Genomic DNA, 57,671 nt, shown 5'->3' on the forward strand with positions numbered 1-57,671 from the left:
GTTGCACCGCCACCAGCCCGACCCCGCCGGACGCACCAAGGATCATGATTTTCTGACCCGCAACAGGTGCCAGACGTTCAAGCGCCTCCAGCGCCGTTAACCCAACAACACCGGCACAAGCTGCAACCTGATTGGAGATATTGCCCGGGGCTGGTACCAACAATTCGGCTCGAGCCAGGGTGTATTCCGCACAAGCACCCCAGGTGCCTAACACACCACCACTGACACCAAATACCCGATCACCTGCTTTCAACGTCGTTACCGCATCACCAGCAGCGACCACTTCACCACACAGTTCCACCCCCGTAATGCCGGTTTCTGTCAGTACCGGGGCCAGTCCCGCCCGCAGTTTGGTATCAATGGGATTGAAGCCAGCAGCCAATACCTTAACCAACACTTCATCTGCTGAAGGAGCAGGTACTTCAACCGAGGTGATTTGCAGAACCTCCGGGTCACCCAGCTGTGAAACCGTGACCGCTTTAGCGTTTGTCATCCAGCACTCCTATACCTATATCGTCCGGATTGAGTTTTTTAACCAGAGAATGCGCACTGTTGTTGGCATCTGCCACCTGTCGCACCACGGTATCGATAATATGTTCCCGCCCACCGTTGCTGTGGTAGCTGACGTATACCGAACGTCGGATCACCGGTGCATCGTCGACCTCAAACAGCTCTTGTTTATCTACATGACTCTGGGCCAGGCCAACAGGCAGATAAGCTGCGCCGCCACGAGTCAGCACGCAATCAAGCGCGATACGTCCGGTATTGGTCATCACCTGCTGACTGGCCTGGCCTTTGAAGGCCAGATTGTGCTCGTTGATGAATGCTGTCCCCCAATCCACCATCACATACCCTTCCCCGACCGCTTCTTCCGCAGGTTGGTTGGGCTGGCTACTGAATAGATGCAATGGCAAGTGTGCAACTTCCAGCGTGGTCAGTTCGTCAACTTTGGGAGCATCAAACAGAAAGGCCAGATCAATGGTGCGCTCCAGAACCTGCCGAACCAGGGTGGTACTGCTATGCGCAACCGCTGCCACCGCTAAACCAGCAGCGCCGTCAATCAAGGAAGGAACCTGTTGTTGCAGGAAACCGTCCCATAAGTTCGGCGTCGCACCGATGGCCACCTGTTGATTACGAGCATCTTCAGTCGCCACTTCCTGGCGGATGCGTTTCTCCAGCTGCACGGTACTCTCCGCCAGTGGCATCAGCCGCTCGCCAGCGGTAGTCAGCTGAATGTTGTTGCGCTGACGGGTGAACAGTTCGACGCCCAGCAAGCCTTCCAGCTGGCGCACCCGAAAGCTGACAGCAGACTGGGTCAGGTAAAGATTTTCCGCGGCACGGCCAAAGTGACGGGTGCGCGAAACCTCCATGAAGGTTTTTAGAAGTTCTGTATCCATTCGACCAATTATGATGTTCGTTACGACAAATATTTTTTGTTTTACCGCACTCTGTGCCCTGACCATACTCCGCCGAAATAGGGATGGCGTCCAGCCACCGCGCTTCAAAAAATGCATCTACGAGGAACCGTCATGAGTTTTGAAAGCAGCAAAAAATTCTACGATGACACCAACTTCCCTCGCGGCTTCCATCGTTCGGGAGATTTCACCCGGGCTCAGGCCGACCTGCTGGAAAGCAAGGGTGTGGTGTTGAAAGCGCTTCACCAAGGCGACCAATTGCCAGCCGATGAAGCTGAAACCCGCTTTGTACAGGTGTGCATGGGTGAAGCCGTGGCGCAATCCGACGTTGAAAAAGCCTGGGGCCGCTATCTGGCCGCGCTGCGTCGCAAGCAGGTTTATTTCACCGCATCTTCAGGTGCAGTCACAGACGGCATTGCGGAGACCGCGGACTCGGATGACTAAACCAGCAATCGGATACCTGGAACAAATCGATTTACCGGAACTGGACATCCAGTGTCTGGCCAAAGTCGATACTGGCGCCTGCTCCAGCAGCATTCATGCTGAAGAGATTGAAACCTTTGAACGCGATGGCCAGCAGTGGGTTCGATTCCACGTGCTGTTTCGTCGTGGAGAAATGCCCATTGATCAGGTTTGCGAAGCACATGTTCATAGCCGTAAGCGCATCGCCAGTTCCAATGGCTCACGCAGCTATCGCTACGTGATTCGTACCAATGTGTCATTGGGTGGCCAGCACTGGACGATTGATCTCAATCTGAGTCACCGCGGCAGCATGACCTATCCTATGCTGTTGGGGCGCGAAGCCTTCGCCGGTCGATTTGTGGTCGACGTTGAACACACTTATCTGAGCAGTTAACACTATGAAAATCGCGATTCTGTCGCGCAACCCTCGTCTCTACTCCACCCGTCGTTTGATAGAGGCTGGCGAAGCGCGTGGCCACGAAATGGTCGTTCTGGATACTCTGCACTGTTATATGAACATCAACAGTACTGAGCCATCGATCCATTACCAGGGCGATGCGCTGACGGGATTTGACGCCGTGATCCCCCGCATTGGTGCTTCCATTACGTTTTATGGCACGGCGGTACTGCGTCAGTTTGAAATGATGGGCGTATACCCGCTCAACGAATCCGTTGCCATCAGCCGCTCTCGTGACAAACTGCGCTCCATGCAGCTGATGTCCCGTAAAGGCATTGGCATGCCGGTGACCGGCTTTGCTCACAGCCCGGATGACATTCCTGACCTGATCCAGATGGTCGGCGGTGCGCCATTGGTCATCAAACTGCTGGAAGGCACCCAGGGCATTGGTGTGGTACTGGCCGAAACCCGCAAGGCGGCGGAAAGTGTGATCGAAGCCTTTATGGGTCTGAAAGCCAACATCATGGTGCAGGAGTTCATCAAGGAAGCTGGCGGTGCGGATATTCGCTGCTTTGTTGTGGGTGACCGCGTGGTTGCGGCCATGAAGCGTCAGGCCGCGGACGGCGAATTCCGTTCCAACCTGCACCGTGGTGGTACTGCGCAGTTGATCCGGATTACTCCGGAAGAACGCTCTACCGCCGTACGTGCTGCCAAAACCATGGGACTGAACGTTGCCGGTGTCGATATCCTGCGCTCCAATCGTGGGCCAGTGGTTATGGAAGTGAACTCATCACCGGGTATTCAGGGCATCGAAGAAGCCACCAATACCGATGTGGCCTCGAAGATCATCATGTTCATCGAGAAAAATGCCCAGGCGCACAGAACCAAAACCCGCGGTCAGGGCTGATCAACGTTTAGGGGACATCTATTTAATCCGGTGCTCACTCTGGGCTACCGGGTGGTTTCGAATCACGAAGCCGACTTGCAGGCCTGACGGGTCAAGTCAAAAGTCGGCGACACAGAGTCGAGATCATCCGGCAGCCCCCGCAGGGCGCGGGTTGCCGCCGCCCAGTGCTGTGTTGACGAATTTGAAAAGGACTCGTCATTTCGCTGCATTCGTCGCCTTGCACTGAACAACGGCAACACTCGCGCAGAGCCGTGCAGGATTAAATAGATGTCCCCTTTATTGTTGCCAACACCGAGCTGTAAACACAGAATCACCAACACAGGGCCGCAAGGCCCTTTGTTGTTTTCAGCCCGAGGTATTGAGTGAACTCCTTGAACAGGCGCCCAGGCCCCCAGCAATTTAATTCTTCAAAGCCGCCAGACATCGAATTTAGTGCACTCAAACCGCCCATCCGACGAATAATATTCGACACCAGCCGTATTTTCTTCGTTTTTGCATCCATAATGGGCGATTACGCCACCGCTTGACCCGCAGTCGTTTACTTCACCAAACGCCTTTCGTATAGTCGAATACCTATTGGGCAGCAACAGCTGCCCTTTTGCGTTTTTAAGGAAGCAATCCCTGTATGTCAGCAATCATGAATACCTATGGCCGTCTGCCTGTCACCTTTGTGTCTGGTGAAGGTAGCTGGCTCAAGGATACCGAAGGCAAGGCGTATCTGGACGCCCTGATGGGCATCGCAGTCACCGGCCTCGGTCATTCTCATCCTGCCGTAACCAGTGCATTAACGGAACAAGGCAGCCGCCTGATCCACACCTCCAACCTGTACGGCATTACCCACCAGCAGGAACTGGCCGATGCCCTGACGCGTATTTCCGGCATGGATAAGGTGTTCTTCTCCAACTCCGGTGCAGAAGCCAACGAAGCGGCGATCAAACTGGCCCGTAAATACGGCCACCAGCGCGGTATCACTGAGCCGGTCATCATCGTCATGACCAAGGCGTTCCATGGCCGCACCATGGGCACCCTGACAGCCACCGGTAATGCCAAGGCACAGGAAGGCTTCGGCCCACTGCTGAGCGGTTTTATCCGTGTACCATACAACGATCTGGATACCCTGACCGCAGTCGCCAAAGCCAACCCGAACGTTGTTGCCGTGATGCTGGAAACCGTTCAGGGCGAAGGCGGCCTGGCAACGGGTTCGCTGGAATTCCTGCAAGGCGTTCGCAGCCTGTGTGATGCCAACGAATGGCTGATGCTGGCGGACGAAGTGCAAACCGGTAACGGTCGTACAGGTAGCTATTTCTCTTACCAACAGCTGGGCTTTGTCCCGGATGTTGTCACCACCGCCAAAGGTCTGGGCAACGGTCTGCCAATCGGTGCCTGCATGGCACGTGGCAAGGCTGCCGAGATCCTGCAACCGGGCAGCCATGGCAGCACCTACGGCGGTAACCCGCTGTGCTCCGCAGTTGCCCTCGCAGTGGTGAATACCATTGAATCCGAAGGTCTGTGCAACAACGCCCGCGAAATGGGTGAGTACCTGGCCGCCGAATTCCGTCAGCGTCTGGCTGGCAACAGCAAACTGGTTGATATCCGTGGTCGTGGTTTGATGATTGGCCTGGTGATGTCACAGGATTGCCCTGAACTGGTTGGCGAGGCCCTCGAAAAAGGCCTGTTGATCAATGTAACCGCTGGCAACGTGATCCGTTTGCTGCCGGCACTGAACCTGAATAAAACAGACGCAGACAAGATCGTTGAGCTTGTCTGCGAACTTGTTGAATCACTCGACTGATAGACGAAGGAATTGCCGTGAGACACTTTCTGACTCTGATGGATTTGTCGTCAGAGGAGCTGAACCAGATTTTGCAGCGCGCCATCGAACTGAAGGCCATGCAACATCGTCATGAAATCTATGAACCCTTCAAGAATCAGGTTCTGGGCATGATTTTTGAAAAATCATCCACCCGCACCCGCGTATCCTTTGAAGCCGGTATGGCTCAGTTTGGTGGATCGGCGATTTTCCTGTCTCCTCGCGACACCCAACTGGGTCGCGGTGAGCCTATCGAGGACAGCGCTCGCGTGCTGTCCCGTATGGTCGACATCATCATGATCCGGACCTTCGATCACGCCGGTCTGGAGCTGTTCGCAGCCAACTCCAAAGTGCCTGTGATCAATGCTCTGACTGACGATTACCATCCATGTCAGCTGCTGGCCGATATGCAAACCTACCTTGAGCACCGCGGTTCCATTGCCGGTAAAACCGTGGCCTGGGTTGGCGATGGCAACAACATGTGTCATTCCTACATGAACGCCGCCGTGCAGTTTGGCTACCACCTGAACATAGCAGTGCCAGAAGGTTTTGATCCAAAGCCAGAGATTCTGGAAGCCTGTAAAGACAGCGTTACCATTTACCGCACTCCGGAAGAAGCCGTAAAAGGTGCTCATCTGGTAGTAACGGATGTGTGGGCCTCCATGGGCCAGGAAGAAGAGCAGAAAGAACGCGAACGCGCATTTGCGGGTTATCAGGTGTCTGAAGCCTTGCTGGATACGGCCGCAGAAGACGTGGTCTTCATGCACTGCCTGCCAGCGCACCGCGGGGAAGAAATCAGTATGACCCTGCTGGATGATCCTCGCTCTGTGGTTTGGGATGAAGCTGAAAACCGCCTGCATGCCCAGAAAGCCCTGATGGAATTTTTGCTGAAAGAAGCTCAGGGCCTTTCCTGAGCCCTTCCGCGGCATCCTTTCCAGGTCCCTCTACGGTTGTCGACCCGTGTCGACAACCGTTCTTTTAAGCTCCCCCTTTTTAATATCTTTTTAAAGTACCTTTAAAGCTCTTTGACAGCCCCGTCGCCAGAACAGATCAGTCAGATCAGAGGCTACACAAGCACTTCTGGTATTATTCGCTGCGACTGACCCCAGCCGATCCGGACCAGTTAACCACCACCCGATTCCCGCCTTCATTGACGGCAATGGCCGCATGCATGTCTGCACGACTCAATAATTCCTCGACCGATTCCGACGGTTGATATTGCACCACACCAATGGAAACCGACGTTTGAATCACGCCTTTGGCAAACGGTGTTTCAGTCACCTTCTGGCGAATGCGCTCCAGCACCGCCTGGCCGGTGTCAATCGTTGCGCCCGTTAACAGCACACCATAACGCCCCGCTCCATAGGCCGATACGATATCGACTTCCCGCAACGTCACGGTAAGCAACTGCGCCAGCTCATGCATCATGGTTTGCACCGATCGTTCGCCGTGCAATGCCCTCAAGACATCGAGATGGTCGATGTCCATCAAGGCAACCACGAAGGGCCGACCATCCCGGTTACTGACCGCCCGCTGATTCTGCAAGGTGCGATCGAAGTAACGCTGATTCAACAAGCCGGTTACTTCGTCCTTGATCGACAACTCTTCAATTCGCGCTGTGGCCAGCTTCAGCTCGCGGCTCTTGCGGCTGTATGCTTCCCGCAACAGCACCATCTCACGGGCCACCAGCGCCAGCGACATAGCTGCCAGTGCAAACGATGCCCCTAACAGCAGTTCGAGCCGTGGGTCAAAGACGCCTTCAGTGTGATTACGAAAATACAGCACCAGCAAGCTATAGCCACCAATGGTGGTAAGGCAAACGCCAAAGAACGAGCGCCAGCCCATGCCGAGAATGCCAAATGGCAGCAACGCCAAATAAGCAAGCATCATCACAAAGCGCATTTGAGGAGATATCAGGATAGAAAGGCTGACGAACAGGGTCGCCCAAAGGATGTACAACACCGTAAGCCCCGGGTCGCGGTAATCCCGGGTACGGCCGCTCCAGGACCAATAACTCAACAACGCAATGCCAACCCAAAAGGTCGTTACCAGTTGCAACTCACCTTTGGGAAGCAGCCCCAGAAAGCGATTGCCGCCGACAAACAAGGCGGTAAACAACAGCATGCCTACCACAGCCAATCCCTGCCGACGATAGATGTCTCGATGTAACTTAATGGTCAAATAACGTCCTTTTCCTGCCTCTGGCAGGCAACCGATGAACCCTTGTCTATAGTGTAGTAAAGACAGCGGCTCGAGTCCTCACAATGCGTAACAACCAGCCCATTACCGACAAGGAAATCCTCCTGACGGAACACCAGCACCTGGTCTCTTCCACCAATACCAAGGGAATGATCAGCCACTGTAACGACGACTTTGTGCGCATCAGTGGCTTTTCGATGGATGAGCTGATTGGCAGCCCCCATAACCTGGTACGTCACCCCGACATGCCGGAAGCCGCTTTCGACGACATGTGGCAAACCCTCAAACGCGGCGAGCACTGGCTCGGACTGGTGAAAAACCGCTGTAAAAACGGCGACCATTACTGGGTCGATGCCTACGTCACGCCGGTGTACAGTGGAGGCTCCACCATAGGTTATGAATCAGTAAGGGTAAAGCCCAGCCGGGCGCAAGTTGCACGGGCTGAACACGCCTATCAACGTATGAAGAAAGGCCGCTCCGTCACTGCCACCAGCACCTTATTTGACCCTAACCATCTGGTGTACCTGGCGCTGGCAGCAACCGCTGTGCTGCCATGGTTTGGTGCATCCCCACTTTGGCTGTCAGCTGCACTGAGTCTGTTTGGAGCCGCCGGAATACTGGTGCAGCGTCAGCGCAATCAGTCATTGCTGAGTAAGGCCCGACAGGTTATCAACAACCCCACCATGGCGTGGATTTACACCGGCAAACACAACCTTGAAGGTGCGGTGGAATTTGCCCAAATCGCCCAGAAGCGCAAACTGCAAACCACATTGGTTCGGATTTCACAGAATACTGAATCCTTGCAGGATATTGGCAAGCAAACTCTCGAGCGCGCCGGCAGCACTCGCGACAGCGTTCATAAGCAGCACACCTTTACCGCACAGGTAGAAGACAGCACCCAACGGATTTCAGATAACGCAGCGGCCATTCAACAAGCGTCCAACGACAGCCAGCAAGGCACTGCCAATGCCGTTGATATTTCCAGCCGCGGCATCAACCAGGTTGAGGGGATGGTGTCTGAAACCAATGCCCTGAACGGCAAACTCAGTGATACCTCATCGGCCATTGGCTTGCTGGCCACCGAAATTCAGGCAGTCAGCAGTTTCCTCAAAGCCATTACCGACATTGCCGAACAGACCAACTTGCTGGCACTGAACGCCGCCATTGAGTCGGCACGGGCCGGTGAGCAAGGCCGTGGCTTTGCCGTAGTTGCCGATGAAGTACGAAACCTGGCCAAGCGCACCCAGGAATCGGCCGGACAAATCCAGAAAATCGTCGACGGCCTCAACCAACAGGCCGATAACGCCGTCGGAGCCATCAGCGAAGGCCAGACGTCGTTGCAGGAAACCCTTGCCAAGGCGTCGTCGGTCAATGAGGTGTTTATGGACATCCGTCTGGCCCTCGACAGCATCAGTGCCAGTGCCAATCGCAACAGCCAGTTGTCCGACGAGCAAAACGACGCCGTGCATCAAATTCAGGACAGCATCATGGAGCTGCGCAGGCTGTCGGATGAGGCCGGTATCATGGCTGACAATATGCACGCAAGCTGTCAAACCGCAGCCAATGTATCGCAGGAACAAGCCAGCATTGTTCACCGCTTTCAGGAAACAACCTGAACCCTTATCATGGGCCCCAGATGAGATCATGAAAGTAGTTCATAGATATGCTGGAAATCAAACACCTCCGCACCCTAACGGCCTTAAGAGACGGCGGCAGTCTGGTGGAAGCCGCCCAGCGTCTGCACCTGACCCAGTCTGCCTTGTCACACCAGATCAAAGATCTTGAAGACCGCCTGGGTGTCAGCCTGTTTGTGCGCAAGTCGCGCCCCCTGCGTTTTACACGAGCCGGGCTTGAAATCCTCAATGCCGCCGACCAGGTGTTACCCCAGCTGCAGCACACCGAGCTTAACCTGAAGAAGTTGGCTGGCGGCGAAACCGGCCGACTGAACATGGTGATTGAATGCCACAGCTGCTTTGAATGGCTAATGCCCGCCATCAATCGCTTCCGGGATCAATGGCCTGAAGTGGAAATCGACCTCACCACCAGCTTTCACTTCGATCCACTGCCAGCGCTGACCCGTGGTGACATTGACCTGGTGATCACTTCCGACCCTGAGCCAGACCCTCGCATTCACTACCAGCCGCTGTTCCGATACCAGTCACTGCTGGCCGTCGCCAACCAGCACCCACTAGCCTCGCGGAGCCAGATTGAGCCACAAGATCTGGCCACCGAGACCCTGATCCACTACCCCATCGATACCGACCGTCTGGATGTCTTCAGCAAATTTCTCAGCCCGGCTGGATTAGCCCCAGCTGGCACCCGGCAAACCGAGCTGACATTGATGATGATTCAGTTGGTTGCCAGCGGCCGTGGGGTCGCCTGTTTGCCGAATTGGGCTTTGCAGCCCTATCTGGATGGCAAATTGGTAACGGCCACGCCGTTGGGAGACGGAATCTGGCCAACCCTGTACGCTGCCATTCGGGAAGATCAGTGTGACGACAACTACATGAAGGACTTCCTGCAACTGTCCGTAGAAACCTGCTTCGATCGATTGAAGGGAATTGAGCCAGCCTGAGCAGGCTGGCTTTGGCTAAGAAGCCCAGAACATGATCACAGAAATTATTCGGTGTGGCGGCGAGGCCACACCAGACTGAAGCGAGCACCGCCCAGGCTGTCACTGCGACCAACAATGGCACGACCGCCGTGCCAGTAGGTGATCCGGCGCACAATGGACAACCCCAGACCATAACCACCCGAGCTGCGGGTCCGACTATCGTCGAGCCGGGCAAAGGCTTCAAACACCGAGCCCCACTGATCTTCCGGAATACCTGGGCCATCGTCCTCGACATCAACCCGGCACGTGTCTTCGGTAAAGCTGCACAGCACATTTACTTCAGATGACGCATAGCGACATGCATTGCCCACCAGATTCTGAATCGCCCGGTGAATGTATCTTGGCTCCACTTCCCCACGGGTATCGCGGGCGCCAGATTCAATAAACAACACGTTCACCCGCGCCGATGGATTGGTTTCATCCACCACCTGCCAGGCAATGTCCTGTACATCCACCAGCTGGAATTCCAGCAAGGGACCGCCTTCTTCCAGCCGAGCGTACGTCAGAATCTCATCAATCAACTGGTCCAGCTCCTGCAGGTCATCGTCCATTCCACGCAGTTGCTTGCCCAACACAGGGTCGCTGGCATCGTCTTCCATGATTTGCAGACCAAATCGCAAACGCGCCACTGGCGTGCGCAGCTCATGGGATACCGCTCGCAGCATTTCCCGCTGAATGCCAATCAATCGCTGAATGTGGTCGGCCATTTTGTTGATCGAACACCCCAACCCCGACACAGCATCGTGACCGGCGACCGACACCCGCGCCGACAAATGCCCTTGTGCCAGACGTCCGGTAACCTGATCGAGATTTTTCAGACCGCCTTCCAGCTGGTTGACCAGTTGGTACATCACCACGCCCAGTAATAAGGCCGCGAACAGCAAAATCACCAGTGTGGCCTGCAAACGCCAGTAGCCGAGCTCCGGCGTCAGGCCAATATAACGACCGTCAGGCAAAGCGATTCGGAAACGCTCCAGCGTGCCATGATCCGAGATGGCGATGCGAACATCGTCACCGACCAACTCAGGCAACCACTGCACCAATGCATCTGCCCGTTGCGGATACTTTTGCACCAGCGCTTGCAGCGAGTCGACCAAGGCTGGCCAATGATGCCCCTGGGGGCTGGCCATACGAATGTGCAACACCCGATCGGGTGCCACAGTGGGGTCTGCCAGCCACACTTCCAACGCCTCAGCAGACGGTGCTACGGCAACCCCACGGTGATCCAGCTGATATTGCTTGAACGCCCCCAACGCCCCTGGCGACAACCACTGCCACGATAGCTTGCCAACCGACTGCGCCTGACCATAAACCGAGTCATAGGCATCCACCACATCGGTGCTGGCCTGTGAAGATGAAGACAGGGGAGAAAAAGGAGACGGCAGCAACTCCAGCCACAGCGGCGAAAAACGTTGCTGCCAGTAATAATGCGAGCGGGTAGTTTCTGTCAGCATCATGGCCAGTTGGCCAGCGCCGTAAATCAACGCAATGGCCAACAGCACAGAGCCGTAAACCCGAATGAACATTGAACTCATAACCGTGCTTTCCTGATCATCAACCCGGTTACAGTTCCTTCACAAACAAATAGCCCTTACTGCGCACAGTTTTGATCCGGCGCGGGTTCATTGGGTCGTCCCCCACCTTCGGACGGATGCGCGACACCCGTACGTCAATAGAGCGATCCTGACCATCGTATTCAATGCCACGTAGCTGGTGAAAAATCTCTTCACGCGTCAGCACTCGACCGGCGCTTTTGCACAACAGCCACAGCAGATCGAATTCGGCACTGGTCAGGTCAATACTGCGACCTTCGAGCCAGGCTTCCCGCATGGCACTGTCGACCACCAGGTTGCCGAAGGTCAGGCGGTTTTCCTGGCTGCCTTCCTCACGTACCGGTTCCGCAACGTCACCAACCCGACGCAGCAAGGCGCGGATACGTGCCAACAACACCCGCGGGCGTACCGGCTTGGCAACGTAATCGTCTGCCCCCATCTCCAAACCCAGTACCTGATCGAGGTCTTCGGTTCGGGCGGTCAGCATCAGAATCGGGCCGCTGTAATGTGGGCGAACCAGTCGGCACACTGCCAAACCGTCTTCACCAGGTAACATCAAATCCAGCACCACCAGATCGGGCTGCTCGGATTTAATGCGTTCAATGGCGCGTGCACCGTCTCCTTCGATAGCAACGTTCAGTCCATTACTTTCGAGGTAGTCCTTGGTCAGCGCCGCCAGGCGTTCATCATCCTCGACAATCAGGATGCGCCAGTTTTCATCAGAATCATGCAATGGGGCTTCATTCACCATTGGATCTCCAGCAGTTTGTTGCGTGCCGAGCTTTTAACGTAAAGGCGCGACTTCTTCCAGGCCGTTCTCTCTGTGGATCTGACCGTTCCTGCCGCCTTGAATTGGAATGGCTCTGTTACAAAACAGGGCTTCTTCAGTAACCATAGACTGAAAGTCAAGCGAATGCACAGAAACTTACCAAAGCACAAAATGCGGTTTCTTTTTACACGATCCGCACCGTTACTGGGCTAGCGGCAATCGTTGCAATATCACCAACAACTTACTCCTGAGACGTACACAATTCTTTCACAATTTATCCACACCCCGTTTTGAGAGACACACAATATATGGGGTTGAATCAGCAGCCCGAGCCCATTATCTTGTGTCTCCTAACAACACGGTTAGGCGTCCCGGAGTCGCCGAGTTCTACCTCGTCATATGAAACAGCCCTTGCTTCCAACCTGTTATCCACCGCAAAAAACGGATCTTATCGAGATGTTACACTCGATGATCTTCTGCGGGCGGCTGATATTCCGGTTTCCCGCCGGAGAGGCAGTCCAGGCGCTTCCCGACACCGTGATCTGACAGCAACACGGTTTCTCCGGCTCGCTAACCTGAACGACGCAAGTACACACCGGCTTCCCCTGTTGGAAACCGGTCAAATCAAGCTAATTTCGGCGGTTGTTGAGCATGGATGTGATCGAAAACAAATTGAGTACAGGCGCAAACTATATGAACAGCTCTATCAAAGTCACCAAACGCGACGGTCGACAGGAAACCCTGGATCTGGACAAGATCCACAAGGTTCTGACCTGGGCGGCGGACGGACTGCATAATGTGTCCGTGTCCGAGGTGGAGCTGCGCGCACATCTGCAATTTTACGATGGCATGCCGACGTCCGAGATCCATGAAACCCTGATCAAGGCCGCCGCCGACCTGATTTCTGACGAAGCGCCAGACTACCAGTACCTGGCCGCCCGCCTGAACATCTTCCACCTGCGCAAAAAAGCCTACGGCCAATATGAGCCGCCACGCCTGATCGATCACGTACGCAAGCTGGTTGAACTGAAGCGCTACGACCAGCACCTGCTGGACGACTACACCGAAGAAGAATTTGCGGCCATGGATGCCTTCCTGGATCACAGCCGCGACCTGAACTTCAGCTACGCTGCGGTTAAACAGCTGGAAGGCAAATACCTGGTTCAAAACCGCGTCAGCGGCGAAGTATTTGAAAGCGCCCAGTTCCTGTACGTACTGATCGCCGCTTGCCTGTTCAGTGGCTACGACAAAGAACGTCGTCTGGACTTCGTAAAACGTTTCTACGATGCGGTTTCCACCTTCAAACTGTCACTGCCAACACCGATCATGGCTGGTGTTCGTACCCCTACCCGTCAGTTCAGCTCTTGTGTTCTGATCGAAGCCGGTGACAGCCTGGATTCCATCAACGCGACGTCCAGCGCCATCGTGAAATACGTTTCCCAACGCGCCGGCATTGGCATCAACGGTGGCCGTATTCGTGCTCTGGGCAGCCCGATTCGTGGCGGTGAAGCCTTCCACACCGGTTGTATCCCGTTCTACAAGCACTTCCAGACTGCGGTTAAGTCCTGCTCCCAGGGCGGTGTTCGTGGCGGTGCCGCAACCTTGTTCTACCCAATCTGGCACTACGAAGTTGAAAGCCTGCTGGTACTGAAAAACAACCGCGGTGTTGAAGAAAACCGGGTCCGTCACCTCGACTACGGTGTGCAGATCAACAAGCTGATGTACGAGCGCCTGATCAAGAACGGCAACATTACCCTGTTCTCGCCATCCGACGCGCCCGGCCTGTACGACGCCTTCTTTGAAGATCAGGAACGCTTCGAACAGCTATACCTGAAGTACGAGCAGGATGAATCCATCCGCAAGAAAGTGATCAAGGCTGTCGACCTGTTCTCCAGCATGATGCAGGAACGTGCCAGCACCGGCCGTATCTACATCCAGAACGTCGACCACTGTAATACCCACAGCCCGTTCAACCCGAAAAAAGCACCTGTGCGCCAGTCCAACCTGTGTCTGGAAATCGCCCTGCCAACCAAGCCGTTGATGGACGTTAACGACGAGAGCGGTGAAATCGCACTGTGTACGCTGGCTGCCTTCAACCTCGGCAAGGTTAACGATCTGGACGAGCTGGAAGAACTGTCTGAACTGATCGTTCGCGCTCTCGACAGCCTGCTGGATTACCAGGACTACCCGGTACCCGCCGCGTTCAAAGCCACCATGGGTCGTCGTACCCTCGGTGTGGGTGTGATCAACTACGCCTACTACCTGGCCAAAAACGGCGTTAAATACTCTGACGGTTCCGCCAACGGCCTGACTCACCGTACCTTTGAAGCCATCCAGTACTGGCTGTTGAAAGCCTCTACCAAGCTGGCCAAGGAATACGGCGCTTGCCCAATGTTCGACGAAACCACTTATGCACAGGGCATCCTGCCGATCGACAGCTACAAGGCTGAAGTCGACAAGTTCTGTGAAGAGCCGCTGCGCTACGACTGGGAAGCCCTGCGTGAAGAAATTCGCAGCCACGGTTTGCGTAACTCTACCCTGACCGCGTTGATGCCTTCCGAGACATCTTCCCAGATCAGTAACGCGACCAACGGCATCGAGCCACCACGTGGCTACATCAGCGTTAAGCAGAGCAAGGACGGCATCCTGAAACAAGTGGTGCCGGACTACGAAACCCTGAAGAACAACTACGAACTGCTGTGGCAGATTCCGAACAACACCGGTTACCTGCAACTGGTCGGCATCATGCAGAAGTTCGTCGACCAGGCAATTTCGGCCAACACCAACTATGACCCATCCCGTTTCGGCGGCAAGGTGCCAATGCAGCAGCTGTTGAAAGACCTGCTGATGGCCTACAAGAATGGCGTCAAAACCCTGTACTACCACAACACCCGTGATGGCATGGAAGACCCACAGAAAGAAGCCGTTATCGCCGAAGACGATGATTGCGCCGGTGGTGCATGTAAAATCTGATGAAGGGTTCGCCCTTCTTCTTCCCCCATATGTATAGGCTTTGTACAATATGGGGCAGCAAATCACGATACCCGTGCCGGCAACTGCCTGCGCGGGTTTCCTTTTAGTTATTACCTGAACCAGTTTGGCCGAGCATCGGCCAGGTGAGACGACAGCGCCCATGGCTTACACAACGTTCAATCGCAACGAATTCGACACTTTTGCTCAACCCATGTTCTTTGGCGAACAGGTCAACGTGGCCCGTTACGATCAGCAAAAGCACAAGATTTTCGAAAATCTGATCGAAAAACAGCTGTCCTTCTTCTGGCGTCCGGAAGAAGTCGACCTGACCAACGATCGCAAGGATTTCCTTGACCTGCCAGAACACGAGCAGCACATCTTCGTCAGCAACCTGAAATACCAGACCCTGCTGGATTCCGTGCAAGGCCGCTCTCCAAACGTTGCCTTCCTGCCTGTGGTATCACTGCCGGAACTGGAAACCTGGATTGAAACCTGGTCGTTCAGTGAAACCATTCACAGCCGTTCGTACACCCACATTGTGCGTAACATTGTGCCGAACCCGGCGACCATTTTTGACGACATTACCCGTAACGAGTTTATTACCCGTCGGGCTATCTCGGTCACCCAGTACTACGACTCCTTTATTGAACTATCCACCTGGCACCAGCAGCTGGGCGAAGGCACCCACGTGGTCAATGGCAAAACTATTGAAGTCAGCAAGCGCGAACTGAAGCGTCGCCTGTACCTGACCATGATGTCGGTGAACGTACTGGAAGCCATTCGTTTCTACGTCAGCTTTGCCTGCTCGTTCGCCTTCGCAGAACGCGCCAAGATGGAAGGCAACGCCAAGATCATCAAACTGATCGCTCGCGACGAAGCCCTGCACCTGACCGGCACCCAGCACATTCTGCAAATCATGGCACGTGGCAAGGATGATCCGGAATTCGCCGAAATCGCTGAAGAATGCCGCGCCGACGCCATCGAGATTTTCCGCGACGCCGCCCAGCAGGAAAAGGAATGGGCCGAATACCTGTTCAAGGACGGTTCCATGATCGGTCTGAACAAGGACATCCTGTGTCAGTACGTGGAATACATCACCAACCAGCGTATTGCCGCGCTGGGCTTTGATCCACTGTTTGAAACCCGCTCCAACCCGCTGCCGTGGATCAACTCCTGGCTCAACAGCGATAACGTGCAGGTTGCACCACAGGAATCCGAAATCAGCTCCTACCTGGTGGGCGCCATCGACAGTGAAATCAACACCGATGACCTGGGTGATTTCGATCTTTGATGAGTAACACGAATTCTCGCCAGTCGACACCGACTGGCGATGCCCAGGAACAGCCCCCGCACCTCAATCCGCACGACGACGAGTTTCAGCTCGATGGCGACGCCAGCGAGCAACCTCAATTCGACCTTGAGCCCGCTGAAGCCGAAGCCGACAGCGACGACGAGCGTCAGGGGCAGCTCTACCTGCCAGAAAACGACCCGGAAAAACCCGAGCCAACGCCGCAGCTGGAACTGGACGGCATGTCGCCGCCCATCTACCTGGTGACGCTAGAAGACGGCCGGGAAGCGACCTTCCAGCACGCCAACAGCCTGCTGGAATCACTGGAAGCCCAGAACATCGATGTCCAGTATCAGTGCCGCGAAGGCTACTGTGGTAGCTGTCGTGCACGCCTGCTGAAAGGCGACGTACATTACACCGAAGAACCACTGGCCTGGGTGGACGACGACGAAATCCTGTTGTGCTGCTGCATTCCCCGCGGCCCGATACAACTCCAACTGATAGACTGACACATTCGAGGAACAACCATGAGCACATTGACACTGCCAGACGTTGGAACCCAGGCGCCGGACTTCAGTGCCCTGAACCAGAAAGGCGATACGGTGACCTTGGCTGACTACGCCGGCAAGGTACTGGTGTTGTACTTCTACCCGAAGGCAATGACACCGGGCTGTACAACCCAGGCGTGTGGTCTGCGTGACAGTAAGGAAGAACTGGCTCAGTACAACGCTGTTGCCGTTGGCGTAAGCCCGGACAAACCAGCCCGTTTGCAGAAGTTCATCGACCGCGACAACCTCAATTTTGATCTGCTTTCCGATGAAGAAACCATCATGTGCCAAGCCTACGGCATCTGGGGTTTGAAGAAATTCATGGGTAAGGAATACATGGGCGTGAACCGCATCACCTTCATCATTGGTGAAGACGGCAGCATTTTGCATGTAATGCCCAAGGTAAAAACCAAAACCCATCACGACGACGTGATCGCGTTTTTGGCCGAGCGCACTCAAGGCTGATCACAGCCCGGATGTGCTGGCAATACGTTAAAACACAAAAAGCGGCCGAGATGGCCGCTTTTTGTATCTGTTCAGACAAACTTGAACGTTCCCCTGAGCTTGTAGCAACTGCTGGCATTGCAGTAAATCCTGATAAACCGGCTCTTGTCGAAGGCCTCGATCAAATACAGGTCGGTGTAGTCTGGCGAGTATTCCATATTGGTCGCGTCCATGATCCGGTTAGATACCAGGGTCTGGCCGCTATAGGTCACACCCGACACAAGGTTGTTTGCCGCTGGAGCCTGCGCCAGCGCAGGAACTGTCGCCATAACGGCGGTCATTGCCACACTGGCAACCCAAGTCAGCATAAGCGCCTCCTTCCCCTGTTGGGAAATGGTTAAGCTACTCCTTAACGGTCACTTGCCTGTGATGTCCTGATACTACTCCCTCGTCACTGCCATTCAGACCATGGCACACATCAGTGCGGGCGACCGCCTTTCAGCGACACCAGCAACTCAGCTTCTGCCCGGGCCATACCGCAATTCTCGACCAGCTCACGGGCTGATGCCCCCAGGCTGACCAGTCGTGCGGCCTGTTGATAGGAGGCTTCATCGCCCGGGGTAAACAATGAACGCTGCTCGGCTTCGCCCAAACGCTCGGTCAATTGCCGAATCTTGCGCCCCATGCCAACCACGCTCTGGTTCATGGCCTCCTGATTCTGTTTCAGCTGACTTAGCTTGTGCTGTTGCGACAACGACTGCTTTTCCAGCTTGACGATGGCACCTCGCAATCGCTTGATGGTGACCAAACCCACCACCAGCACACCGGCAACCACCAACAGAACCCCTTGCTCAATACTTAAAGGCCACATTGAAGCTTTCCTTCAGGGCTTACATACCCTGCAGTTCAGACCACTCTTCGTCGGTCATCAGTTTCTCAAGATCAACGAGAATCAGCAGCTCATCATTCTTGTGGCAAACGCCCTGAATGAACTTGGCACTTTCCTCGTTGCCCACCGATGGCGTGGTTTCAATCTCTGACTGACGCAGATACACCACTTCTGCCACCGCATCGACGAGGATGCCCACGACCTGATTTTCCGCTTCGATAATCACGATGCGGGTCTGGTCGGTGGTTTCAGCTTCCGGCAAGGCAAAACGCAGGCGGGTGTCGATCACAGTGACCACGTTACCGCGCAGGTTGATGATGCCCAGCACGTACTGCGGAGCACCGGGAACCGGGGCAATTTCTGTGTAGCGCAGAACTTCCTGAACCTGCATCACGTTGATGCCGTAGGTTTCATTATCCAGTCGGAAGGTGACCCACTGCAGTACGGGATCTTCTGCACTCTTGTTTCCGGCAATCGCTGACATAAAAACATCCTCTTAAGAAAGGCCGCTGCCTGACGTAAACATGACGAACCTTTCTTAACTATAGAACAGAGCACAATGTGTACCAGTTCGTGGCAAAGAAAATTTGAGACTTCTCGTGCACTGGCACGAACGGCCAAAACAGTGGTTGAGAAGTGTGCTTTTCCGGGCGGCCAATCCCGTTTAAAACACGTTCGATATTATTGTTGAACCCGCTTGGCCGCTGGTCTGACGTTGTCTTCCAGCAACTCCATCAGGCCGGGTACATCAATCAAAGCGCACATCTCGTCAATGACAGTGCCCGCCAACCAGGGCGCTTGCTGCGCTCCCCACGCCACTTGATGGCGTCTTCGTTGAGTTTGACGGTGTCGCATATTTCCTGACAGGCCACCGCCCAGGGCGAGCGATCGAGCTGGATAAAGTATTCGTAACCCTCGTCCTGCAAGCTGCGTTTGCGCTCCGGCATCATCAACTGGGCGCTGTCGATGATGGTCAACTTGCTGTTGTCGCCTTGCCAGACCCCCAACGACCAACTGGCCTGACCAAACAAAGGCACAACCCGGTCGCTGACCTTATGCACACCACCCAGCATCGGCAGAGGAATCGCCAGCTTCAGGCCACATACCACAAAGATAAGACAGTCCACTCCGGTGCCGGATTGCCAGTTTAATGGCGAGGATTCGGTGTCGAGCTGCAGGCCTGTGTCAGAATTTTGGCTCTCGGCGTTTTCTGGCACAGCTTCTACAACGGCTGTCTCTGCTGATTCTGAGACGGCTGGCTCAGTTATTTCCCGCTCTGGAGCAATCAAGGGCTCAGGCTCAATAACATCCGGTTCAGGATCAGCAGCCGCTGGTAGCGGAATCTCCGGCAATGCCACTGGCAATTCCAGTGGTGGCGCAAAAGCATCCAGGTGCTCTCGTTCAGTTCGGCTCGGCGATGTCTGGCGCGCCAGCTCAGGGTTGAAGCGCTCTGTCTCTGTGAATGGGGCAGGTTCAGCAAATGGGGCTGGCTCAGTGCGGGTTGAATCAATACAGGATGAGACGACGCCCGGCATCACATCATCAATCTGCTCGTCGTCCAGACTGTGAGTTGGGGCTTCGAAGGGATAATCCTCCGCCGCTTCCGACTGCAGAAAGGGGGTGTCTGCTTCGGGGGCGTTTTCATTCACGCCCCTAAGCCCATCACTCAACCCACCATTCAACCCAGAAACAGCAACACCACCAACGTCATCGATATCATCGAATTGAGCCAGAAACGACGGCCGGCCATCCTTGCGCTTGAGTTTGTTATCCAGTGCCTTAAGGGCACTCTTGGGAGCATCGGCTATTGATTCTGGCGGGATGCACTCACTGGCCGCTGGTGCCTGCTCCTCGATGGGATCTTCGACAGTCTCAATAGTGGGCTCTGGGTCTGGGTTGGGTTCCAGTTCGGCTGCTTCTGGCTCAGCTGGAACAGATTCAACTGAAACCGGTTCGACCGAAACCCGCTCGACTGAACCGATTTCGTCTGGGCGCGGATCATCCGTAGCCTGATAGCGTTCGGTGACCTCGGTGGCTTCTACCAGCAGGTCCTCGATCAGCAGGTCATCGAGGTAGCCCTGCAGGACACCATCGACTTTGTTGGGACGTTTGGATTGCTGACTCATCCGACCCTCACTTCGAGTACCCAAGCCGATCAAGACGATGTTTCAGCGAGCTGCAAGCGGCCAATACCGTGGCGTGTAAACGGGTTCCGGCAGGTAGCTGGCGAACCAGAAACAAGCTGTCGAGCAGTTGCAGCGGCAGCCGTGACGGATGCGCTTCGCCCATACCATCGACTGGCAACAACGCCATGCCTTTGGCCAGCGACGTCTGGTAAACAATCTTTTCTTCCGTGGCGAGCTGGCATTCTGTTTCAGGAACGGGGACTGGTCGTTCAATATCGTCTTCAGGTTCTATCCGTTGTCCGGATTGAACAGGCTCTGTTGCAGCCTGACTGGTGGCTTGTTGCAGCAATCCATCCCAATCGGTTTCTTCCGGCCCTGTGCCCAGCAGACCATCCAGGTAGCCAACGATCACGTCATCGACGCTTGAAGGCGACTCCAGCGCTTCAGCCTCGTGTGTGTCCGCGGGTAAGGCAGGCCCGAGTGACAGCGCCGTTTTCGACAGCGTGTCGGCCATACTAGCTCACCTTCTCAAGGTCAGTGTTCAAGGCGGTCAGCAGGTGTTTGTACACCCGCACTCCCCGGCTTTCCTCTTCCAGCTGATGAGGAAACACGCCTTGCTGACTGGCGTCCCGCAAACGGGTATCGACCGGTATCGGCTCCTCTGCGAGGCTGTCGCGATAGATGCGGCGCATTTCTTTCAGGGTGCTGACCGATGCGGACGTACGGCGGTCAAACAAGGTCGGCACAATGGTGTACGGCAGCTGGCGCTTCTGTGACTGCATCACCATCTTCAGTGTATGCACCATGCGCTCCAGCCCTTTCATGGCCAGATGTTCGGTCTGGGTCGGTATCACCAGTCGCTGACAGGCTGCCAGCGCATTGACCATCAGCACACCGAGAATCGGCGGCGTATCCAGCAAGGCATAGTCGTATTCTTCCCACACTTGCGCCAGCGCCCGTGATAACACCAGTCCCATGCCTTCCTGACCGCTGACCTGACGCTCCAGTGTCGCCAAAGAAGTGGCCGCTGGCAGCAGATCGACATTCGGCATGGTGGTCGGCCGAATCACCTGACCAATGTATTCACGGTTCTTGCAGTGATTGTTGAAAAACAGCTGATACATGCTGTGTTCAAGGCTGTCGGGGTCGAGCTTGAAATAGCTGGTCAATGAGCCGTGCGGATCAAGGTCCACCAGCAACACCCGATGTCCCTCGGCTCCCAGCAGTCCACCCAACGTTACCACGCTGGTTGTTTTTCCAACGCCACCTTTCTGATTGGCAATTGACCAGACTCGCATGCGCTCACCTCTGGGTTGTTCATGGGCCGGATGGCAGTCTTGTTTCCGCCACCCCGGCCTTGTCATTCTGTTGCGCGACGACGACGGCTCCGGTGTCGGAATTCAGTCGTTTATCGCTCGTTCTGTTGCTCTATAGCGGTTACAGCAAAAGCCGTTCCAGCACGCTTTTTCGCAGTTACGGAGCTGCCGTCCCCGACGTTGCAGGATTGATAGACCCCGCAGTATTTTCAGAATCTGAGCTACTCACGGGTATCTGGCTATTCCAGGGTGTCGGGCTGGCAGCCACGCTTAACACCACATCGACCCGGTTCTGCTGCGGTTGAAGAGAGGCTTCCATTTGCCACTCAACCCGCTCATCATCGACAGCCGTCGCCAGCGCGTGGTAATGCGCAATGCCGGTGGCTTCCAATCGTTGTGGTGCCACACCGCCGCCCGCCAAAGCCTCGGCGACCGACGCTGCTCGCATAGCCGATAATTGCCAATTACTGTCATAAGCGCTGTCGGGCCGAATTCCCGTGTGCCCATAAACCCTGATGGTGTAGGGCCAGCGGCGAATTTCTGCCGCCAATTCGGCGACGGCTTGCCTGGCTTGGGGCGATAGCAGGTGCTCACTGTCATCAAACAGGAATTCCCCGGCCAAACTGAGGCTGACCCAGTCGGGACCTTTCGTGACTTTTGTATCGGCGCTGGCCGGAAAAAGTTGAGCCACCTTGTCGACGTATCGTTGCGCCACCTGCAACGGCTGATTACCACGGTGTGGCTGGTCGGCTGCATCAATGGGCTGTTTCTGTAACGCCATCGATTCAGCTTCCCCTTCGGCGATGCCGTTGGGCAGTTCCGCCAGACTGTTAATGCGGTTTTGCAACTCAACCAACAAGTTGGTGCCCTGACGCCGGTCCACCTCGCTCATGGCGTACAGCATGATGAAAAAGGCACACAGCAAGGTAATAAAGTCGGCGTAGGACAGCAGCCAGCGTTGTGAATCCGGTGTCACCGGTGAGGCAATGGAAGGCGCCGCCCGGCGTCGTTTGACGGGCGCTTGAGCGACGGTCGCACGTTTATTGATGCCAGACACGGATACGATCCACGATGGCAGCAGGGTTGGAGCCGTGCAGCAGGTCGTCGACCCCTTGCAACAACGCCCAGTAAAACTGCTGCTGCACCCCAAGCCGGTGCTGGGCATATTGCTGCAATGGCAGCACCACCAGGTTGGATAACGCCACCCCATAGAAGGTGGCCACAAAGGCAGTGGCAATGCCTTGCGCCAGAGTGTCCGGATTACTGATACCCGACAGCACCTGAATCAACCCCAATACCGCGCCAACGATGCCCAGAGTGGGTAAGTAACCCGCCAGGTTGCCCAGCAGCGCCAGCGCTTGCTGGTCGCGGGATTGGCGATACAACAACTCGTTCTCCAACGCCTGACGAATATCAGCAGGCGGATGGCCATCCACCATCAGCTGCAGGGCACGCTGGCAAAAGCCATCTTGCTCGGCGTGCAGCAGGGTTTCCAAACCGGGATTGCCTTTACGGCGACGGGTATTGCCCCACTCAATCAGGCGACTCGCGAGTTGTTCCATGGCGTAATGATGATCTGCAGGCAAGTGCAGCAAGGCGTGTCGAAGGTGGCGGATAGCATCCACCGGAGCAGGAATAAAGGTGGCCAGCAAGCTGCCCGGTACCACCACAATCATGGCCATCGGGTCCCACAGCAGGGACACCACGCCGCCTTCTTTGGCAAACATGGCAATAATCAGTACCGGAGCCAACAGCAGCAGTGGTAATCGCCAATATCCCATAGAGCGCTCCTTTGCCACTGGCTATCGTTGACGGCCCTGCCTGGCTGCGGCTGTGCGTTAGGTCAGAGCAGGTCTGTCGACAGCCGTGGCCCGATGTCTTTCAGTGACACAATGTCGTCAGCATAACCGGCTTTGGTAACCGCCATCGGCATGCCGTAGATCACACTGCTGGCTTCGTCCTGCGCCCAGATGTGAGCCCCCGCGGCTTTCATCAGTCGCGCTCCTTCCTTGCCGTCTGCGCCCATGCCAGTCAGTACCAGACCCAGCGCCTTGCTGCCGAAGTATTTGGCGGCGGCGGCAAAGGCAATATCGACACTGGGGCGATAATTAATGCGGTCGTCACTTTCGCGGATGCGAATGGCCGGTTGGCCTCGATTTTCGATCATCAGCTGCATGCCACCCGGAGCCACGTAGACATGACCCGGAATGATCTTGTCGCCATCGACGGCTTCTTTCACCGTCATGGAACTGAGGCTGTTCAAACGCTCGGCAAAGGCTTTGGTAAACGACGCCGGCATATGCTGAACAATAATGATCGGAGTTCGGAAGTTGGGAGCCAGCCCCTTGAATACGCTTTGCAGGGCCGCTGGACCGCCGGTCGAGGTGCCAATCAACACCAGCTCGATGCCTTTGAGCTGCGCCGGTGGTTTGCGAGGCGCTGCCGGAGCGGCTTGCTGGGTTTGAGTGGATTTGACCGTGCCTGCATCCACTTTGGGAATGTTCTGCTGGCTGGCAGTCGGAGCCGCCGATTGCGGTGCATTTGCCGGTGCAGACGCCGCTGCTGGCGACGCATCGCCTTTGGGCGCACTGTCTTTACGGCCCAAGCGGCTGGCTGCAACCGCCACAATTTTGTCGGTCAGGGTACGACGCATTTCTGCGGTGCCTTTGGCCACCGCGTCAAAGTTTTTGGGCAGGTAATCCAGTGCCCCGGCATCGAGGGCGTCCAGCGTTACGCGGGCATCCTCGAACGTTAACGATGAGAACATCAACACCGGCACCGGACGGCGCATCATGATATTACGCAACGCGGTGATGCCATCCATCACCGGCATTTCGTAGTCCATGGTGATGACGTCTGGCTGCAAGGCGTCGTTCTGCTCAATCGCTTCGCGACCGTTACAAGCCTCACCCACCACTTTCATTCGAGGATCTGCATTAATGATGTCGGACACCCGGCGACGGAAAAAACCCGAGTCGTCGACAACCAGTACCTTGATAGCCATATAGTGGTAACTCTTCTAGACCTGACGCCGTCAGGACATCCATTTCAAATGTGCATTACCTCTGGGCCAGTCGTTGTTCGCTGGCCCTGCCTGATCAGGCCGCGCTGGCCTGTCGGGCACCGTAGTGATTCAACATGCTAGGAATATCCAGAATCAGGGCAATGCGGCCATCACCCGTGATGGTGGCACCCGCCATACCGGCAGTGCCTTGCAGCATTTTGCCCAGCGGTTTGATCACCACCTCTTCCTGGCCAACCAATTGGTCAACCACAAAGCCCACACTCTTGGTGCCAACCGACACCACCACCACGTGGCCGCTGGTGTCGTTTTTGCTGGACTTGGTTGGCACCAGCCAACGTTTGAGGTGGAACAGCGGGATTGGCCGTTCACGCACCACCACCACTTCCTGACCGTCAACAATGTTCGTCTGGGTCAGATCGAGGTGGAAGATTTCATTCACACTCACCAGTGGGAAGGCAAACGCCTGATCTTCCAGCATCACCATCAGCGTTGGCATGATCGCCAGCGTCAGCGGTACCTTGATGACAATGTTGGTGCCCACACCGGGTTCTGAGTCAATCTTGATGGTGCCGTTGAGCTGGGCGATCTTGGTTTTCACCACGTCCATGCCTACACCACGGCCCGACACATCGGAGATTTGTTCCTTGGTGGAGAAGCCCGGTGCAAAGATCAGGTTAAAGCATTCCTGATCGGTCAAGCGGTCGGCGGCATCCTGATCCATCAGGCCTTTTTCAACTGCCTTACGGCGCAGCAGGTTGGCGTCCATCCCTTTACCGTCATCCTGAATTTGCAGCAGGATATGGTCACCTTCCTGTTGCGCTGACAGCACCACATGGCCTACCCGAGGCTTGCCGGATTCTTCCCGTTCAGACGGAGTTTCAACCCCGTGGTCAACCGAGTTACGCACAAGGTGAACCAGTGGGTCAGCCAGTGCCTCAACCAGGTTTTTATCCAGGTCGGTTTCTTCACCGCGCAGCTCAAGGTTGATTTCTTTCTTCAGCTGGCGGGCCAGATCCCGTACCACTCGAGGGAAACGACCAAATACTTTCTTGATCGGCTGCATCCGGGTTTTCATCACGGATGTTTGCAGATCACCGGTAACCACATCGAGGTTGGCCACCGCTTTCGACATCGACTCGTCGGAGCTGTTGAGGCCCAGACGTACCAATCGGTTACGTACCAGTACCAGCTCACCGACCATGTTCATGATGTCGTCAAGACGCTTGGTATCCACACGCACGGTGGCTTCCCCACCCGCGTCCTTGTCGTTTTTGGCAGGTGCTCGCGCTGCTGGCGGCTTGCCTCCAGCGGCGCCTCCGCCGGCGGCAGCCGGTGCCGCGGGTTTGGCTGCCGGGGCAGCAGGCTTGCTTTCCGGCGCGGGCTTGCTTTCGGATACAGGCGCAGCCGGTGGTGGTGCAGCCACTGGGGCAGCAGGAGGCTCTGGTGTTGGTTCAGGAGCAGCTGGTGCAGCCGCTTCTTCCCCATTCGCAAAGCTGTGTTTGCCCTTGCCGTGCAAGCGGTCCAACAACTCTTCAAATTCAGAGTCGGTAATCAGGTCATCACCGCCACCGCTTGGCGCGGCAGCTGGTTCTGGCGCCGCCGGTGCCGGAGTGCTTTCAGCAGCCGGTGCCGCAGCGCCGTGCTTGCCTTTGCCGTGAATCTGATCCAGCAGGGCTTCAAATTCGTCTTCGGTAATTTCATCGTCACCGCTGGCGCCAGCGCCTGGCATGTCGAACAAATCGTCGTCTGCCGCCGCTGCCGGAGCCGGGGCCTGACCGGTACCGTCTTCATCCAACGCCGACAATAACTGCTCAAACTCGTCGTCAGTGATATCGGCATCAGGGGCACCCGCGTCTGCTTGACCAGCCGTCTGACCAACCTCTGGCGCAGCCGCCTCCACAGGAGCAGCCGGGGCTTCTGCCGCAGGCTCCGGTGGTTGCTCTGGCAAGGGCTCCAGCTCGTCGGCGGTTTGTGGCTCGGCCAGCTTGTGCAGCTGATGAATCAATTCCGGGTCTGCGGGTTCTGGCATCACGCCGGAACGAACGTCATCAAACATGGCGTTGACCGAGTCAAGCGCCTGTAACACCACGTCCATCAGGTCGGAGTTCACACCCCGCAAGCCGTTCCGCAAGGTGTCGAACACGTTTTCAGCAGCGTGACAGCAGTCCACCAGTGGGGTCAGTTGCAGGAAGCCTGCACCACCCTTTACTGTGTGGAATCCACGGAAAATGGCGTTCAGCAAATCGTTGTCATCAGGGCGTTGTTCCAGCTCAACCAACTGCTCGGACAACAGCTCAAGAATCTCGCCTGCCTCTACCAGAAAATCCTGAAGAATCTCTTCATCAGCATCGAAGCTCATCTACCTGCTCCTTTAGAAACCCAAACTGGATAACAGGTCATCAACGTCATCCTGACTGGCGACCACGCCATCTACACTTTTATCAATCTGAGGACCTTCTGCCTTGATCGGTGATTCCGGCTCGGCCTCGGGTTCTGCATCCAGCCCATGGTGTTGAATGCCCGTGATCTTATCCACGGTGCCTGCCATCACCACCAGGTTCACCAGCTGGGATTCGACGTCACGCACCAGGGTGCCGACTTTCTGAATCACCTGGCCGGTCAAATCCTGAAAGTCCTGTGCCAGCAGAATCTCGTTAAACTGATTCTTTATTTGCCGGGACTGGCTTTCGCTTTGGGCCAAAAAGTCTTGTATATCCTTGGTTAACGCCCGAAATTCGGTGGGCTTGAGTTCCTTATTCAGAAACTTTTGCCACTGCTCACCCAGCTCTGCTGCGCGCTCATTCATTTCGGAAGCCAACGGAATGCCTTCGTCCACCAGATCCATGGTGCGGTTGGCCGACTTGTCGGTCATTTCGATCACGTAGGAGAGCTTGTCGGTGGCTTTTTCAATCTCCGAGCCAGCCCCTACGGTTTCGATATTGAGGTTTTTGATCGACTCGTGCAGCGCCCGCGTCAGACGGCCGATCTCTTCGTACAATGTTTTGTCACGAACATCGTTCAATTGGCTAACCAGTGACACGGCGTGGGTCAACTCCCCCCGCTCGATGCTCTCGACCATATTCTGGGCCAGAGTCTTCATTTCCTCACTGGTGGCCTGAGCGATAACAGGCTGATTGCTTTCAGACATGGTTTACATCCCTGGGTTAGCCTTCAACACGCTCAAAGATCTTTTCAATCTTTTCTTTCAGCACCGCCGCAGTGAAAGGTTTCACTACGTAACCGTTCACACCGGCCTGCGCCGCTGCGACGATCTGTTCTCGCTTGGCCTCGGCGGTTACCATCAGCACCGGCAGGCTTCGCAAGCGTTCGTCTGCCCGAACTTTCTGTAACAGCTCGATACCGGTCATGCCAGGCATGTTCCAGTCGGTGACCAGAAAATCGAAGTCGCCCTGCTGCAGCATCGGCAAGGCAGTTGAGCCATCATCCGCTTCAGAGGTATTGGTAAATCCCAAATCCCGCAGCAGATTCTTAACGATGCGTCTCATCGTAGAGAAATCATCAACGATGAGAATTTTCATGTTCTTGTCCAAAACGACCTCCAATTATCGACTTCACTCACAAGCCGTACTTGCTACCCGAACACGCCTTGGCGTAAGGGCTTTAAAGGAAGTGTAGACCCACTCTGGCGGTTATCCAGAAACTCGGTAACAGTTTTCAACAAGTTGAATCAATTGGGCTTTTTTCTGCGCGCAGGGCTGTAAATCAGCCCATGCATCGGCAGCAGGAAGGGATAGGACAGGGGCTATAGTGAGCTATAAAGAGCTATAGACAGAGACAGAGACAGAGCCATAGCAAAGCTCAGCAGCCCTGTTTTGGTTAAGGGGACATCTATTTAATCCGGTGCTCACTCTGGGCTGCCGGATGGTTTCGAATCACGAAGCCGACTTGCAGGCCTGACGGGTCAAGTCAAAAGTCGGCGACACAGAGTCGAGATCATCCGGCAGCCCCCGCAGGGCGCGGGTTGCCGCCGCCCAGTGCGGTGTTGACGAACTTGAAAAGGACTCGTCATTTCGCTGCATTCGTCGCCTTGCACTGAACAACGGCAACACTCGCGCAGAGCCGTGCAGGATTAAATAGATGTCCCCTTAAAGCCAGAGACTGGCTAATCGAGCCAGCCGCCAAGGCGAGAGCGCAGTCGGTGGGCAGCCTGACTGTGTATCTGGCACACCCGGCTTTCACTGACGCCCAGCACTGCGCCAATCTCCTTGAGGTTCAATTCTTCGTCGTAGTACAACGCCAGCACCAGTTGCTCGCGTTCCGGCAACTCCTTGATGGCGTCGGCCAGTTGGCGCTGAAACGCCCCTCGCTCAACCCCGTGGGAGGGATCATCGTTGTCGTCGTCCATCATGGCATCGACGGCGCTGTCGTTGTTTTCCAGCATTTCTTCGTAACTGAACAGCCGACAGCTGGCGCTGTCGCGCAGTACCCCATGATATTCATCGGTACTCATGCCCAGCCGTTCAGCCACTTCGCTGTCTTCAGCGTCGCGGCCTTTTTCACTTTCGATTTCGTGAATGGCGTCGCTGATCCTGCGGGTATTACGGTGCACCGAGCGGGGCGCCCAGTCACCGCGCCGCATTTCGTCCAGCATGGCGCCTCGAATGCGAATACCGGCGTAGGTTTCAAAGCTGGCGCCCTTGTCGCCATCGTATTTACGGGCAGCTTCCAGCAGGCCAATCATGCCCGCCTGAATCAGGTCGTTCAGTTGCACCGAGTCGGGTAATCGCCCCATCAAATGATGGGCAATGCGTTTTACCAGCGTGGCATGCTCCCGAACGCGCTCGTCGACGCTGTTCTTTTCTACTGCGGCATAGGCCATACAACTCGTGTGATTCACTGTCAGGCTCCGATCTGTTGCTGCACCAGTCGATCAACAAAAAATTCCAGGTGACCCCGTGGGGTAGCCGGTAACGGCCAGGCATCCACTTTTTTGGCCAGCGCCCTGAATGCCGTTGCAGCCCGCGAACGCGGATAGGCTTCAACCACTGCTTTCTGCCGCTGCACCGCGCGTTTGACGGCGTCGTCTTGCGGCACTGCGCCAACGTATTGCAGGGCAACGTCGAGGAAGCGGTCCGTCACTTTGGTGAGCTTGCCAAACAGTGCGTGGCCGTCTTGTGGGGTACGCACCATGTTGGCAACGATGCGGAAGCGAAACATGTCGTAGTCCCGGTTCAGCAGTTTGATCTGAGCATAGGCATCGGTAATGGACGTCGGCTCGTCGGTCACCACCATCAGTACTTCCTGAGCGGCACAGACAAAGCTGATCACGGTGTCGGAAATTCCTGCGGCGGTGTCCACAATCAATACGTCGATGTCGTCCGCCAGCTCGCTGAATGCCTGAATCAGACCCGCGTGCTCCATGGTGTTCAGCTGCGACAGCTTCTGGGTACCCGACGCCGCCGGCACAATGCGAATGCCACCCGGCCCGCGAACCATGATGTCGCGCAGGTCACACTCCCCTGCCAACACATTTTCGATGGTTTTGGAGGAGCTGATCCCCAGCAGAATGTCGATGTTGGCAAGGCCCAAGTCGGCATCCAGCACCACCACCCGACGGCCGAGTTCAGCCAGGCCGATGGCCAGATTGACCGAGAGGTTACTTTTGCCAACCCCGCCCTTGCCGCCAGTTACTGCGATTACCTGAACTGGATGTGCCATAACTACTGAACTCCGTGTTGTGAACCGGATTGCTGACCAAAACGACCGGATACGGTCGCTTGCCAGCGTGTACGTGCCATCCGCGCCATTTGCTCGGATAGTTTGACCAGCTTGCCCGCGTCGGGGTAATGCAAGTCGTCCGGGATATGTGGACCATCAGCCACCATCACTACCGGCGTGCGGGTCAATGCCGCAACGCTCATGGCAGGACCGAGGCTGAAGCATTCGTCCAGCTTGGTGAAAATGCAGCCGGCCAGACCGGCATCTTTGTAGTGCTCGTAATTTTCTTGCAAACAACGTCCCTGACTGGTCAATGGCAGTGTCAGCAGGCAACGCAGTCGAGGGCCCTTGCCCTGACGGTTGCAGGCTTTCTTCAGCATAGACAATTGCACGGGAAACGACGGGTCCTGGCTGGCCAGACCGGCGGTATCCACCAGCACCAGCTTTTTCCGTTCCTTGCTGTACAGCTGTTCCACCATCGCCAACAGGTCGTCCCCTGGCGCTGCGGTGTGCAGTTGCACGCCCAATATCCGCGCCACGCTGCGCAGTTGGTCCTGGGCGGCAACGCGGTAACTGTCCATGCTCACCAACGCCACCGAATCAGCGCCGTGGTGAATCACAAAGCGGGCAGCCAGCTTGCCAATGGTGGTGGTTTTACCCGCCCCGGTAGGGCCAACCAATGCAAAAATTCCACCTTTATCGAGGCTGCCGGCCTTGGCGATGGGAACGTCAGAGGCCATTTGTTGCAGTACCTGCTTCCAGCCCTGTTCGAGATTCTCGTGGTCTTCAATGGAGGTAACGATGCGATCCGACCAGACAGGTTCCAGCCCCATGTCCTGGCAACGCTGCCATAGCTGACTCTGCTGCCAGGTCATCGGACGGCCGGTATCCCAAGCGCTGCCGCCGTGGCTGACCATCCAGTTTTTCAGGTCGCTGAGTTCGCCTTTCATACGTTCCAGCATGTCGCCGTAGGCTTCGCTGTCGATGCCAGCACCTGACGTCATTCCAGCAGACAATCCAGCAGACATTCCGTTAGCCATATCTGGCCGTGCCGCAGATGCTGGTTTTGACTTTGAAGTCGGCATGGAGGCTGGCTCCGCAGCAATGTCGACCGCCGGACGCTCATAGCCAGCTAGCGGTGACAGCGCCGCATTGCGATGACCGCTGTCGAAACGAATATCGCGCTCAAGATCGACTGGCGCCGGGGTTTCACCACGAGCAATGGCCTGCTGACGGTCTTTCTGCAAGGCGCGAGCCCGCTCGAGTTCTTTTTGCAGCTCCAGCTGGCGGTTCACTTCGCTGGGGCTTTTCTGGTTGTCGCTCTGGTAATCCAGTGCTGCCACCACTTCAAAGCCTTCGGCAACTTTCTTGGTCGACAGGATGACGGCGTCGTCTCCCAGTTCACGGGAAACAATGCGCAGCGCCTGTTGCATGTTGGGTCCAATGAAGCGTTTTACTTTCATAAGAACGTCTCTATTTCCGCTGGGCACGCCCTGCCATCAATTATCGTTTGCCACCCACTGCTGCCGAGATGGTGATGCTCTTGGTGTCGGGTATTTCCTGATACGACAACACGTGCAGCTGTTCCAGTGAGTTACGTACAAATTGCGCCATCGCTGTACGGATCTGGGCGGTTACCAGCAACACTGCCGGGTAACCTGCCATTTCCTGATTCTGGACCGCTTCGGTGAGCGACTTTTGCAGCGTCTCGGCCATCGCCGGTTCCAGAACCAATCCTGCTTGCCCACCGGTCTGCTGGGCCTGTTGCAATGACTGTTGATAGGACTTCAGCAATAACTGTTCCAACCCTGGATCAAGGGTAATAACCGGCAGCTCATCCGCATGGCCGTAGATGTTCTGGACGATCAGGCGACGCAAGCCCATGCGGGCAGCGGCCATCAAAGCGGCAGGATCTTGACTGTTTGCCGGTGAGTTCGCCAAAGATTCGGCGATGGATCGCATGTCGCGGATCGGCACGTGTTCTTTCAGCAGGCTTTGCAGTACGCCCAGCAGTTGACTGACGTTAACCTTATTGGGCACCAGTTCTTCGGCCAGCTTCGGCGATTTGTCGGCCAGCATGTCCACCAGCTTCTGCACGTCTTCATGGCCCAGTAGCTCGTGGGAGTGGCGGTAGAGTTTCTGATTCAGGTGAGTCGCCACCACCGTGCTGGCGTCCACCACGGTGTAACCAAGGGTCTGGGCGCGGTCTTTTTGGCTGGCTTCAATCCAGAAGGCGTCCATCCCGAACGCAGGGTCCTTACCAGCGATGCCGTCAATTTTGCCGAACACCTCACCGGGGTTGATCGCCATTTCACGTTCCGGATGAATTTCCGCTTCGGCCAGGGTGACGCCCATCAGGGTGATGCGGTATTGATTCGGCAGCAGATCGAGGTTGTCGCGGATATGCACGGATGGCATCAGGAAACCAAGGTCTTGCGAGAGCTTGCGGCGAACGCCCTTGATGCGGCTCAGCAGCTGGCCGTTCTGGTGTTTGTCGACCAGTGGAATCAAGCGGTAGCCCACTTCCAGCCCGACCCGGTCGACCGGCTCGACGTCGTCCCAGCCCAGTTCCTTGACCTCCATTTGCTTGATCGCCTGTTCTGCTTTCTGCTTCGGAGCCTCCAGAGCGCCGCCCTTGCCGCCAGCAGCTGATGGCAACGCCTTGGGATCTTGCTTCGGTTTGCCGCCAAAGCGTTTGACCACCGCATCCCCCAGCTGGCCACCGTCTTTTCTGTAACGAATGGCGTAGGCCAATACACCAGCGACCAACGCCGCCCCCAGAAACACCGCATGAGGCATACCGGGGATAACGCCCATCAGGAACATCAAACCCGCAGCGACGCCGAGCGCCTTGGCCGACGAGAACATCTGGCCAACCACCTGAGTGCCCATGTCTTCATCATTGCCGTTGCGCGTCACCATAATGGCGGTGGCCACCGACAGCAGCAGCGACGGAATTTGCGCCACCAGACCATCACCGATGGCCAACAGGGTGTAGACCTCGATGGCATCGCCAAAGCCCAGGTTGTGCTGGCCCATGCCAATGGCAAAACCGCCAATTACGTTAATCAGCAGAATCAGAATACCGGCGACGGCATCGCCTTTGACGAATTTGCTGGCACCGTCCATGGCACCGTAGAAGTCGGCTTCCCCAGCCACTTCAGCACGGCGGGTGCGGGCTTGGTCAGCATCAATAAGACCGGCGTTCAAATCGGCATCAATCGCCATTTGCTTGCCGGGCATGGCATCGAGGGTGAAGCGGGCACTCACTTCGGATACCCGGCCTGCACCCTTGGTGACCACCACAAAGTTGATGATCATCAAAATCATAAAGACCACCAGACCGACGGCGTAGTTACCGCCGATCAGCACTTCACCAAAGGCCTCGATCACCTTACCGGCGGAATCTCCACCCTCGTGACCATTCATCAGTACCACACGGGTAGACGCCACGTTCAGGGCCAGACGCAGCAAGGTAGCAACCAACAGAATCGTCGGAAAAATGGCGAAATCGAGCGGTTTTCTGGCATACACGCTGACCAGCAATACCACGATAGACAGCGCAATGTTGAAGGTAAAAAAGGTATCCAACAGCAGCGGCGGCAACGGTAGGGTCATCATGCCCAGCAGCACCACCACCATCATGGGGATGCTGAGGTTGCCTTTCAGCAGCAGCGAGCCGCCTTGCTTGATTTGGGAAAACACCTGAGACGCGGCCGTCGCCATAACCCTACCCGTCAGAAAATTGAATCTATGGAGGGTATTGCACTAACCGGGCCAGAAAGTCTGGCGTCTGGCGAACAACAATCAAATACCAAACGCTAGCGACAAAAAAAGCGGCCGGAGCCGCTTTCTTCAGGGAAATACCAAACTGAGGTATTAACGCACCGCGGATACATCCTCGGCTTGCGGGCCTTTGTCACCGCGAACCACGGTGAACTTCACACGCTGGCCTTCGGTCAGGGAGCGATGGCCCTGGCCACGGATGGAGCGGAAGTGTACGAACACGTCTTCACCTTCATCCCAGGTAATAAAGCCGAAGCCTTTTTTAACGTTGAACCACTTGACGACACCACGCTCACGGCCGTCATCAACGTCTTCCTCAACCATGGTGCCAGAGCTGCGCTGACGACGACGTGGTTCGGAATCACCACCCGCCATAAACACGGCCACCAGGCCTCCCGCCAAACCGGCCAGGAACACGATCATAGGAATTGCCAGTGGCAATGCATCTGCCACAGAAGAACCATCTGCCAGTACAAGATCACCCAGCAGAGAAGTAAATGACAACCAGAACGCAACCAGTACAATGACGGCACACAGCAGCGCCAAACTTATTTTTTTTGCCATATTGCTACCTGTATATAACGACTAACGATATTTTTATCATTCACGCAGTAGGGACAAACTAACCCTTCTCTTTGAATGTAATCCCAAATTTCCAAAAAAATCAATATGATAGCGAACCACGCAAAGGCAGGACCAAAAACACAATGAGCGATACCGATCTTTCCGCCCAACTCGCATCAGCACTGGACCGAATCCAGGAACTGGAAATGCGAAATGCCTATTCCGATGAGCTGATCGACGCCCTGAACCAGCAGGTTTCGCGTTTGAACGGTGACTTTGAGCTGGCACGCCAGGCCATGCAACTGATGAATCAGCGTCTGGAACAGCTGATGCAGTCCCAGGGCATGTCAAAATCGCCATCCGATGATGTGCCTCCACCACATTATTAAGAAATACATTTATAAGGACCCTCTGAATAACTCTGCACAGCTCTGCGCGTGTCTTGCAGGTTGTCAGAACAAGGCGGCGAATGCAGCGGAATGACTGACCTGTCCGGCCGAGTCTTTCCAAATTCGCCAACGCCGTTCTGGCGGCCTGCAGGCCGCGCCCTACGGGGATGGCAGGGCATCGCTGACTCTGTGTCGCTGATTTTTGACTTGACCCATCAGGCCTGCAAATCAGCTTCGTGACTCAGCTTCGCCCTGTCATCCAGAGCGGGCACCGAATTGTTCAGAGGGTCCTTGCCGTGATTAAGTCGTGAATCCATCACAGCAGTCTGCTTAAATCGTTCTGACAACCGATACCCCAAATCATTACCCGAGTAATGATTACTGACTATAAAAACAACATCGGTTTTTTCCACACTCCCATAACATTCACCCTGATTCGGACACTTTGGCAACATGAGCTGGTTATCAAGAACGCGACAAACCATGCTGCGCTGGCTACAAAAGGCGCTGTATCTGATTCTGAAAACCCGACTGATTGGCCCGCAGCAGTCCCAGGGCAATCCCGACGGCACCATCCGGGTGTATGCCTTTTTGTACCCGTCGCTGGCTGAAACCCTGGTGGTTGACCGCGAAGTGGCCGAGTTTGAGTGGCCCCAGCCGTTGCAGAAAGGCTACGCCGCACCCGGACTGACGCCTTTCTTCCATGTTTACCGCCGGGCGGGCGGCCCGTTCCGCAAGGAAGGCAAGCCAGTCACCAGTAAGGCCTTGCAGCAATTGGCCCAATGGCAAATTGCTCACCCGGAGCAAGAGCTCGAAATCGTCCCCGTACGCGTGTTCTGGGGCCGCGGCCCGGAGAAAGAAGGTTCGTTCCTGCGTATCTGGATTCAGAACAGCGGTACCCTGGGTGGTCGTCTGTTCACCCTGATGGCGATCCTGATTAACGGCCGCAATACCTTCGTGCATTTCAGTCGGCCGGTGTCGATGAAGCGATTGGTAAAGAACACCACCACCCCGGCCCAGCTGGCGCGTAAAACCGGTATGTTGCTGCGCACCCATTTCCGCGTGGTTGGCCAAACCGTTATCGGCCCGGACCTGTCGCACCGCCGCACCCTGATCAGCCAGATCCCCAACCGACCGCTGGTGAAGAAAGCCATCGACAACGCCGTCGACAACAACGGCATGTCGCCGCCTCGAGCACGCAAGAAAGCCCTCAAATACGCTGACGAGATCGCCTCCAACATCTCCTACACCACCGTACGCTTTCTGGATGTACTGTTAAGCTGGGTTTGGAACACCCTCTATGACGGCGTCAAAATCCACAACATCGAACAACTGAAAACCGCCGCCCGCGACAACGAAGTGATTTATGTGCCCTGCCATCGCAGCCACATTGATTACCTGTTGTTGTCGTACGTGCTGTACCACAGTGGCTTGCAGCTGCCGCAAATTGCCGCAGGCATTAACCTCAATATTCCAGTGGTGGGGCCAATTTTACGCCGTGGCGGTGCTTTTTTTATTCGTCGCTCGTTCCGCGACAACCCACTTTATGCCGCCGTGTTCGACGAATACCTGCACACCATTTTCACCCGTGGTTATTCGGCCGAATATTTCGTTGAAGGCGGCCGCAGCCGTACCGGCCGGACATTGCAACCGAAAGCCGGCATGCTGGCCATGACCTTGCGCAGCTATTTGCGCGACAGCCGCAAACCGATTCTGTTTATGCCGGTGTATGTCGGTTATGAAAAAGTATTTGAAGCCAACAGCTACCAGAAAGAACTGAAAGGCGCCAAAAAGCGCAAGGAAAGTTTGCTGGGCGTTGTCGGCACCCTGAAATCCTTCCGCCGCAACTTCGGCAAGGTCCACGTGACCTTTGGCGACCCGGTGTACCTGACCGAATTCCTTAACCAGCGACAGCCCGAATGGCGTCAGCAGGATCACGCCGCCAGCGAATACCGACCAGAATGGGCCCGTGACGTGGTCGACCAACTGGCCCAGCGCATTGTCACTGAAATCAACCGTGCGGCGTCGGTGAACCCGATCAACCTGGTGGCGATGGCACTGTTGGCCAACCCCCGCGAGGCGATGCCGGAAACCGCCTTGATCCAGCGTCTGGAGCAGTGGTCTGCCATGATCGAAGCGGTCCCCATCAGCCAGATGACCCACGTTAGCGATGGCAAACCGGAAGACTGGATTGCCCACGCCGAAACCCTCGGCACCATCAGCCGTTTGAGCCACGACATGGGCGATCTGATTCACGCCGACGACCGTCAGGCGGTGTCACTCACCTACTATCGCAACAACGTTCTGCACCTGTTGGCTCTACCCGGCATTCTGTGCTGTTTGCTGAGCCACCGTCAGGGCATGCTGTTCAGCCAGATTCACGAGTCCGTGCGGGCCTTGTTCCCGTACCTTAAGGCCGAATTGTTCCTGCCATGGCAAGAGGATGAACTGGAGCATCAGGTACTGGGCTGGCTGCAGCAGCTGTGTTCGGCGGGCTACCTGAAACACGACGACGGCATCTACAAGGCCGTCGACGACCGAGACTCGGCTTACAACGAACTGGAAGCCATGGCCCACTTGATGATGCCAACCCTGGAGCGTTATTACCTGACGCTGGCGCTGTTGAACCATCACGGTTCCGAGGTGTTTAGCGCTGAACGACTGGAGCAACAGAGCACCTTGATTGCCCAACGCATCAGCCTGCTGCATGGCCTCAATGCGCCGGAGTTTTTCGACAAGAGCCTGTTCCGTACGCTGGTAAACCAGTTGCTGAAGCAGCAGGTACTGGCCGAGTCCGACGACGGCAAGCTGGCTATCGTTGGCGGCCTGGAGCTCTTGATTGTGCAGTTGGAGAAAGCACTGGATGGCAGCGTACGCCATACCATTCAGCGCAGCTTGTAATACGAAGATCAGCTTGCAAGACACGCAGGCTGTTGGTTGTTCTAACTCAGCTCGCTGTTAACACCATACGCGTTGTTAACACCAGACGCTCAGCTATCGACAGACCCACTCTCATCACCAGACGATTAGCTTTCAAACGGAGCGACTTTGGCGAGTGCATACACATCAAAGCGATTCGACTTGCCCGTCAGTGAATAACTGGGGGCACGGTCGGCCAATGGCGCCGCCTTACGGCCTCGCTTGACCACCACACGGCAACGAGCCACCCCAAGGGCATGATCCAACAGCTCGTCGGCGTCCATGTCGGCACCGACCAGACTGCGGAACGCCTGCATGTCCTTTTTCACCTGCGCCGAGCCCTTGGCGTCTTCACCAAACATCGGGTCCAGATACACCACATCGGGCTTATCCGCCGGGTTTTCGATCGGCTGCAGCAACTCGTGGCTGGAGCCAAATTTCAGCGACATACGGGCAATAATATCGCCCACATCCGGATCATCCACCGCCCGCTGCAATCCGTCCTGCAACAAGGCTGCAACCACCGGCTGACGCTCGTGTGCCCGCACCGTACAGCCAAGGGTGGCCAGCACAAAGCTGTCACGGCCAAGCCCGGCGGTGGCATCAATCACTGACGGCTTGTAGCCACTGCTGATGCCAACAGCCTTGGCAATGTCCTGCCCCATGCCACCACCAAACTTGCGCCTGTGAGCCGCCGCACCAGCGGTGAAGTCGACCTGTACCCGGGCTTTGCCTTTCTTGCCGCCTTCCTGCAACGCCAGTCCATCGAAGCCCAACACCAGATGGAACCCTGGCTCAAGAAGCGACGCCTTGCTGCCATAGGTAAATCCGAACTGTTCACACCACTGACGGGCGGCAGGTTGCAGGTCGGCATTCAGACAAATCAATTCAGGCATAAGGCGTTTTCGGTCCGCTCACATCATCAAGGGTTTTACACAAAGAACAGGAACAACACGGCACCCAGTAACAGGCGATAGATCACGAATGGCAACATGCCCACACGGTCGACCAACTGCAGGAAGTAATGAATGCCCGCCCAGGCGCTGATGCCGGAAATGGCCACGCCCAGCAGCAAAGTGCCCCAGTCGACCAGAGTATCGGCACTGATCAGCTCAAGGGTTTTCAGGCCACTGGCGGCCAGAATCAGAGGGATCGACAGCAGGAACGAGAAACGCGCGGCATCCAGACGGTGGAAACCCAGAAACAACGCCGCGGTCATGGTGATGCCCGAGCGAGAGGTGCCCGGAATCAACGCCAGCGCCTGGGCAAAGCCAATCGCCAAAGCCAACGCGATGGTCATTTCGGTGAGATCATTACGATGGGATTTAAAGCGGTCCGACAGCCCCAGAATCACACCAAATACGATGGTCGTGGTCGCAATCACGGTGGTGGAGCGGAGGTTTTCTTCAATGAAGCTTTCGCCTAACAGGCCAACAATCACCGCTGGTACGGTCGCCAGTGCCACCATCCACGACAGCTTGGCGTCGGCGTTGGGAGTTTTGGTAAAGCCAGTGGTAAAGAATCCGGCAATCATGCGCTGCAATTCGGCCCGGTAGTACCACACCACCGCCAGTAAGGTGCCAAAGTGCACTGCGACATCAAAAGCCAGTCCCTGGTCCTGCCAACCTAACACCTGAGAGGGAAGAATCAGATGCGCTGAACTCGAGATTGGCAAAAATTCGGTAATGCCCTGCACGATGGCCAGAACAAAGGTTTCAAAAAATCCCACGGGCTCTCCTTGATAATGAACAACCGGCGGTCAGCCGCCGGGCAAAACAGATCCTGAATTCAATCAGGGAATTATGTCACTCAGCGCTTCAGCAGGCTTGGCTGCTCGTCGAGTTTCTTCCAGGCAACGGAATCCCGCAGGTAAACCGGTGGGTATTGGTCTAGCTCACCAAACAGCTGTTGCTGCCAGGCAGCCTGCACCGGTGCCGTAGCAAAACAACACAAAGGCTCGATGTCTTCCAGCCGTGCGCATTGAGTCGGTACCTGCATGGTCTCTGGCAGCAATTTGACGCCATTGCCAGCAAGACACCAGTTGGATTCAGGCTCAGAGCCAAAGGCCTCAGCAAGGGCCGCCGCACAAACGTCCGGCGCACCAACGTGCTCGTCGCCCACGAGGGTCCAGATGCCATTGTCCTGACGCTGATACACGCCCCAGAACACTTCGCCCATGTGAGCATCCAGAATGCTGACAATACGGTCCGGCTGACCATTCAGGCTGGCGGCGCTCTGCTGGGCCAGCATTTGCAGGGTAGAGAAACCGTACACTGGAATATCCAGCCCCATGGCAATGCCCTGCACTACGCTCACCGCAATACGAATACCAGTAAAAGAGCCCGGGCCGCGAGCGTAGGCAATGCCATCCAGCTCAGCCTTGGGCAAACCGGCCAATTGCAGCACTTCATCCACCATTGGCAACAACCGCTGGGCATGACGACGGGGTTGGGTCTCGGACAAATCATAGCGCTGCTCCCCGTTCAGCAAGGTCACGGAACACAAGGAAGAAGATGCATCGAGAATCAACAGGTTGGCCATACGTACTGCCCTAAGCGAAAAGCGCGCAGTATATCAATGAAGAGGGGGCTGGACGATGGCCGATTACAGCAACGGCAGCGCAGAAACAGCGGCCACAAAAAAAAGCGCCCGAAGGCGCTTCTTTGCAGTTCTGGAGCGTCGGGATTAACCCAGTGCTTCCATAACGCGAGCAGTGATGTCTTGCAGGGAACCAACGCCAGGGATGTGGCTGTATTTTGGTGCCTTGTCGCCACCTTTGGCTTCCAGTTCCTTGTAGAAGGAAACCAGCGGCTCGGTTTGCTCGTGGTAGATAGCTAGACGCTTGCGAACAGTGCCTTCCTGGTCATCGTCACGCTGAACCAGATCTTCACCGGTTTCGTCGTCCTTGCCTTCCGCTTTAGGCGGGTTGTACACCACGTGGTACACACGGCCGGAACCAGGGTGTACACGACGGCCGCTCAGACGCTGAACGATTTCTTCGTCATCAACGTGGATTTCAACCACGGCGTCGATATCAACACCGGCTTCCAGCATGGCTTCTGCCTGTGGAATGGTGCGTGGGAAGCCATCCAGCAGGAAGCCATTGGCGCAGTCGTCTTGCTGAATGCGCTCTTTTACCAGACCGATGATGATTTCATCAGAAACCAGACCACCGGTTTCCATGATTTCTTTCACCTTCAAACCCAGCTCGGTGCCAGCTTTCACTGCCGCACGCAGCATATCGCCGGTAGAGATTTGTGGAATATCGTACTTTTCACAAATGAACTGAGCCTGAGTGCCTTTACCCGCACCCGGCGCGCCCAAAAGAATTACGCGCATGCGTTTCCCCTCGTTGTTTTAGCTTGGAATTTCTTGAATCCCTTCGGTCAAATCTTATTGATTATTTTTTAACCAGGGCAAAAAAAAGAACTTACCTTACTCTGGCCAGACCCCAATCTCAACTTATTCTGACCGAATTCGGCCTTCAGTGTCGCAAGACTTTGGTATAGCGACTTGATTGGTGTCACAGAACCGCCATTAGGGCTTAACTCCCTCTTGATACCAATGACCCAGACCGCCAGATGTACACAATTAGTCTTTCAGAATCAGTGACTTGAGCAATCGATAAAGCAGCTGTCGAAATCCGGTACAGTGGCCGGTCATGGTATGAGATTTATACAAATTGATTCGCAATTCCGCTCCGAAAACGACTAACACCCGTACAAAAAAGCGCCAGACACACAAGTGACTGGCGCTTTATTCATCGATTGAATATTCACTATTCAGCCGTGTTCCGGGCAAGGTTAGCCGGTATTTCGCATCCCTGCGGCAATGCCCGCCATGGTAACCTTGATCGCTTCTTCAACCACTTGCGGCACAATCTCCGGATGCTGACGCTCTCGGTACAACAGCTCGGCCTGCAAGTAATGCAGCGGGTCTGTGTATGGGTCCCGTACCGTCATCGAATCCCGCAGAATTGGGTGGTTGTCCAGCAGCTGGTCCTGGCCGTTGATGGCCAGCACCAGCCCTTTCACCCTGCCCAGCCGTAACCGCAACTGGCTACCCAACGCCTGCAATTCAGGCTCAACCAACCGCGCTTCGTAATATTGGGCAATGGCCGGATCGGCCTTGCTGACCACCATCTCGAGCATATCAACGTAGGTGCGGAAGAACGGCCACTGCTGGTACATGCCTTTCAGCTGCTCCAGCTTGCCGTCTTGCTGACATTGTTCCAGTGCATCGTCGGCACCAAGCCAGGCGGGCAGCATAAGACGCATCTGGGTCCAGGCGAAGATCCACGGAATCGCCCGTAAGGTTTCAATGCCACCACCAGCTTTGCGTCGCGCCGGGCGACTGCCCAAAGCCAACTTGCCCAGCTCGGATTCCGGCGTGGCACTGCGGAAGTAACGGACAAACTCCGGCGTGTCTTTCACCATCTCACGGTAAGACGCAACCCCAAACTCTGCCAGCTCGCTCATTTGCTGACGCCATTCGGCCTTCGGCGCTTCCGACGGTAACAGATTGGCTTCCAGCACGGCCGAGACATATATTTTCAGGTTACGACGGGCAATATCCGGCTGGCCAAACTTGAAGCGGATCATTTCCCCCTGCTCTGTCACGCGCAAGCCACCCGCCACTGACCCCGGCGGCTGCGCCAGAATCCCCCGGTGGGTCGGGCCGCCACCACGGCCAACCGTGCCACCACGACCATGGAACAGCACCAGTGAGATACCCGCTTGCTCGGCAATGTCAGTCAGTGCTTCCTGGGCCTGATATTGCGCCCACACTGCGGCCAGCTGACCGGCATCCTTGGACGAGTCGGAATAGCCAATCATCACCTGTTGCTTGCGCTGGCAGTAGTGGCGATACCATTCAACCTGCCAGAGCTTTTCCATCCGCGGGGCAGATTGCTGCAAGTCGTCGAGGGTTTCGAACAGTGGCACCACCGGGAAGTGATTGCGAACACCGGCATCTTGCAGCAGCAAGGTGACCGCCAGAATATCGGACGGCTCACTGGCCATGGAGATGATGTAGCACGACACCCCGGCTCCGGCTTCGGTCGCCAATACCGCTACGCTGTCGAGCACTTCCTGCACCTCCGCCGAAGGTGACCAGTGCTTCGGCACCAGCGGTCGGCGGGACGACAGTTCGCGCAGCAGGAACTCCTGCTTTTGTTGCTCCGGCCAGCTGCGGTAGTCACCCCAGCCGTAATATTCACAAATTTCCTGCATCACCCCCGCATGGCGAGAGGATTCCTGTCGCATGTCGAGTCGTACCAGCGTCAAGCCGAAGCAGGCGGCGCGGCGAATGGTATCCAGCAACTGTCCTTTGGCGATGCGCTCCAGCCCTTGCTCCATCAAGCTGCGGTAACACATTTGCAGCGGTTCCATCAGCTCAGCGTCGTCGAGCAGCGGGTTGCCTTCGAATTCTTCCCCACGACGGCGGGCATTGGCCCAGTTGCGGGTATCTTCAAGACGGCTGCGCAGTTCGTGCATACAGGCTCGATACGGTTCATCCGGTTGTTCCGGATAGGCTCGCTTCAGCTCTGACGAGGCGCAGCTCATCGACAGCTGGCTGCCCAGTTCATCGATATCACGCAAGAACAGGTCAGCTGCCATCCAGCGGGCCAGATACAACACCTCACGGGTTACTTTGGCGGTCACGTTCGGGTTGCCATCACGGTCGCCGCCCATCCACGACGCAAAACGAATCGGCCGGGCATCCAGCGGCAGCGCCTCGGCGCCGAAATTCTGCAAGTGTTTATCGAGATCCCGCATCATGTCCGGCATCGCCGTCCACAACGAGTTTTCGATCACTGCAAAGCCCCAGCGGGCTTCATCGACGGCGGTTGGCCGGGTTTTGCGGATCTCGTTGGTATGCCAGATTTCTTCCACCAGCTGAGCAAGCTCGGTCTCAATCTGCGCCCGCTTGGGGTGGGACTCGCTGAGGTCGTCGAGCTGCTGCAAGGCGCGGGTCACGTCATCGTATTTCTGAATCAGGGTGCGCCGGGTGACTTCGGTGGGGTGTGCGGTCAGTACCAGGTCGATGTTGAGGTCGGCGACTTTTTGAGTCAGCGAGGCCATGTCGGTCTGATGCTGCTGCAAACGCTCCAGCAAATTCGAGAACATGGTGTCGAGGTCGGATTTCAGCGCGTCAGAGCGACGCCAGCTGGTGCCATGCTGCTGGTCGGCAATGTTGGCAAGGTTAAGGAACTGGTTGAAACCACGTACCACCGGTAGCAGTTCCTCTTCAGACAGGTTTTTCAGAGTGTTCAACAACACCTCTCGTTGATCCCTGTCGCCGGTTCGTGCCTGCTTGGCCTGCTGCCGGACGGTTTCAATACAGTCCAGAATGGCTTCGCCTTCGCCGTTACGAATGGTATTGCCCAGCAGATTGCCCAGCATACGTACCTTGTCACGCAATCTCGGGTCGAGTTCGCTCATGGCCTGTGTCTCCCTAGCTGACGTAAATGACTGTCTGAATGTAGTTTCTCTATTAAGGGCCCTCTGAATAACTCTGCACAGCTCTCGGCTCTGGCTTCCTGCTTCGCCCTACCTCCTGCATCCATGCAGTCGTGCGCGTGCCCTGCAGGTTGTCAGAACAAGGCGGCGAATGTAGCGGAATGGCTTGCCCTTTCCTATCGGACCGCGCAGGTTCGCCAACACCGTTATGGCGGGCTGCAGGCCGCGCCCTGCGGGGATGGCAGGGCATTGCTGACTCTGTGTCGCTGATTTTTGACTTGACCCGTCAGGCCTGCAAATCAGCTTCGTGATTCAGCGTCGCCCTGTCATCCAGAGCGGTCACAGGGTTATTCAGAGGGTCCTTAATGGATAGCAGTCAGTGCGGCATGAATGCCAGTTTAGACGGCTTTGATTGAAAAAATTTCCGAACGTTTTCGAACATTCATACCAAAATAAAAGAGCGATGTGAAAGGAGAAAACGATGAAAGCCAGCGAATTGATCAACCATTGGGAAGCCGAGTATGGGGAGCAGATATCAGCCGAAAGCTACCCGATACAGCTTAATCACAAGGATTCAGCGCGGGTTGAAGCTCTGCTGGAGATGTTTCCGGGGCTAACCAGGGAACGCCTGATGCGCGACCTGGTACATGCCGCGTTGAACGATTTGGCCAGTGGTTTTCCGTATGTGCAGGGCGACAAGGTCATCGCTCAGGATGAGGAAGGGTTTCCAATGTACGAAGACGTCGGGCCAACGCCGGAATTTCTGGCGTTAACCCGTAAGCATTTGCAGAAGATCAACGCCGACAAGCATTAAAATGTCGAGTGTGGGCCAGGCGGGTAGCTTCAGGAGTCCTGAGAGTCCGCGCCTGTCGATGCAGCCGCTTCTATTTGAGCTTTCCGCCCTGTTTTTCTTTTAGCTTGGCTGTTTGCCAGGAGGCTTCCATCTGCGCCAGGTCTACATGGTCCCAACCGCCGGCCTCTATGGCGTCGTCTTCAACGGTTTCAAAGCGACGACTGAAGCGACTGTTGGTGCCGCGCAGGGCAACTTCCGGGTCAATCTTGTAATGGCGGGCCAGATTAGCCACGGCAAACAACAGGTCGCCCACTTCCGACTCGATGCGCTCACGGTCGTCAGCCACCACTTCCACTTCAACTTCGTCGAGTTCTTCTCGAATCTTTCCAATCACGGCCTTCGGGTCGTTCCAGTCGAAGCCGACGGTGCTGGCTTTCTTTTGCAGTTTCACGGCCCGGGTCAGCGCAGGCATGGTCGGCGGCACGCTATCTAACAGGCGTTCGCTCCCGCGCAGTTCAATGCCAGCCTCGATCGCTCGTTGGCGCTTTTCGGCTTTTTCTTCGGCCTTGATGGCTTCCCAGTTGGCACCGATTTCGGCGTCTTGCGGGGTAACAGAAGGATCTCGTTCGCTGTTCAGAGTGCCATCCGGAAACACATGCGGATGGCGTCGAATCAGCTTGCGAACCAGCCGGTCAATAATGCTGGAGAAGTCAAAGTGGCCTTGCTCGGTGCCCATTTGGCCGTAGAACACCACCTGAAACAGCAAATCGCCCAGCTCTTCTTCAAGATGAGGCCAGTCCTGCCGCTCAATGGCGTCGGCAACTTCGTATGCCTCTTCCAGCGTGTGTGGCAACACACTGGCGAAGTCCTGCTTCAGGTCCCATGGACAGCCGGTTTGCGGGTTACGCAAACGGGCCATCAGGGTCAGCAGATCGTCGAGCTGATAACTCAAGACTGACCTCCTGCGCGGATTCGACGGGCCGACATGATGTTCGGCAGCTGTTCGATCTTCTGCATCAGACGACCGAGGTTCTCAAGACTTTCCACTTCCACCGTCAGCTGCATGCTGGCGGTGTTTTCGCCTTGGTTGGACTGGGTATTTACGCCAATCACGTTAACCCGCTCGTTGGCCAGAATGGCACTGACGTCACGCAGCAGGCCGGTACGGTCGTAAGCCAGAATCGACATTTCCACCGGATAGGTTTTTGCCGGAGCACTGCCCCAGCTGACCTGCAGTACCCGGCTAGGCTCGATGGCCTCAAGGTGCAGCAGGTTTTCACAGTCGCTGCGGTGCACGGTCACCCCACGGCCGATGGTGATGTAGCCCTTGATGTCGTCGCCTGGCACTGGATGACAGCACTGGGCCATCTGGGTCAGCAAGTTGCCGACACCATCGATATGAATATCGTCCTTGCCCGGCTTGTAATTGGACTCGCTCTTGCGCAGCAACGGCAGTTCCTGCTGCGAATGGCCCTGATCGGTCTGGCGCAGTACTTGATTCACGATCTGGCCAACACGCATGTCACCAGCACCGACCGCCGCAAACATGTCATCGACCGATTTCATGTTCATATGCTGGGCAATGTCGTGCAGCGGTTCCTGCGACAGGTCGAGACGATCGAGTTCACGGAATACCAACGCACGGCCTTCTTCGACGTTCTGGTCACGAGCCTGCAATTTGAACCAGTGAGCCACCTTGGCACGAGCACGGCTGGTGTGAATATAACCGGAATCCGGATACATCCAGTCGCGGCTTGGATGGGCGTTAGGGTGGGTCAGAATTTCCACCTGCTCGCCGGTTTTGAGGATGTAGGTGAGTGGCACGATACGGCCATTCACCTTGGCGCCACGGCACTTGTTGCCGACTTCTGTGTGCACCCGATAGGCAAAGTCGACCGGCGTGGCCATGGGTGGCAGATCAACCACGTGGCCTTCCGGCGTAAACACGTAAATGCGATCCGGGTTGATGTCGCTGCGCAGTTCTTGCGCCAGCTCAGGCAGGTCGTCGAGTTCTTCGTGCCATTCCAGCACCGAGCGCAACCAGGCAATTTTCTGCTCATAGCCCTGATCCTTGCCACCGGTGTCCGTACCTTTGTAGAGCCAATGCGCACAGACACCCAGCTCGGCATCTTCGTGCATCGCGTGGGTACGGATTTGCACCTCCAGAATCTTGCCTTCCGGACCGATTACCGCGGTATGCAACGAGCGATAGCCGTTTTCCTTGGGGTTGGCGATGTAGTCGTCAAATTCATTGGGAATATGACGCCAGCGGGTGTGAACAATCCCCAGTGTGGCGTAGCAGTCGCGCAGCTCCGGCACCAGAATGCGCACTGCTCGAATGTCATAGATTTGCGAGAAATCCAGATTCTTGCGGCTCATTTTGCGCCAGATACTGTAGATATGCTTGGCGCGGCCGTAGACGTCGCAGCGAATACCGGCTCCGAACAGCTCATCGCGCAGGGTTTGCACCACGTTGTCGATGTAGTCCTGACGGGCAATCCGTTTTTCGTCCAGCAAAGAGGCGATTTGTTTGTAGGCTTGCGGCTGCATGTAGCGGAACGCCAGGTCTTCCAGCTCCCACTTCAGGTGACCAATGCCCAACCGGTGCGCCAGCGGGGCATAAACATTGAAGACTTCTTCAGCCACCTTGCGACGGCGCTCGTCCGGAGCGTCCTTCACCGCCCGGATGGCTGAGGTACGTTCGGCCAGCTTGATCAGTGCCACCCGCACATCGTCGATCATGGCTACCAGCATCTTGCGCAGGTTATCGACCTGGGCTTCACGCTGGCCCAGCACGGTTTCGCCAGAGGAATTCTGAATGGCGCTGATAGCCGCCATCCGCAGTACGCCTTCAATCAGCTTGGCAACTTCGCTGCCAAATTCACGCTCTACCTTGGCCAAAGGCAGGCGGCCTTCACGCACACCACGATACAGCACGGCGGCGATGATGGATTCGGTATCCAACCGCAGATCCATCAAAATCTGGGCCATTTCGAGGCCCATTTGCATACTGTCGACCGCCCACCAGGTTTGCTTGGCGATGGCTTCGTCCGACAGCTGTTTGGCCAGATCGAGTGCATTCAGCAAGGCTTCCGGTTCACGCAGGTCGTAAACCTGTTTGACCTTTTCCAGCCATTGTTCGATGTCCAGTGATCCGTCATGCCAAACCGGCAAGTCTTCCCGCACCTTTACCATTGTTATTTTCCCTGATGGCTTAGCAGCACCATGGTTTCCACGTGATGGGTCTGTGGGAACATATCCATGATGCCTGCTTTTTCAACTCGATAGCCGGCTTCGGTGAGCCGACCAAGGTCACGCGCAAGGGTCGCCGCGTCACAAGACACATACACAATCTGCGACACCTTACGGTTGTTCAATTCGTCTATTTGGGCTGCTGCCCCCACTCTTGGCGGGTCCAGCAGCACCTTGTCCGGTTGTGGCAGCGCAGCAAGCTTGCCGGGCTCGGACAAATCCGCCTCCACCGCATGCAAGGACAGCGCCAGCGATTCAGCCTGCTGCCGCAAACTGCTGACCATGCTGTCCTGCACTTCCACGGCGTGGACCTGCTGGCAACGCCGCGCCAGCGGCATGCTGAAGTTGCCATGGCCTGCAAACAGATCCCAGATGACGTCGTCCGGTTGTGGATTCAGCCAGTCGATGGCCTGCATGACCATGGTGCGATTAACCGCACCATTGACCTGAAAGAAGTCGCTCAGCTGCATTTTTAACGGTTGTTCATCAACCATATGCACCAGTGTTTGCGCGGCGTCAGGGTACAGGCACTCAGGCTCAGTGCCGCGCCCACCGCTGGTCCACAACTGCACTTCGTAGTTCTCTGGCAACTGACCGGATTCCAGCGTGCTGCCCGCAACGGTGTCGCTCAGCATCTTTGCACCATGACGACTCACGAAATCGGACAGCGCTTTTTTGTCGTCGGCAGACAGCGGTTTCAATACTCGCAGCACCAGCGCCATGGCGTTATCGGCGGCCACCACTTCAATCTGACTGATGCGATCGCGCCCAGCCAGACTTTCCAGCAGGCTACGCCAGGCAGACCAGTCCAGTACTTCAAACGACGGCAGTACCTGACAATGATTAATGTTGGTCAGGTGCTCGGAGGCATGTTCCCGAAAACCAACAAAGTTCTGCTGCTTGTCCTTGCTGAAGCGCACACCCAAACGCGCCTTGCGGCGATACTGCCACGGCGATGCGGTGATCGGTGCCGCCCACTCTGGCACCTCAATGCCATAGCGGCGAAACTCACGCTCAACCCGCTGTTGCTTGAAGTTCACCTGAGCATCGTACTGCAGATGCTGCAAATCGCAGCCACCGCAACGCTGATAATGAGCACACGGAGCTTCGACCCGATCGGCACTCGGGGTATCCACCGATACCAGGCGGGTCATCCAGACTTTCTTGCGACGGCCATCCAGACGCGCCGTGACGGTTTCTCCGGGTAACGCCCCCGGCACGAAATACACATCACGTCCAAGCCGGGCAACGCCCTGCCCTTCTGACGTCAGATCCTGAATGGTTAGTTGCAATGTTCGTGGTGATGCCACCTGAGTCCCCTCCGTTCGAGTCGGCGCACAGTATTGGCACTGGAGAAGGTTTTGCAACCCCGCCGGTCAGAAAGCCGACAGGGTTTGGCTATTTATCGGGGTGCAAACACACCAGAGGACAAATAACGATCACCGCGGTCACACACAATCGCCACAATAGTGGCGTTCTGCAGTGTCTGTGCCAGCTGCAAGGCAGCAAAAACAGCGCCACCTGACGATACGCCACAGAAAATCCCTTCTTCTCGGGCCAGCTGACGCATGGTGTCTTCAGCATCCTGCTGGCCGATATCCAGCACCTGATCAACCCGCTGCTGGTCAAAAATGGTCGGCAGGTATTCCTGCGGCCAACGTCGAATACCCGGAATGGACGCACCGTCTGACGGCTGCAAACCGACGATCGTCACGTCCGGATTTTGTTCCTTCAGGTAACGAGAGGTGCCCATGATGGTTCCCGTTGTACCCATGGAGCTGACGAAGTGGGTCACCTGACCAGCCGTCTGCTGCCAGATTTCCGGCCCGGTGCCCTCATAGTGGGCTTGTGGGTTATCGAGGTTGCCAAACTGGTTAAGCACAATGCCTTTGCCTTCTGCTTCCATGCGCGAGGCAAGGTCGCGGGCTTCTTCCATACCAGCCACCAGAATCAGCTCGGCACCGTAGGCTTGCATGGCCCAACGGCGTTCCATGGTGCTGTTGTCCGGCATGATCAGAATCATCTTGTAGCCCATCATGGCCGCGGCCATTGCCAGAGCAATGCCGGTATTGCCACTGGTGGCTTCAATCAGGGTATCGCCCGGGGTAATTTGGCCACGCTGTTCAGCCAGCTGGATCATCGACAAGGCCGGACGATCCTTGACCGAACCCGCCGGGTTGTTGCCTTCCAGCTTCAGCAATACCTGATTGCCACGCTCGTTACTGCCCATACGCTGCAATCGCACCAGTGGCGTATTGCCAATGCAATCCGTAATGGTTGGATACTGGGTGTTCGGGTATTGCTCTGAAGACATAAGGAAACCTGGTACGTTAGCCGGCAAATACGGCGCTTATAACAAAATGGCATACATGGTACGCCTGAAGCGCGAAATATTTTAATAATAAATCTTTCTTTGGTTATGCAGTGGTTAGCAGTACACAAAGGAACAGCAATCGCCAAAGTCATGGCGCAAATCGTCCCACAACCTTCCCCACCAGACGGCAGATATCAACGGCCTTTTATTGCACCCCCCGACCATCACCAGTAGTCTCTACCGACCTTTCCCGAATACAGGGCTGCATTGCTGGCGGCCGTTCGCCTGCATGATGGTTTGCCGATGAAAAACTGGAATATTCAACATCGTTTCTTGCTGATGGGCATGCTGCCCGGATTGTTGCTGTCATTGGTGTTAGGCGGCTTCTTTATTACCCAGCGTTTTCAGGATCTCGGCGACCTGCTGGAAGAGCGAGCACTGGCCATGGCCAAACAGCTGGCTCCGGTGTGCGAATACGGTGTCACCATCGGCAATAACGCCATTCTGCAAAATATCGCCAACAACATGCTGGAAGAACCGGACGTTCGTGCGGTCAGTATTTACAACCAGGACATGGATTTACTGGCCCACTCAGGCCCCCGCATGAAAACCGATCAGCTAGGCGGCTCACAGGTACAGCGGGGACAGCTGCACCTGATGCGTACTTCGAGCTCGGTTCGTATTCGCGCGCCAATCATTGCCCAGAACCTGGAGATTTCCGATCAGGTATCAGACGACTTCTTTGCCGAGCAGGACCCAACGCCGCGCTTGCTAGGGTGGGCCGAGCTCGAACTGTCATCAGCCAATACCAGCCTCGAAGCCTACCGCCACCTGGCCTCATCGCTGGGCCTGATTCTGGCCACCCTGTTTGCCTGTTTGATGCTGGCTATTTACATCAGCCGTCAGTTTTCGCGTCCATCGCGGGAAATTCTTGATGCCATGCGCCGCATGACCGAAGGCAAATATGAAACACGTGTTCGACCTGATGGCGGCGGCGAACTGGGCGATATCGCCATCCACCTGAATAAGTTGGCGTCGAACCTGCAACGCTCGGAAGCGGAATTCCAACGCACCCTGGAAGAGGCCACCCGGGACATTCAGGAAACCATGGACGACCTCGAAATCCGCAACCGTCAGTTGTTGCTGGGCCAGCGTGAAGCCGAACAAGCCAGCCGCATGAAATCGGAGTTTTTGGCCAACATCAGCCATGAAATCCGCACCCCGCTGAGCGGCATCAACGGCTACATGAATCTGCTGGGCCGCACCCGAATGACCGACCAGCAGATCGATTACCTCAGGATTATGGAAACCTCGGCGGCCGATTTGCTGCGGTTGCTGACCGACGTACTCGACCTGTCCAAAATTGAAGCGGGCAAGCTGATCATGGAACACGAGCCGTTCAACTTGCGTCAAATAGCCGAGCACGAACTGATCGCCTGTGCCCCAATGGGTCTGAAGAAAGGCCTCGACCTGCTGCTGAATATTGATCCTGCCGTGCCTTGCTGCGTCGTAGGTGACGGCAGCCGCCTGAAACAGGTGATACGCAATCTGGTGAACAACGCCATCAAGTTCACCGAGAGCGGCTCGGTGTCGATGCAGATTTCACTGATCAACCAGCGTAATAATCAAGCCAGCATTCTGGTCGAGATCCGTGACACCGGTATCGGCATGACCACCGAACAACAAAACAAGTTGTTCAATGCCTTTACCCAAGCCGACAGCAGCACATCGCGGCGTTTCGGTGGCAGTGGTCTGGGGTTGGTTATCGCACGGGCACTGGTGCAGGAAATGCACGGTGATATTCGTATCGAAAGCGCCCCCGGCGAAGGCTCCACTTTCAGCTTCCATGTATCGCTGGACATCGACCCTGAGCAACGTGCAGCCCTGCCATCACTGGGTCACGGCCACATTGTCGTGCTGGACGACCGCAAGCACAGCAGTAACAACATTCACCAGCTACTGACGGAATGGCAACTGGATAGCACCAACTGCCGCAACGCCAACGAGCTGGATCAGTTGCTGAACAACCAGAGCCTGAATATTGATGCCGTGGTGATGGCCATCAAGAGCGAGCTGATTGGTAGCTCCAAATGCCAGCGCCTGGTGTCGCAACTGGTGCCTCATGGCGTGCCAATTATTGCGCTGGTCGACAGCGACCGAGAAGAGGACCGTCAGGCCCTCGACAGCTATGGTGCGGCCATTTGCCTGTCCCGACCACTCAACAGCATGCGCTTGCACAAGGTGCTGAATAACCTGCTGAGTGGTAAAAAAGCCGACGACGACGAGCGCGATAAACAACGCAACCCGTCAGACCAGAACATGCCTGCACCGTCGATTCTGGTGGTGGATGATTCCGAGCCAAACCAGAAAATGCAGGTCACCCTGCTAAACCTTCTAGGCCTGCCCACCGAAGGTGCCAGCTCCGGCCCCGAAGCCATTGAGCGGGTTGCTGAAGGCAACTTTGATATGGTGTTTATGGACATCCAGATGCCGGGTATGAACGGTCTGGAAGCCACCCAGCAAATCCGCCAGCTACCGGGCAAACAAGCACTGCCTGTGGTTGCCCTGACCGCCCATGCCATGGCTGATGAACGCAAGGAATTGCTGCGGGCTGGCATGAATGCCTACTGCACCAAACCTATTTCCACCGAAGAGTTGATTGAGTGCGTCGAGGAGTGGACCGGCTACCGTGCCAGTGAAGACAACGCCTGGGCCGATGAGCAGGCTCAGGAACCTGAACAGTCCAAACCTTCTGAACCAGCAGCAAACAGCGCTGACGAACCCGCTCCGGCATTCTGTCCCCAGCGAGCATTGAAAGCTGCCAGCGGCAAGCCTGCACTGGCAACCGACATGATGACCATGTTACTGAAAACGCTCAGTGAAGAAACCGATGTGATCCGCGAACTGTGGGAAGAGGAAGATCTGGAAGGATTGCAGAGCGCCATTCATCGCATGCACGGGGCAACCCGCTACTGTGGTGTGCCCGCTCTGCAACAGACGTTACACAGCATGGAAACAGCCCTGAAACAGCAGCAGCACGAGCAACTGCCAAACAAGCTGCGCGCAGTGATCGAAGCGTCAGTGACACTGGAACAATGGGCCAGCCAGAACGACTGGCCATCGTTGTTGAATCAGGCAGACAGCACGGCAAAAGCCTGAATCATCTGATCGTCGTCGGTCAAACTGATCCAGGCTCGACGACCGCCCAGCGCTTCCAATCGCTCCCTGGCGGCACCATGCAGCACGGCATAAGGTGCCCCCTGCTCGTTACGCAGCACTTCCAGTTGCTGAAAGCCCACGCCTTTCGCAATTCCGGTACCCAGCGCCTTGGCGAGTGCTTCCTTGGCGGCGTATTGCTTGGCAAGGAAGTTTACCGAGCAACGACGCTGCTGCCATAACAGCCGTTCGGCCTCGGTCAGGATACGGCGAGCAAACCGCTCGCCGTGGCGATCCAGCGAACCTTGTAAACGGGACTCCCGAATCAGGTCCGTGCCAACCCCAACCACACCAGCTGGCAAATTATTCAGCGACTGTGCTTCCGCGGTCATGGTTCACTCAGCGACGGGCGTTTTCCAGCAGCGTGCGCATTTCTGCCACCGCACGTTCAAAGCCCACAAACACGGCATGCGCAACAATGGCGTGGCCGATGTTCAGTTCGTTCATTTGTGGAATGGCGGCAATCGGCTCAACGTTGTGATAGTTCAAGCCATGACCAGCATTCACAATCAGGCCCTTGTCAGCGGCATAGGCAGCAGCGGCGCGAATGCGTTCCAGCTCGGCATCAGCTTCTTCGCGGCTTTCGGCGTCGGCATAACGGCCGGTATGCAGCTCAATCACCGGCGCACCAGAGCGAACCGCGGCGTCAATTTGAGCGTTATCCGGGTCGATAAACAACGACACTTCACTGCCAACCGCCGCCAAACGCGCAACGGCTGCGGTAATCGCTGCTTCCTGACCAACAACGTCAAGGCCGCCTTCAGTCGTCAGTTCTTCACGCTTTTCCGGCACCAGACAAACACAGGCAGGCTCAATGTCTTCGGCCAACTCAATCATGGCATCGGTGACGGCCATTTCGAGGTTCATACGGGTTGCCAGGGTTTCCTTCAGCACGTAGACGTCGCGGGTCTGGATATGACGACGGTCTTCACGAGGGTGAATGGTGATGCCATCCGCACCGGCTTGCTCGGCAACAAACGCCGCCTGTACCGGGTCCGGGTAGCGAGTGCTACGGGCCTGACGCAGGGTGGCGATGTGATCGATGTTAACGCCCAACAATACGCGGGATTGAGACACGGTAAATTCTCCTCAAGATGGATAGCAACCCTTCAGGGCATGGCAAACAATTGCCGACTGACCAAAGGTTTTGAAAGATGTTGCGACAGTGCCAGCCTCAGCACCTGTTTGGCAACCGCCAGATTACGGCGATTAAACGCCCCATCAGCCAGCTCCAGTAGCGCCTGCCCCGGCAATCCCTGGCTTGATTGGCTGGCATCGATTTCCAACAGCCCGAGCTCCGCTCGGAACTCATAGCTGCGATCTGCCTGCACCGGCTGCCCTTCCGCCGTCTGGTGCCAGTCAAAGCCAAAACCGAGGGCCTGTAGCAATTGGTATTCGAAAATGCGTAGCCAGGGCTCCAACGCCTGTGGCGTTTGCATGGCTTCCAGCAGCGTCAGGAAACGCTGAAACAGCTGCGGCTGGGCATCGGCCATGGGCAGCAGCTGGATCAATAATTCAGAAAGGTACGTACAACAGAAGAGTTGCTGGCGCTGATACTTGAACTCGGACAAGCGATCAATGACCGTCATGCGGGGCCAATCCTTATCACTGCGCCATTCGCCCTGGTACAGCTGCCATAGCGTCAGCCTACCCGCACGGCGGGGAGCAAGCACAAGCTGGTGGCCATCCTGCTCACTGAAGATGTTCAGCAACCAATTGCTTTCGCCCATTGGTCGCTGATGCAAAACCACCAGCCGCTGCATGATTAGCGGTCGTCGTATCCCAGACTGCGCAGGGCGCGTTCGTCGTCGGACCAGTTGGATTTGACCTTCACCCACAGGTTCAGCATCACCTTGCAATCGAACATGGTTTCCATGTCTTTGCGAGCGTCCTGACCAATACGTTTGATACGAGAACCGGCTTCACCAATCACAATGCGTTTTTGCGAGGCGCGCTCAACCAGAATCAATGCACTGATTTCTGCCAGCGTGCCATCGTGGGTGAACTCTTCAATTTCAACCGTCATTTCATACGGCAGTTCGTCACCCAACTGCCGCATGATTTTTTCACGCACCAGTTCAGCCGCCAGAAAGCGCGAGCTACGGTCGGTAATCTGGTCTTCCGGATAGAAATAATCGCCTTCCGGAATGTAGCTGTCGATCAGATTTTCCAAGCGATCGACGTTGTTGCCGTGCTTGGCACTGATGGGCACGATTTGCTCAAACGGATACTTGGTCGACAGCTCCTGCATATATGGCAGCAAGGAATCCTTGTCTTTGAGGAAGTCGACCTTGTTGACCACCAACACCACCGGAGCACGCTGGCCCTTGATGGCTTCCAGTACCATTTCGTCTTCTTCGGTCCAGCGGGTACGGTCAATCACCATCACCACCAAGTCGACGTCTTTAACCGCCGTCGTCGCCGCCTTGTTCATGTAGCGGTTGATGGCTTTTTCCTGACGCTGGTGCATCCCCGGCGTGTCGACGTAGATAATCTGTACGTCGTCTTCGGTTTTGATCCCCAGAATCTGGTGACGAGTGGTTTGTGGCTTACGCGAGGTGATCGACAACTTCTGCCCCAAAATGCGGTTCAACAGGGTCGATTTACCGACGTTCGGGCGGCCAACAATGGCCACAAATCCGGTTTTCACGCTCATTCCTCAGCCTCGCTGATGCCCAGTGCGGACAGTAATTTCATTGCTGCGGCCTGCTCGGCTGAGCGGCGGCTGCTGCCTTCGGCAACGTATGGTGTGGCGTCAGGGATTTTCACTTCGACCTTGAACACCTGCTCGTTGGAAGGACCTTGTACAGAAAGGACTTCGTATTTGGGCAAGGCCAGATGACGCCCCTGCTGGTATTCCTGCAGACGGGTTTTCGGGTCCTTGATCGGGTCTTCCAGGCTCAGATCATCCAGACGACTGGCGTACCATGACAAAATGCGATCACGGGCACTGTCGAGACCGGAATCGAGATAAATGGCACCGATAATGGCTTCAACCGCATCGGCCAGAATCGATTCACGCTTGTGGCCGCCGCTTTTCAGCTCGCCGGAGCCCAGCAGCAGGAAGTCGCCAAGATCAAAATCCCGTGCCACTTCGGCCAGTGTCTTGCCTTTCACCATGCGGGCGCGCAAACGGCTGAGCTTGCCTTCACGAGCCTGCGGGAAACGCTGGTACAGGTCTTCGGCAATCACAAAGTTCAGAATCGAATCGCCCAGAAACTCCAGTCGCTCGTTGTTGGTGCCGCCTTTGCTGCGATGAGTCAGCGCCAGCGTCACCAGGCTTTCGTCGTTAAATGTGTATCCCAGTCGCTGGGAGAGCTTGAGTAATGGGTCGTTCACTTATTCGAATTCTTCATGTACGGAAAATTGGCCAACCGCAAACAGGTTGGCGACCAGATGACCGCGCACCTCGTAGTTGAGGTTAACGGTCAGCTTGTTACGGCCGCGTTTGACTTCCAGATTGTCCAGCGGGATGTTGAGGTTGTTGGAACGAATCCGATCCTGAAACACCGCGCGCACCTGTTTGATGGTCGACGCCGAGTTAACGGAACGGGATTCGTGCA

General features: G+C 56.0%; 52 protein-coding genes (2 of these 52 only partly in view). 15 read left to right on the plus strand and 37 right to left on the minus strand.

The genetic code is table 11. The features are described 5' to 3' along the window. Together ACXADJ_RS09660 and ACXADJ_RS09665 are read right to left on the minus strand one after the other, a co-directional pair. Nucleotides 1-493 carry the 5' portion of an alcohol dehydrogenase catalytic domain-containing protein gene (locus ACXADJ_RS09660; RefSeq protein WP_475065195.1) on the minus strand. It extends 476 nt beyond the left edge of the window, so 493 of the gene's 969 nt are visible here — the first part of the coding sequence; it begins with the start codon at nucleotides 491-493; its stop codon lies beyond the left edge, outside the window. Further along, nucleotides 480-1,397, minus strand: a complete 918-nt coding sequence (locus ACXADJ_RS09665; protein WP_475065197.1) for a LysR family transcriptional regulator — start codon at nucleotides 1,395-1,397, stop codon at nucleotides 480-482. Before ACXADJ_RS09665 ends, ACXADJ_RS09660 begins: the two co-directional genes overlap by 14 nt. A 132-nt stretch (nucleotides 1,398-1,529) precedes the next feature. Here ACXADJ_RS09665 and ACXADJ_RS09670 point away from each other — a divergent pair, with 132 nt between their 5' ends. From ACXADJ_RS09670 to argF, 5 genes are all read left to right on the plus strand, one after another. Further along, nucleotides 1,530-1,859: a MaoP family protein gene (locus ACXADJ_RS09670; protein WP_036537278.1), complete on the plus strand. Its 330-nt coding sequence runs from the start codon at nucleotides 1,530-1,532 to the stop codon at nucleotides 1,857-1,859. Continuing rightward, entirely contained in the window at nucleotides 1,852-2,271 is a 420-nt protein-coding gene (locus ACXADJ_RS09675) for an ATP-dependent zinc protease family protein (protein WP_475065199.1), read from the plus strand. Before ACXADJ_RS09670 ends, ACXADJ_RS09675 begins: the two co-directional genes overlap by 8 nt. A 4-nt stretch (nucleotides 2,272-2,275) precedes the next feature. Next, nucleotides 2,276-3,181, plus strand: coding sequence for a 30S ribosomal protein S6--L-glutamate ligase (gene rimK, locus ACXADJ_RS09680; protein WP_028294807.1), 906 nt, complete (start codon nucleotides 2,276-2,278; stop codon nucleotides 3,179-3,181). Nucleotides 3,182-3,806: 625 nt separating this feature from the next. Continuing rightward, complete coding sequence (locus ACXADJ_RS09685) at nucleotides 3,807-4,973, plus strand: acetylornithine/succinylornithine family transaminase (RefSeq protein ID WP_475065201.1); 1,167 nt, start codon at nucleotides 3,807-3,809, stop codon at nucleotides 4,971-4,973. A gap of 11 nt (nucleotides 4,974-4,984) precedes the next feature. After that, complete coding sequence (argF, locus tag ACXADJ_RS09690; RefSeq protein ID WP_475068174.1) at nucleotides 4,985-5,905, plus strand: ornithine carbamoyltransferase; 921 nt, start codon at nucleotides 4,985-4,987, stop codon at nucleotides 5,903-5,905. A gap of 172 nt (nucleotides 5,906-6,077) precedes the next feature. Here the strand turns inward: argF and ACXADJ_RS09695 are convergent, their stop codons facing one another. Next, nucleotides 6,078-7,172: a GGDEF domain-containing protein gene (locus ACXADJ_RS09695; RefSeq protein ID WP_475065203.1), complete on the minus strand. Its 1,095-nt coding sequence runs from the start codon at nucleotides 7,170-7,172 to the stop codon at nucleotides 6,078-6,080. An 83-nt stretch (nucleotides 7,173-7,255) separates the two neighbouring features. Here ACXADJ_RS09695 and ACXADJ_RS09700 point away from each other — a divergent pair, with 83 nt between their 5' ends. Together ACXADJ_RS09700 and ACXADJ_RS09705 are read left to right on the plus strand one after the other, a co-directional pair. Next, nucleotides 7,256-8,806, plus strand: a complete 1,551-nt coding sequence (locus tag ACXADJ_RS09700; protein WP_475065206.1) for a methyl-accepting chemotaxis protein — start codon at nucleotides 7,256-7,258, stop codon at nucleotides 8,804-8,806. Nucleotides 8,807-8,853: 47 nt separating this feature from the next. Then, nucleotides 8,854-9,765 carry a LysR family transcriptional regulator gene (locus tag ACXADJ_RS09705; RefSeq protein ID WP_475065208.1) on the plus strand — a complete coding sequence of 304 codons (912 nt, stop codon included), beginning with the start codon at nucleotides 8,854-8,856 and terminating at the stop codon, nucleotides 9,763-9,765. 44 nt (nucleotides 9,766-9,809) lie between these two features. Here ACXADJ_RS09705 and ACXADJ_RS09710 read toward each other — a convergent pair whose 3' ends face one another. Further along, on the minus strand, nucleotides 9,810-11,339 hold the full coding sequence (locus tag ACXADJ_RS09710; RefSeq protein ID WP_475065210.1) for an ATP-binding protein: 1,530 nt from the start codon (nucleotides 11,337-11,339) through the stop codon (nucleotides 9,810-9,812). A 28-nt stretch (nucleotides 11,340-11,367) separates the two neighbouring features. Continuing rightward, nucleotides 11,368-12,108, minus strand: coding sequence for a response regulator (locus tag ACXADJ_RS09715; protein WP_028294801.1), 741 nt, complete (start codon nucleotides 12,106-12,108; stop codon nucleotides 11,368-11,370). Between the two features lie 711 nt (nucleotides 12,109-12,819). On the opposite strand from ACXADJ_RS09715, the gene nrdA reads away from it, so the two are divergent. From nrdA to bcp, 4 genes are all read left to right on the plus strand, one after another. After that, nucleotides 12,820-15,099, plus strand: coding sequence for a class 1a ribonucleoside-diphosphate reductase subunit alpha (gene nrdA / locus ACXADJ_RS09720; protein WP_475065213.1), 2,280 nt, complete (start codon nucleotides 12,820-12,822; stop codon nucleotides 15,097-15,099). Between the two features lie 160 nt (nucleotides 15,100-15,259). After that, a complete protein-coding gene (gene nrdB / locus ACXADJ_RS09725; RefSeq protein ID WP_028294799.1) occupies nucleotides 15,260-16,390 on the plus strand; it encodes a class Ia ribonucleoside-diphosphate reductase subunit beta in 1,131 nt (376 codons plus the stop codon). After that, complete coding sequence (gene yfaE, locus ACXADJ_RS09730; protein WP_475065214.1) at nucleotides 16,390-16,896, plus strand: class I ribonucleotide reductase maintenance protein YfaE; 507 nt, start codon at nucleotides 16,390-16,392, stop codon at nucleotides 16,894-16,896. The genes nrdB and yfaE overlap by 1 nt, the downstream gene beginning before the upstream one ends. A gap of 18 nt (nucleotides 16,897-16,914) precedes the next feature. Beyond that, nucleotides 16,915-17,400, plus strand: a complete 486-nt coding sequence (bcp, locus tag ACXADJ_RS09735) for a thioredoxin-dependent thiol peroxidase (RefSeq protein ID WP_475065216.1) — start codon at nucleotides 16,915-16,917, stop codon at nucleotides 17,398-17,400. Nucleotides 17,401-17,471: 71 nt separating this feature from the next. On the opposite strand, the gene ACXADJ_RS09740 is transcribed toward bcp, so the two are convergent. From ACXADJ_RS09740 to ACXADJ_RS09820, 17 genes are all read right to left on the minus strand, one after another. Next, a complete protein-coding gene (locus ACXADJ_RS09740; RefSeq protein WP_028294796.1) occupies nucleotides 17,472-17,747 on the minus strand; it encodes a hypothetical protein in 276 nt (91 codons plus the stop codon). A 110-nt stretch (nucleotides 17,748-17,857) separates the two neighbouring features. Then, nucleotides 17,858-18,250 (minus strand): DUF2802 domain-containing protein, encoded by a 393-nt coding sequence (locus ACXADJ_RS09745; RefSeq protein ID WP_028294795.1) that lies wholly within the window; start codon nucleotides 18,248-18,250, stop codon nucleotides 17,858-17,860. Between the two features lie 19 nt (nucleotides 18,251-18,269). Next, nucleotides 18,270-18,752: a chemotaxis protein CheW gene (locus ACXADJ_RS09750; RefSeq protein WP_028294794.1), complete on the minus strand. Its 483-nt coding sequence runs from the start codon at nucleotides 18,750-18,752 to the stop codon at nucleotides 18,270-18,272. Nucleotides 18,753-19,020: 268 nt separating this feature from the next. Continuing rightward, entirely contained in the window at nucleotides 19,021-20,394 is a 1,374-nt protein-coding gene (locus ACXADJ_RS09755) for a hypothetical protein (protein ID WP_475065219.1), read from the minus strand. 7 nt (nucleotides 20,395-20,401) lie between these two features. Next, nucleotides 20,402-20,908: a hypothetical protein gene (locus ACXADJ_RS09760; protein ID WP_475065221.1), complete on the minus strand. Its 507-nt coding sequence runs from the start codon at nucleotides 20,906-20,908 to the stop codon at nucleotides 20,402-20,404. 1 nt (nucleotide 20,909) lies between these two features. Continuing rightward, nucleotides 20,910-21,692 carry a ParA family protein gene (locus ACXADJ_RS09765; protein ID WP_475065223.1) on the minus strand — a complete coding sequence of 261 codons (783 nt, stop codon included), beginning with the start codon at nucleotides 21,690-21,692 and terminating at the stop codon, nucleotides 20,910-20,912. 175 nt (nucleotides 21,693-21,867) lie between these two features. Continuing rightward, the gene (locus ACXADJ_RS09770) at nucleotides 21,868-22,767 is read right to left on the minus strand and encodes a flagellar motor protein MotB (protein ID WP_475065225.1); all 900 of its coding nucleotides are present in this window, start codon (nucleotides 22,765-22,767) and stop codon (nucleotides 21,868-21,870) included. Next, entirely contained in the window at nucleotides 22,751-23,491 is a 741-nt protein-coding gene (locus ACXADJ_RS09775) for a motility protein A (RefSeq protein ID WP_028294790.1), read from the minus strand. Before ACXADJ_RS09775 ends, ACXADJ_RS09770 begins: the two co-directional genes overlap by 17 nt. A gap of 62 nt (nucleotides 23,492-23,553) precedes the next feature. After that, the gene (locus ACXADJ_RS09780; protein WP_475065227.1) at nucleotides 23,554-24,714 is read right to left on the minus strand and encodes a protein-glutamate methylesterase/protein-glutamine glutaminase; all 1,161 of its coding nucleotides are present in this window, start codon (nucleotides 24,712-24,714) and stop codon (nucleotides 23,554-23,556) included. 94 nt (nucleotides 24,715-24,808) lie between these two features. Beyond that, nucleotides 24,809-27,094 carry a chemotaxis protein CheA gene (locus ACXADJ_RS09785; RefSeq protein WP_475065229.1) on the minus strand — a complete coding sequence of 762 codons (2,286 nt, stop codon included), beginning with the start codon at nucleotides 27,092-27,094 and terminating at the stop codon, nucleotides 24,809-24,811. Between the two features lie 12 nt (nucleotides 27,095-27,106). Continuing rightward, a complete protein-coding gene (locus ACXADJ_RS09790; protein WP_475065232.1) occupies nucleotides 27,107-27,883 on the minus strand; it encodes a protein phosphatase CheZ in 777 nt (258 codons plus the stop codon). Nucleotides 27,884-27,899: 16 nt separating this feature from the next. Then, the gene (gene cheY / locus ACXADJ_RS09795) at nucleotides 27,900-28,274 is read right to left on the minus strand and encodes a chemotaxis response regulator CheY (RefSeq protein ID WP_456090133.1); all 375 of its coding nucleotides are present in this window, start codon (nucleotides 28,272-28,274) and stop codon (nucleotides 27,900-27,902) included. Nucleotides 28,275-28,858: 584 nt separating this feature from the next. After that, nucleotides 28,859-29,575 carry an RNA polymerase sigma factor FliA gene (locus ACXADJ_RS09800; RefSeq protein WP_036537264.1) on the minus strand — a complete coding sequence of 239 codons (717 nt, stop codon included), beginning with the start codon at nucleotides 29,573-29,575 and terminating at the stop codon, nucleotides 28,859-28,861. 20 nt (nucleotides 29,576-29,595) lie between these two features. After that, a complete protein-coding gene (locus ACXADJ_RS09805; RefSeq protein ID WP_028294784.1) occupies nucleotides 29,596-30,414 on the minus strand; it encodes a MinD/ParA family protein in 819 nt (272 codons plus the stop codon). A gap of 2 nt (nucleotides 30,415-30,416) precedes the next feature. Further along, nucleotides 30,417-31,877 carry a flagellar biosynthesis protein FlhF gene (gene flhF, locus ACXADJ_RS09810; protein ID WP_475065236.1) on the minus strand — a complete coding sequence of 487 codons (1,461 nt, stop codon included), beginning with the start codon at nucleotides 31,875-31,877 and terminating at the stop codon, nucleotides 30,417-30,419. Nucleotides 31,878-31,917: 40 nt separating this feature from the next. Further along, nucleotides 31,918-34,140: a flagellar biosynthesis protein FlhA gene (flhA, locus tag ACXADJ_RS09815; protein WP_475065238.1), complete on the minus strand. Its 2,223-nt coding sequence runs from the start codon at nucleotides 34,138-34,140 to the stop codon at nucleotides 31,918-31,920. A gap of 153 nt (nucleotides 34,141-34,293) precedes the next feature. Further along, on the minus strand, nucleotides 34,294-34,764 hold the full coding sequence (locus ACXADJ_RS09820) for a cold-shock protein (protein WP_028294781.1): 471 nt from the start codon (nucleotides 34,762-34,764) through the stop codon (nucleotides 34,294-34,296). A 143-nt stretch (nucleotides 34,765-34,907) separates the two neighbouring features. Here ACXADJ_RS09820 and ACXADJ_RS09825 point away from each other — a divergent pair, with 143 nt between their 5' ends. Beyond that, a complete protein-coding gene (locus ACXADJ_RS09825) occupies nucleotides 34,908-35,153 on the plus strand; it encodes a SlyX family protein (protein ID WP_036537261.1) in 246 nt (81 codons plus the stop codon). 453 nt (nucleotides 35,154-35,606) lie between these two features. Further along, the gene (plsB, locus tag ACXADJ_RS09830; protein ID WP_475065240.1) at nucleotides 35,607-38,054 is read left to right on the plus strand and encodes a glycerol-3-phosphate 1-O-acyltransferase PlsB; all 2,448 of its coding nucleotides are present in this window, start codon (nucleotides 35,607-35,609) and stop codon (nucleotides 38,052-38,054) included. A 125-nt stretch (nucleotides 38,055-38,179) separates the two neighbouring features. Here the strand turns inward: plsB and ACXADJ_RS09835 are convergent, their stop codons facing one another. The 5 genes from ACXADJ_RS09835 to ppc all read right to left on the minus strand — a co-directional run bounded on the left by ACXADJ_RS09835 (nucleotide 38,180) and on the right by ppc (nucleotide 44,515). Beyond that, complete coding sequence (locus ACXADJ_RS09835) at nucleotides 38,180-38,968, minus strand: class I SAM-dependent methyltransferase (RefSeq protein WP_475065242.1); 789 nt, start codon at nucleotides 38,966-38,968, stop codon at nucleotides 38,180-38,182. Between the two features lie 35 nt (nucleotides 38,969-39,003). Further along, nucleotides 39,004-39,801, minus strand: coding sequence for an undecaprenyl-diphosphate phosphatase (locus ACXADJ_RS09840; RefSeq protein ID WP_475065244.1), 798 nt, complete (start codon nucleotides 39,799-39,801; stop codon nucleotides 39,004-39,006). 80 nt (nucleotides 39,802-39,881) lie between these two features. Continuing rightward, the gene (gene tsaB, locus ACXADJ_RS09845; protein ID WP_475065247.1) at nucleotides 39,882-40,613 is read right to left on the minus strand and encodes a tRNA (adenosine(37)-N6)-threonylcarbamoyltransferase complex dimerization subunit type 1 TsaB; all 732 of its coding nucleotides are present in this window, start codon (nucleotides 40,611-40,613) and stop codon (nucleotides 39,882-39,884) included. A 144-nt stretch (nucleotides 40,614-40,757) separates the two neighbouring features. Continuing rightward, nucleotides 40,758-41,411 (minus strand): adenylate kinase, encoded by a 654-nt coding sequence (adk, locus tag ACXADJ_RS09850; RefSeq protein WP_028294776.1) that lies wholly within the window; start codon nucleotides 41,409-41,411, stop codon nucleotides 40,758-40,760. Nucleotides 41,412-41,875: 464 nt separating this feature from the next. Further along, nucleotides 41,876-44,515 (minus strand): phosphoenolpyruvate carboxylase, encoded by a 2,640-nt coding sequence (ppc, locus tag ACXADJ_RS09855; protein WP_475065249.1) that lies wholly within the window; start codon nucleotides 44,513-44,515, stop codon nucleotides 41,876-41,878. 499 nt (nucleotides 44,516-45,014) lie between these two features. On the opposite strand from ppc, the gene ACXADJ_RS09860 reads away from it, so the two are divergent. Beyond that, the gene (locus tag ACXADJ_RS09860; RefSeq protein ID WP_475065251.1) at nucleotides 45,015-45,347 is read left to right on the plus strand and encodes a type 1 pili tip component; all 333 of its coding nucleotides are present in this window, start codon (nucleotides 45,015-45,017) and stop codon (nucleotides 45,345-45,347) included. 70 nt (nucleotides 45,348-45,417) lie between these two features. On the opposite strand, the gene mazG is transcribed toward ACXADJ_RS09860, so the two are convergent. From mazG to cysM, 4 genes are all read right to left on the minus strand, one after another. Beyond that, the gene (gene mazG / locus ACXADJ_RS09865) at nucleotides 45,418-46,278 is read right to left on the minus strand and encodes a nucleoside triphosphate pyrophosphohydrolase (RefSeq protein ID WP_475065252.1); all 861 of its coding nucleotides are present in this window, start codon (nucleotides 46,276-46,278) and stop codon (nucleotides 45,418-45,420) included. After that, nucleotides 46,275-48,521 (minus strand): GTP diphosphokinase, encoded by a 2,247-nt coding sequence (gene relA / locus ACXADJ_RS09870; RefSeq protein ID WP_028294772.1) that lies wholly within the window; start codon nucleotides 48,519-48,521, stop codon nucleotides 46,275-46,277. Before relA ends, mazG begins: the two co-directional genes overlap by 4 nt. A gap of 2 nt (nucleotides 48,522-48,523) precedes the next feature. Next, on the minus strand, nucleotides 48,524-49,888 hold the full coding sequence (gene rlmD, locus ACXADJ_RS09875) for a 23S rRNA (uracil(1939)-C(5))-methyltransferase RlmD (RefSeq protein WP_475065255.1): 1,365 nt from the start codon (nucleotides 49,886-49,888) through the stop codon (nucleotides 48,524-48,526). Nucleotides 49,889-49,980: 92 nt separating this feature from the next. Then, nucleotides 49,981-50,892, minus strand: a complete 912-nt coding sequence (gene cysM / locus ACXADJ_RS09880) for a cysteine synthase CysM (protein WP_475065257.1) — start codon at nucleotides 50,890-50,892, stop codon at nucleotides 49,981-49,983. A 303-nt stretch (nucleotides 50,893-51,195) separates the two neighbouring features. Between cysM and ACXADJ_RS09885 the strand changes: the two genes are divergently transcribed. Next, nucleotides 51,196-54,051, plus strand: a complete 2,856-nt coding sequence (locus ACXADJ_RS09885) for a response regulator (RefSeq protein ID WP_475065259.1) — start codon at nucleotides 51,196-51,198, stop codon at nucleotides 54,049-54,051. Here the strand turns inward: ACXADJ_RS09885 and acpS are convergent. The 6 genes in view from acpS to ACXADJ_RS09915 are tightly spaced (at most 35 nt apart) and all read right to left on the minus strand, a layout consistent with a single transcriptional unit that may run on beyond the window. Beyond that, a complete protein-coding gene (gene acpS / locus ACXADJ_RS09890; protein WP_475065262.1) occupies nucleotides 54,024-54,440 on the minus strand; it encodes a holo-ACP synthase in 417 nt (138 codons plus the stop codon). The two genes, ACXADJ_RS09885 and acpS, sit on opposite strands and share 28 nt — an antisense overlap. A 7-nt stretch (nucleotides 54,441-54,447) precedes the next feature. Then, nucleotides 54,448-55,185: a pyridoxine 5'-phosphate synthase gene (gene pdxJ / locus ACXADJ_RS09895; protein ID WP_475065264.1), complete on the minus strand. Its 738-nt coding sequence runs from the start codon at nucleotides 55,183-55,185 to the stop codon at nucleotides 54,448-54,450. Nucleotides 55,186-55,217: 32 nt separating this feature from the next. Next, the gene (recO, locus tag ACXADJ_RS09900) at nucleotides 55,218-55,838 is read right to left on the minus strand and encodes a DNA repair protein RecO (RefSeq protein ID WP_475065266.1); all 621 of its coding nucleotides are present in this window, start codon (nucleotides 55,836-55,838) and stop codon (nucleotides 55,218-55,220) included. Nucleotides 55,839-55,873: 35 nt separating this feature from the next. After that, a complete protein-coding gene (era, locus tag ACXADJ_RS09905) occupies nucleotides 55,874-56,764 on the minus strand; it encodes a GTPase Era (protein WP_028294765.1) in 891 nt (296 codons plus the stop codon). Then, a complete protein-coding gene (rnc, locus tag ACXADJ_RS09910) occupies nucleotides 56,761-57,447 on the minus strand; it encodes a ribonuclease III (protein ID WP_475065271.1) in 687 nt (228 codons plus the stop codon). Before rnc ends, era begins: the two co-directional genes overlap by 4 nt. Further along, nucleotides 57,448-57,671 carry the 3' portion of a DUF4845 domain-containing protein gene (locus ACXADJ_RS09915; RefSeq protein ID WP_084645186.1) on the minus strand. Its footprint extends 136 nt past the window's final position, so only the last 224 of its 360 coding nucleotides appear in the window; the start codon falls outside the window, past its right edge; it ends in the stop codon at nucleotides 57,448-57,450.

The sequence above is a fragment of the Oceanobacter sp. ABM4_470 genome (genome assembly GCF_056158645.1).

What these genes read in the sequence shown, in the direction of transcription:
- cysM (WP_475065257.1), bottom strand. Translation starts at nt 50,892, where the DNA reads ATGTCTTCAGAGCAATACCCGAACACCCAGTATCCAACCATTACGGAT.
- ACXADJ_RS09705 (WP_475065208.1), top strand. Translation starts at nt 8,854, where the DNA reads ATGCTGGAAATCAAACACCTCCGCACCCTAACGGCCTTAAGAGACGGC.
- ACXADJ_RS09860 (WP_475065251.1), top strand. Translation starts at nt 45,015, where the DNA reads ATGAAAGCCAGCGAATTGATCAACCATTGGGAAGCCGAGTATGGGGAG.
- ACXADJ_RS09740 (WP_028294796.1), bottom strand. Translation starts at nt 17,747, where the DNA reads ATGCTGACTTGGGTTGCCAGTGTGGCAATGACCGCCGTTATGGCGACA.
- ACXADJ_RS09760 (WP_475065221.1), bottom strand. Translation starts at nt 20,908, where the DNA reads ATGGCCGACACGCTGTCGAAAACGGCGCTGTCACTCGGGCCTGCCTTA.
- adk (WP_028294776.1), bottom strand. Translation starts at nt 41,411, where the DNA reads ATGCGCGTAATTCTTTTGGGCGCGCCGGGTGCGGGTAAAGGCACTCAG.
- ACXADJ_RS09780 (WP_475065227.1), bottom strand. Translation starts at nt 24,714, where the DNA reads ATGGCTATCAAGGTACTGGTTGTCGACGACTCGGGTTTTTTCCGTCGC.
- ACXADJ_RS09745 (WP_028294795.1), bottom strand. Translation starts at nt 18,250, where the DNA reads ATGTGGCCTTTAAGTATTGAGCAAGGGGTTCTGTTGGTGGTTGCCGGT.
- ACXADJ_RS09685 (WP_475065201.1), top strand. Translation starts at nt 3,807, where the DNA reads ATGTCAGCAATCATGAATACCTATGGCCGTCTGCCTGTCACCTTTGTG.
- ACXADJ_RS09750 (WP_028294794.1), bottom strand. Translation starts at nt 18,752, where the DNA reads ATGTCAGCGATTGCCGGAAACAAGAGTGCAGAAGATCCCGTACTGCAG.
- relA (WP_028294772.1), bottom strand. Translation starts at nt 48,521, where the DNA reads ATGGTAAAGGTGCGGGAAGACTTGCCGGTTTGGCATGACGGATCACTG.
- yfaE (WP_475065214.1), top strand. Translation starts at nt 16,390, where the DNA reads ATGAGTAACACGAATTCTCGCCAGTCGACACCGACTGGCGATGCCCAG.
- ACXADJ_RS09835 (WP_475065242.1), bottom strand. Translation starts at nt 38,968, where the DNA reads ATGCCTGAATTGATTTGTCTGAATGCCGACCTGCAACCTGCCGCCCGT.
- ACXADJ_RS09755 (WP_475065219.1), bottom strand. Translation starts at nt 20,394, where the DNA reads ATGAGTCAGCAATCCAAACGTCCCAACAAAGTCGATGGTGTCCTGCAG.
- recO (WP_475065266.1), bottom strand. Translation starts at nt 55,838, where the DNA reads ATGGGCGAAAGCAATTGGTTGCTGAACATCTTCAGTGAGCAGGATGGC.
- ACXADJ_RS09785 (WP_475065229.1), bottom strand. Translation starts at nt 27,094, where the DNA reads ATGAGCTTCGATGCTGATGAAGAGATTCTTCAGGATTTTCTGGTAGAG.
- ACXADJ_RS09670 (WP_036537278.1), top strand. Translation starts at nt 1,530, where the DNA reads ATGAGTTTTGAAAGCAGCAAAAAATTCTACGATGACACCAACTTCCCT.
- ACXADJ_RS09800 (WP_036537264.1), bottom strand. Translation starts at nt 29,575, where the DNA reads ATGGCCTATGCCGCAGTAGAAAAGAACAGCGTCGACGAGCGCGTTCGG.
- ACXADJ_RS09715 (WP_028294801.1), bottom strand. Translation starts at nt 12,108, where the DNA reads ATGGTGAATGAAGCCCCATTGCATGATTCTGATGAAAACTGGCGCATC.
- cheY (WP_456090133.1), bottom strand. Translation starts at nt 28,274, where the DNA reads ATGAAAATTCTCATCGTTGATGATTTCTCTACGATGAGACGCATCGTT.
- ACXADJ_RS09885 (WP_475065259.1), top strand. Translation starts at nt 51,196, where the DNA reads ATGAAAAACTGGAATATTCAACATCGTTTCTTGCTGATGGGCATGCTG.
- nrdA (WP_475065213.1), top strand. Translation starts at nt 12,820, where the DNA reads ATGAACAGCTCTATCAAAGTCACCAAACGCGACGGTCGACAGGAAACC.
- ACXADJ_RS09765 (WP_475065223.1), bottom strand. Translation starts at nt 21,692, where the DNA reads ATGCGAGTCTGGTCAATTGCCAATCAGAAAGGTGGCGTTGGAAAAACA.
- ACXADJ_RS09805 (WP_028294784.1), bottom strand. Translation starts at nt 30,414, where the DNA reads ATGGCACATCCAGTTCAGGTAATCGCAGTAACTGGCGGCAAGGGCGGG.
- ACXADJ_RS09675 (WP_475065199.1), top strand. Translation starts at nt 1,852, where the DNA reads ATGACTAAACCAGCAATCGGATACCTGGAACAAATCGATTTACCGGAA.
- ppc (WP_475065249.1), bottom strand. Translation starts at nt 44,515, where the DNA reads ATGAGCGAACTCGACCCGAGATTGCGTGACAAGGTACGTATGCTGGGC.
- ACXADJ_RS09790 (WP_475065232.1), bottom strand. Translation starts at nt 27,883, where the DNA reads ATGTCTGAAAGCAATCAGCCTGTTATCGCTCAGGCCACCAGTGAGGAA.
- flhF (WP_475065236.1), bottom strand. Translation starts at nt 31,877, where the DNA reads ATGAAAGTAAAACGCTTCATTGGACCCAACATGCAACAGGCGCTGCGC.
- ACXADJ_RS09700 (WP_475065206.1), top strand. Translation starts at nt 7,256, where the DNA reads ATGCGTAACAACCAGCCCATTACCGACAAGGAAATCCTCCTGACGGAA.
- ACXADJ_RS09710 (WP_475065210.1), bottom strand. Translation starts at nt 11,339, where the DNA reads ATGAGTTCAATGTTCATTCGGGTTTACGGCTCTGTGCTGTTGGCCATT.
- rimK (WP_028294807.1), top strand. Translation starts at nt 2,276, where the DNA reads ATGAAAATCGCGATTCTGTCGCGCAACCCTCGTCTCTACTCCACCCGT.
- bcp (WP_475065216.1), top strand. Translation starts at nt 16,915, where the DNA reads ATGAGCACATTGACACTGCCAGACGTTGGAACCCAGGCGCCGGACTTC.
- ACXADJ_RS09665 (WP_475065197.1), bottom strand. Translation starts at nt 1,397, where the DNA reads ATGGATACAGAACTTCTAAAAACCTTCATGGAGGTTTCGCGCACCCGT.
- ACXADJ_RS09825 (WP_036537261.1), top strand. Translation starts at nt 34,908, where the DNA reads ATGAGCGATACCGATCTTTCCGCCCAACTCGCATCAGCACTGGACCGA.
- flhA (WP_475065238.1), bottom strand. Translation starts at nt 34,140, where the DNA reads ATGGCGACGGCCGCGTCTCAGGTGTTTTCCCAAATCAAGCAAGGCGGC.
- era (WP_028294765.1), bottom strand. Translation starts at nt 56,764, where the DNA reads ATGAGCGTGAAAACCGGATTTGTGGCCATTGTTGGCCGCCCGAACGTC.
- nrdB (WP_028294799.1), top strand. Translation starts at nt 15,260, where the DNA reads ATGGCTTACACAACGTTCAATCGCAACGAATTCGACACTTTTGCTCAA.
- ACXADJ_RS09820 (WP_028294781.1), bottom strand. Translation starts at nt 34,764, where the DNA reads ATGGCAAAAAAAATAAGTTTGGCGCTGCTGTGTGCCGTCATTGTACTG.
- acpS (WP_475065262.1), bottom strand. Translation starts at nt 54,440, where the DNA reads ATGACCGCGGAAGCACAGTCGCTGAATAATTTGCCAGCTGGTGTGGTT.
- tsaB (WP_475065247.1), bottom strand. Translation starts at nt 40,613, where the DNA reads ATGGCCAACCTGTTGATTCTCGATGCATCTTCTTCCTTGTGTTCCGTG.
- ACXADJ_RS09775 (WP_028294790.1), bottom strand. Translation starts at nt 23,491, where the DNA reads ATGGGATATTGGCGATTACCACTGCTGCTGTTGGCTCCGGTACTGATT.
- plsB (WP_475065240.1), top strand. Translation starts at nt 35,607, where the DNA reads ATGAGCTGGTTATCAAGAACGCGACAAACCATGCTGCGCTGGCTACAA.